The sequence below is a fragment of the Nitrospira sp. Kam-Ns4a genome (assembly GCF_965152595.1).
Window position 1 is genome coordinate 2,809,650 of record NZ_OZ224218.1, and the last position, 56,000, is coordinate 2,865,649.

General features: G+C 67.5%; 58 protein-coding genes (2 of these 58 cut by a window edge). 30 read left to right on the forward strand and 28 right to left on the reverse strand.

The window, feature by feature from the left end:
* The 4 genes from ACWHYQ_RS14065 to ACWHYQ_RS14080 form a co-directional block, all read right to left on the reverse strand.
* On the reverse strand, positions 1–1,032 hold the 5' portion of the coding sequence (locus ACWHYQ_RS14065) for a sigma-54-dependent transcriptional regulator (RefSeq protein WP_447972744.1). The gene continues 360 nt to the left of window position 1, outside the view; only the first 1,032 of its 1,392 coding nucleotides appear in the window; its start codon is at positions 1,030–1,032; its stop codon lies off the left edge, out of view.
* A gap of 96 nt (positions 1,033–1,128) precedes the next feature.
* Positions 1,129–3,468: an ATP-binding protein gene (locus ACWHYQ_RS14070; RefSeq protein WP_447972745.1), complete on the reverse strand. Its 2,340-nt coding sequence runs from the start codon at positions 3,466–3,468 to the stop codon at positions 1,129–1,131.
* 14 nt (positions 3,469–3,482) lie between these two features.
* Positions 3,483–4,664 carry a tetratricopeptide repeat protein gene (locus ACWHYQ_RS14075; RefSeq protein WP_447972746.1) on the reverse strand — a complete coding sequence of 394 codons (1,182 nt, stop codon included), beginning with the start codon at positions 4,662–4,664 and terminating at the stop codon, positions 3,483–3,485.
* Positions 4,665–4,784: 120 nt separating this feature from the next.
* Positions 4,785–5,042, reverse strand: coding sequence for a DUF1844 domain-containing protein (locus ACWHYQ_RS14080; RefSeq protein ID WP_447972747.1), 258 nt, complete (start codon positions 5,040–5,042; stop codon positions 4,785–4,787).
* 323 nt (positions 5,043–5,365) lie between these two features.
* On the opposite strand from ACWHYQ_RS14080, the gene mazG reads away from it, so the two are divergent.
* Both mazG and ACWHYQ_RS14090 read left to right on the forward strand, forming a co-directional pair.
* Positions 5,366–6,226, forward strand: coding sequence for a nucleoside triphosphate pyrophosphohydrolase (gene mazG / locus ACWHYQ_RS14085; protein ID WP_447972748.1), 861 nt, complete (start codon positions 5,366–5,368; stop codon positions 6,224–6,226).
* A gap of 25 nt (positions 6,227–6,251) precedes the next feature.
* On the forward strand, positions 6,252–6,875 hold the full coding sequence (locus tag ACWHYQ_RS14090; protein ID WP_447972749.1) for a hypothetical protein: 624 nt from the start codon (positions 6,252–6,254) through the stop codon (positions 6,873–6,875).
* Positions 6,876–7,202: 327 nt separating this feature from the next.
* Here the strand turns inward: ACWHYQ_RS14090 and ACWHYQ_RS14095 are convergent, their stop codons facing one another.
* From ACWHYQ_RS14095 to hemE, 5 genes are all read right to left on the reverse strand, one after another.
* Positions 7,203–7,610, reverse strand: a complete 408-nt coding sequence (locus ACWHYQ_RS14095; protein WP_447972750.1) for a hypothetical protein — start codon at positions 7,608–7,610, stop codon at positions 7,203–7,205.
* Positions 7,611–7,626: 16 nt separating this feature from the next.
* A complete protein-coding gene (locus ACWHYQ_RS14100) occupies positions 7,627–8,253 on the reverse strand; it encodes a rhodanese-like domain-containing protein (protein ID WP_447972751.1) in 627 nt (208 codons plus the stop codon).
* Between the two features lie 113 nt (positions 8,254–8,366).
* On the reverse strand, positions 8,367–9,848 hold the full coding sequence (gene hemG / locus ACWHYQ_RS14105) for a protoporphyrinogen oxidase (protein WP_447972752.1): 1,482 nt from the start codon (positions 9,846–9,848) through the stop codon (positions 8,367–8,369).
* An 11-nt stretch (positions 9,849–9,859) separates the two neighbouring features.
* Positions 9,860–10,804: a ferrochelatase gene (gene hemH, locus ACWHYQ_RS14110; protein ID WP_447972753.1), complete on the reverse strand. Its 945-nt coding sequence runs from the start codon at positions 10,802–10,804 to the stop codon at positions 9,860–9,862.
* 103 nt (positions 10,805–10,907) lie between these two features.
* Positions 10,908–11,933, reverse strand: a complete 1,026-nt coding sequence (hemE, locus tag ACWHYQ_RS14115; RefSeq protein WP_447972754.1) for a uroporphyrinogen decarboxylase — start codon at positions 11,931–11,933, stop codon at positions 10,908–10,910.
* Between the two features lie 95 nt (positions 11,934–12,028).
* Here hemE and ACWHYQ_RS14120 point away from each other — a divergent pair, with 95 nt between their 5' ends.
* Entirely contained in the window at positions 12,029–13,075 is a 1,047-nt protein-coding gene (locus ACWHYQ_RS14120; protein WP_447972755.1) for a TIGR01777 family oxidoreductase, read from the forward strand.
* On the opposite strand, the gene ACWHYQ_RS14125 is transcribed toward ACWHYQ_RS14120, so the two are convergent.
* The 4 genes from ACWHYQ_RS14125 to ACWHYQ_RS14140 form a co-directional block, all read right to left on the reverse strand.
* A complete protein-coding gene (locus ACWHYQ_RS14125; RefSeq protein ID WP_447972756.1) occupies positions 12,979–13,440 on the reverse strand; it encodes a hypothetical protein in 462 nt (153 codons plus the stop codon). The genes ACWHYQ_RS14120 and ACWHYQ_RS14125 overlap by 97 nt on opposite strands.
* A gap of 49 nt (positions 13,441–13,489) precedes the next feature.
* Entirely contained in the window at positions 13,490–14,383 is an 894-nt protein-coding gene (locus ACWHYQ_RS14130) for a DMT family transporter (protein WP_447972757.1), read from the reverse strand.
* Between the two features lie 66 nt (positions 14,384–14,449).
* On the reverse strand, positions 14,450–14,653 hold the full coding sequence (locus ACWHYQ_RS14135) for a hypothetical protein (protein ID WP_447972758.1): 204 nt from the start codon (positions 14,651–14,653) through the stop codon (positions 14,450–14,452).
* A 50-nt stretch (positions 14,654–14,703) separates the two neighbouring features.
* Positions 14,704–14,880 (reverse strand): hypothetical protein, encoded by a 177-nt coding sequence (locus ACWHYQ_RS14140; protein WP_447972759.1) that lies wholly within the window; start codon positions 14,878–14,880, stop codon positions 14,704–14,706.
* A 197-nt stretch (positions 14,881–15,077) separates the two neighbouring features.
* Between ACWHYQ_RS14140 and ACWHYQ_RS14145 the strand changes: the two genes are divergently transcribed.
* The 11 genes from ACWHYQ_RS14145 to tenA all read left to right on the forward strand — a co-directional run bounded on the left by ACWHYQ_RS14145 (position 15,078) and on the right by tenA (position 25,881).
* On the forward strand, positions 15,078–15,392 hold the full coding sequence (locus ACWHYQ_RS14145) for an FmdB family zinc ribbon protein (protein WP_447972760.1): 315 nt from the start codon (positions 15,078–15,080) through the stop codon (positions 15,390–15,392).
* 144 nt (positions 15,393–15,536) lie between these two features.
* A complete protein-coding gene (locus ACWHYQ_RS14150; protein WP_447972761.1) occupies positions 15,537–16,031 on the forward strand; it encodes an IPT/TIG domain-containing protein in 495 nt (164 codons plus the stop codon).
* A 222-nt stretch (positions 16,032–16,253) separates the two neighbouring features.
* Positions 16,254–17,672 carry an acetyl-CoA carboxylase biotin carboxylase subunit gene (accC, locus tag ACWHYQ_RS14155; protein ID WP_447972762.1) on the forward strand — a complete coding sequence of 473 codons (1,419 nt, stop codon included), beginning with the start codon at positions 16,254–16,256 and terminating at the stop codon, positions 17,670–17,672.
* A 64-nt stretch (positions 17,673–17,736) separates the two neighbouring features.
* Positions 17,737–19,656, forward strand: coding sequence for a sodium-extruding oxaloacetate decarboxylase subunit alpha (gene oadA, locus ACWHYQ_RS14160; RefSeq protein ID WP_447972763.1), 1,920 nt, complete (start codon positions 17,737–17,739; stop codon positions 19,654–19,656).
* 2 nt (positions 19,657–19,658) lie between these two features.
* Positions 19,659–20,600, forward strand: a complete 942-nt coding sequence (locus ACWHYQ_RS14165) for an alpha/beta fold hydrolase (protein ID WP_447972764.1) — start codon at positions 19,659–19,661, stop codon at positions 20,598–20,600.
* Between the two features lie 78 nt (positions 20,601–20,678).
* Positions 20,679–21,140, forward strand: coding sequence for a redoxin family protein (locus tag ACWHYQ_RS14170; protein WP_447972765.1), 462 nt, complete (start codon positions 20,679–20,681; stop codon positions 21,138–21,140).
* Entirely contained in the window at positions 21,137–21,346 is a 210-nt protein-coding gene (locus ACWHYQ_RS14175; protein WP_447972766.1) for a redoxin family protein, read from the forward strand. The genes ACWHYQ_RS14170 and ACWHYQ_RS14175 overlap by 4 nt, the downstream gene beginning before the upstream one ends.
* A gap of 17 nt (positions 21,347–21,363) precedes the next feature.
* Positions 21,364–22,803 carry a Si-specific NAD(P)(+) transhydrogenase gene (gene sthA, locus ACWHYQ_RS14180; protein ID WP_447972767.1) on the forward strand — a complete coding sequence of 480 codons (1,440 nt, stop codon included), beginning with the start codon at positions 21,364–21,366 and terminating at the stop codon, positions 22,801–22,803.
* A 14-nt stretch (positions 22,804–22,817) separates the two neighbouring features.
* A complete protein-coding gene (gene sthA, locus ACWHYQ_RS14185; RefSeq protein ID WP_447972768.1) occupies positions 22,818–24,209 on the forward strand; it encodes a Si-specific NAD(P)(+) transhydrogenase in 1,392 nt (463 codons plus the stop codon).
* Between the two features lie 4 nt (positions 24,210–24,213).
* A complete protein-coding gene (locus ACWHYQ_RS14190; RefSeq protein ID WP_447972769.1) occupies positions 24,214–25,194 on the forward strand; it encodes an ABC transporter substrate-binding protein in 981 nt (326 codons plus the stop codon).
* 18 nt (positions 25,195–25,212) lie between these two features.
* On the forward strand, positions 25,213–25,881 hold the full coding sequence (tenA, locus tag ACWHYQ_RS14195) for a thiaminase II (protein WP_447972770.1): 669 nt from the start codon (positions 25,213–25,215) through the stop codon (positions 25,879–25,881).
* A 168-nt stretch (positions 25,882–26,049) separates the two neighbouring features.
* Here tenA and ACWHYQ_RS14200 read toward each other — a convergent pair whose 3' ends face one another.
* Positions 26,050–26,343: a GYD domain-containing protein gene (locus ACWHYQ_RS14200; protein WP_447972771.1), complete on the reverse strand. Its 294-nt coding sequence runs from the start codon at positions 26,341–26,343 to the stop codon at positions 26,050–26,052.
* Positions 26,344–26,576: 233 nt separating this feature from the next.
* Here ACWHYQ_RS14200 and ACWHYQ_RS14205 point away from each other — a divergent pair, with 233 nt between their 5' ends.
* Positions 26,577–26,936: a hypothetical protein gene (locus ACWHYQ_RS14205; protein ID WP_447972772.1), complete on the forward strand. Its 360-nt coding sequence runs from the start codon at positions 26,577–26,579 to the stop codon at positions 26,934–26,936.
* On the opposite strand, the gene ACWHYQ_RS14210 is transcribed toward ACWHYQ_RS14205, so the two are convergent.
* The gene (locus ACWHYQ_RS14210) at positions 26,933–27,829 is read right to left on the reverse strand and encodes a formylglycine-generating enzyme family protein (RefSeq protein ID WP_447972773.1); all 897 of its coding nucleotides are present in this window, start codon (positions 27,827–27,829) and stop codon (positions 26,933–26,935) included. The two genes, ACWHYQ_RS14205 and ACWHYQ_RS14210, sit on opposite strands and share 4 nt — an antisense overlap.
* Before the next feature lie 182 nt (positions 27,830–28,011).
* Positions 28,012–28,641, reverse strand: coding sequence for a DUF1326 domain-containing protein (locus tag ACWHYQ_RS14215; protein WP_447972774.1), 630 nt, complete (start codon positions 28,639–28,641; stop codon positions 28,012–28,014).
* A gap of 326 nt (positions 28,642–28,967) precedes the next feature.
* Between ACWHYQ_RS14215 and ACWHYQ_RS14220 the strand changes: the two genes are divergently transcribed.
* The 7 genes from ACWHYQ_RS14220 to def all read left to right on the forward strand — a co-directional run bounded on the left by ACWHYQ_RS14220 (position 28,968) and on the right by def (position 34,093).
* Positions 28,968–29,450 carry an IS110 family transposase gene (locus ACWHYQ_RS14220; RefSeq protein WP_447972775.1) on the forward strand — a complete coding sequence of 161 codons (483 nt, stop codon included), beginning with the start codon at positions 28,968–28,970 and terminating at the stop codon, positions 29,448–29,450.
* A 9-nt stretch (positions 29,451–29,459) separates the two neighbouring features.
* Positions 29,460–30,152: a transposase gene (locus tag ACWHYQ_RS14225; protein ID WP_447972776.1), complete on the forward strand. Its 693-nt coding sequence runs from the start codon at positions 29,460–29,462 to the stop codon at positions 30,150–30,152.
* A 156-nt stretch (positions 30,153–30,308) separates the two neighbouring features.
* Positions 30,309–30,623: a hypothetical protein gene (locus ACWHYQ_RS14230; RefSeq protein ID WP_447972777.1), complete on the forward strand. Its 315-nt coding sequence runs from the start codon at positions 30,309–30,311 to the stop codon at positions 30,621–30,623.
* A gap of 104 nt (positions 30,624–30,727) precedes the next feature.
* Complete coding sequence (locus ACWHYQ_RS14235) at positions 30,728–31,591, forward strand: IS3 family transposase (RefSeq protein WP_447972778.1); 864 nt, start codon at positions 30,728–30,730, stop codon at positions 31,589–31,591.
* 271 nt (positions 31,592–31,862) lie between these two features.
* Complete coding sequence (locus tag ACWHYQ_RS14240; protein WP_447972779.1) at positions 31,863–33,002, forward strand: DGQHR domain-containing protein; 1,140 nt, start codon at positions 31,863–31,865, stop codon at positions 33,000–33,002.
* Positions 33,003–33,031: 29 nt separating this feature from the next.
* Positions 33,032–33,583 (forward strand): glycine cleavage system protein R, encoded by a 552-nt coding sequence (locus ACWHYQ_RS14245; RefSeq protein ID WP_447972780.1) that lies wholly within the window; start codon positions 33,032–33,034, stop codon positions 33,581–33,583.
* 12 nt (positions 33,584–33,595) lie between these two features.
* Positions 33,596–34,093: a peptide deformylase gene (gene def / locus ACWHYQ_RS14250; protein ID WP_447972781.1), complete on the forward strand. Its 498-nt coding sequence runs from the start codon at positions 33,596–33,598 to the stop codon at positions 34,091–34,093.
* Positions 34,094–34,111: 18 nt separating this feature from the next.
* Here def and ACWHYQ_RS14255 read toward each other — a convergent pair whose 3' ends face one another.
* A complete protein-coding gene (locus ACWHYQ_RS14255; protein WP_447972782.1) occupies positions 34,112–34,540 on the reverse strand; it encodes an exosortase system-associated protein, TIGR04073 family in 429 nt (142 codons plus the stop codon).
* Between the two features lie 113 nt (positions 34,541–34,653).
* On the opposite strand from ACWHYQ_RS14255, the gene lnt reads away from it, so the two are divergent.
* The 5 genes from lnt (at position 34,654) to ACWHYQ_RS14280 (ending at position 40,891) form a co-directional block, all read left to right on the forward strand.
* On the forward strand, positions 34,654–36,264 hold the full coding sequence (lnt, locus tag ACWHYQ_RS14260) for an apolipoprotein N-acyltransferase (protein WP_447972783.1): 1,611 nt from the start codon (positions 34,654–34,656) through the stop codon (positions 36,262–36,264).
* 14 nt (positions 36,265–36,278) lie between these two features.
* Positions 36,279–37,386 (forward strand): peptide chain release factor 2 gene (gene prfB, locus ACWHYQ_RS14265; protein WP_447972784.1). Its coding sequence is split into 2 segments (ribosomal slippage): positions 36,279–36,344 and positions 36,346–37,386, totalling 1,107 coding nucleotides; the frame shifts between segments, so codons are not numbered across the junction.
* Positions 37,387–37,452: 66 nt separating this feature from the next.
* The gene (lysS, locus tag ACWHYQ_RS14270; RefSeq protein ID WP_447972785.1) at positions 37,453–38,934 is read left to right on the forward strand and encodes a lysine--tRNA ligase; all 1,482 of its coding nucleotides are present in this window, start codon (positions 37,453–37,455) and stop codon (positions 38,932–38,934) included.
* An 8-nt stretch (positions 38,935–38,942) separates the two neighbouring features.
* Entirely contained in the window at positions 38,943–40,208 is a 1,266-nt protein-coding gene (locus tag ACWHYQ_RS14275; RefSeq protein ID WP_447975570.1) for a lipoprotein-releasing ABC transporter permease subunit, read from the forward strand.
* Positions 40,209–40,210: 2 nt separating this feature from the next.
* Positions 40,211–40,891, forward strand: coding sequence for an ABC transporter ATP-binding protein (locus tag ACWHYQ_RS14280; RefSeq protein ID WP_447972786.1), 681 nt, complete (start codon positions 40,211–40,213; stop codon positions 40,889–40,891).
* A 30-nt stretch (positions 40,892–40,921) separates the two neighbouring features.
* Here the strand turns inward: ACWHYQ_RS14280 and ACWHYQ_RS14285 are convergent, their stop codons facing one another.
* The 11 genes from ACWHYQ_RS14285 to ACWHYQ_RS14335 all read right to left on the reverse strand — a co-directional run bounded on the left by ACWHYQ_RS14285 (position 40,922) and on the right by ACWHYQ_RS14335 (position 52,682).
* Positions 40,922–43,384 (reverse strand): GAF domain-containing protein, encoded by a 2,463-nt coding sequence (locus ACWHYQ_RS14285; RefSeq protein ID WP_447972787.1) that lies wholly within the window; start codon positions 43,382–43,384, stop codon positions 40,922–40,924.
* Positions 43,385–43,476: 92 nt separating this feature from the next.
* Positions 43,477–44,397 carry a tryptophan synthase subunit alpha gene (gene trpA, locus ACWHYQ_RS14290; RefSeq protein WP_447972788.1) on the reverse strand — a complete coding sequence of 307 codons (921 nt, stop codon included), beginning with the start codon at positions 44,395–44,397 and terminating at the stop codon, positions 43,477–43,479.
* Between the two features lie 29 nt (positions 44,398–44,426).
* Positions 44,427–45,620 carry a tryptophan synthase subunit beta gene (gene trpB / locus ACWHYQ_RS14295; protein ID WP_447972789.1) on the reverse strand — a complete coding sequence of 398 codons (1,194 nt, stop codon included), beginning with the start codon at positions 45,618–45,620 and terminating at the stop codon, positions 44,427–44,429.
* 44 nt (positions 45,621–45,664) lie between these two features.
* The gene (locus tag ACWHYQ_RS14300) at positions 45,665–46,306 is read right to left on the reverse strand and encodes a phosphoribosylanthranilate isomerase (protein ID WP_447972790.1); all 642 of its coding nucleotides are present in this window, start codon (positions 46,304–46,306) and stop codon (positions 45,665–45,667) included.
* 6 nt (positions 46,307–46,312) lie between these two features.
* Positions 46,313–47,104, reverse strand: coding sequence for a methyltransferase domain-containing protein (locus ACWHYQ_RS14305; RefSeq protein ID WP_447972791.1), 792 nt, complete (start codon positions 47,102–47,104; stop codon positions 46,313–46,315).
* 15 nt (positions 47,105–47,119) lie between these two features.
* Positions 47,120–47,911, reverse strand: a complete 792-nt coding sequence (locus tag ACWHYQ_RS14310; protein WP_447972792.1) for a VOC family protein — start codon at positions 47,909–47,911, stop codon at positions 47,120–47,122.
* Positions 47,908–48,732, reverse strand: a complete 825-nt coding sequence (gene trpC, locus ACWHYQ_RS14315; protein ID WP_447972793.1) for an indole-3-glycerol phosphate synthase TrpC — start codon at positions 48,730–48,732, stop codon at positions 47,908–47,910. Before trpC ends, ACWHYQ_RS14310 begins: the two co-directional genes overlap by 4 nt.
* 20 nt (positions 48,733–48,752) lie before the next feature.
* Positions 48,753–49,766, reverse strand: coding sequence for an anthranilate phosphoribosyltransferase (trpD, locus tag ACWHYQ_RS14320; RefSeq protein ID WP_447972794.1), 1,014 nt, complete (start codon positions 49,764–49,766; stop codon positions 48,753–48,755).
* A 90-nt stretch (positions 49,767–49,856) separates the two neighbouring features.
* On the reverse strand, positions 49,857–50,420 hold the full coding sequence (locus ACWHYQ_RS14325; protein WP_447972795.1) for an anthranilate synthase component II: 564 nt from the start codon (positions 50,418–50,420) through the stop codon (positions 49,857–49,859).
* A gap of 95 nt (positions 50,421–50,515) precedes the next feature.
* Positions 50,516–52,024: an anthranilate synthase component I gene (gene trpE / locus ACWHYQ_RS14330; protein ID WP_447972796.1), complete on the reverse strand. Its 1,509-nt coding sequence runs from the start codon at positions 52,022–52,024 to the stop codon at positions 50,516–50,518.
* Positions 52,025–52,076: 52 nt separating this feature from the next.
* Entirely contained in the window at positions 52,077–52,682 is a 606-nt protein-coding gene (locus ACWHYQ_RS14335) for a LysM peptidoglycan-binding domain-containing protein (RefSeq protein ID WP_447972797.1), read from the reverse strand.
* Between the two features lie 242 nt (positions 52,683–52,924).
* Between ACWHYQ_RS14335 and ACWHYQ_RS14340 the strand changes: the two genes are divergently transcribed.
* The 3 genes from ACWHYQ_RS14340 to ligA all read left to right on the forward strand — a co-directional run.
* Positions 52,925–53,878 (forward strand): AAA family ATPase, encoded by a 954-nt coding sequence (locus ACWHYQ_RS14340; RefSeq protein ID WP_447972798.1) that lies wholly within the window; start codon positions 52,925–52,927, stop codon positions 53,876–53,878.
* A gap of 78 nt (positions 53,879–53,956) precedes the next feature.
* Complete coding sequence (locus ACWHYQ_RS14345) at positions 53,957–55,885, forward strand: hypothetical protein (protein WP_447972799.1); 1,929 nt, start codon at positions 53,957–53,959, stop codon at positions 55,883–55,885.
* 27 nt (positions 55,886–55,912) lie between these two features.
* Positions 55,913–56,000 carry the beginning of an NAD-dependent DNA ligase LigA gene (ligA, locus tag ACWHYQ_RS14350; protein ID WP_447975571.1) on the forward strand. 1,925 nt of this gene lie beyond the right edge of the window, so only the first 88 of its 2,013 coding nucleotides appear in the window; the start codon lies at positions 55,913–55,915; its stop codon lies beyond the right edge, outside the window.

The following is a 56,000-nucleotide window of genomic DNA, read 5'->3' on the forward strand; positions in this document are numbered from 1 at the left end:
CGCCTCCGGTGTGATCTCCTTCATCTTGAGCCCCTGCTCCTCCGCATTCAGGCGCAGAAAGTGCCGCACCAGGAGCGGGATGTCTTCCTTCCGGTCCCGGAGCGGCGGCACCGTGATCGGCAGCACGTTCAGGCGGTAGAACAGGTCGTCGCGGAAATTGCCCTTCTCGATCTCCTTCGGCAGGTCCTTGTTCGAGGCCGCGATCACCCGGACGTCCACCTTGATGAGCTTAGTGCCGCCCACCCGGTTGAACTGCTGCTCCTGGAGGGCCCGCAGGACCTTCGCCTGCGTGTTCAGGCTCATGTCGCCGATCTCGTCTAGGAACAGCGTCCCACCGTCCGCCAGCTCGAACTGCCCGCGCTTCATCGCCGTGGCGCCGCTGAAGGCGCCTTTCTCGTGCCCGAACAGCTCGCTCTCGATCAGCGTGTCCGGGATCGCCGCGCAGTTCACCGCCACGAAGGGCTTGTCGCGGCGCGGGCTGTGCAGATGGATCGCGCGGGCGACCAGTTCCTTGCCGGTCCCGTTCTCGCCGGAGATCAACACGCGGCCGTTGGTCGGGCCCGCTGTCTCGATCAGTTGCCGCAGCCGCTGCATGGCCGGGGATAAGCCGACCAGCTCGAAGTGGCGCTCGACCCTCGTCCGGAGGCTGAGGTTTTCCTCCTGCAGCCGGTGCTGGTCGAGCGCGTGGCGGACGCGCAACGTGACGTTCTCGAGCGAGAGCGGTTTCTCGATGTAATCGTAGGCCCCCAGCTTGATCGCCTTGACCGCGGTCTCGATGGAGCCGTGCCCGGACATCATCACCACCTGGACCCGCGGCGCGAGCTCCCGCAGCCGCTTGAGCGTCTCGAGCCCATCCATCTCCGGCATCCAGATGTCCAGCAGGACCAGGTCGGGCGGCTCGGTGGCGACCAGCTTGAGCGCCTCGTTCCCGCTCTTGGCCACGGCCACCTCGTAGCCCTCGTCCTCGAGGATCTTGCTGAGGGAATTCAGGATTCCCGGCTCGTCGTCCACGATCAGAATCGTCTCAGCCATCTGTCCCTCTATGGCGCGCGGCAAAGGGCAAGGGGCCAGCGGCAGGCATGGCCATCAGCCCGCCCCCTCGCCTCGTGCCTCTTGCCTCCCGCCCTATCACGCGGGCAGTTCGAAGGTGAAGACCGCGCCTTTGGGCTGGTTGTTGGCCGCCCGAATGTGGCCGTCGTGATCCGTGATGATCCGGTGCACGATGGCCAGCCCGAGCCCGGTCCCCGTCCGTTTCCGCGAGAAATAGGGCATGAACAGCTTCTCCTCGTCCTCGGGATTGATCCCGACGCCCTCGTCGGCCACGCTCACGACGGCGCGGCGTCGCTTGGCGTCGAGCGCCGTCGTGACCCACAGGCGGCCCTTCTGGTTCATCGCCTGAATCGCGTTGTCGAACAGGTTGACGAACACGCGCTTCATCTGCTCCCGATCAATGTTCAGCAGCGGCAGCCGCTCGTCGAGAGCGAGGATGAACTCGACCTCCCGGTGGGCGCCGCTATACAGCGCCACCACCTCGCGCAGGACCTCGTGGAGCGACTGGCGCGCCATCTGCGGGGCGGGCATCCGGGCGAACTTGGAAAACTCGTCCACCATCCGCTTGAGGCTACTCACCTCGTTGATGATCACCTCGGTGGCTTCGTCGAAGATGGCCTGGAAGTCCGGCGCCTTCTCGAAGAACTTCTTCCGCAGGCGCTGCGCCGAGAGCTGGATGGGCGTCAAGGGGTTCTTGATCTCGTGCGCGATGCGCTGGGCTACTTCCTGCCAGGCGGCCACCTTCTGCGCCTTGATCAGCTCGGAGAGGTCCTCGAACACGAGCACGAACCCCAGATCCCGCCCCGCCTCGTTCCGCATCCGGGAGACGTTCAGGCCGATCGTGAGGTACTTCCCCTGGACCTCCACCATGCCCTCGGTCGAGAAGGTCTCGAGCCCGTCCGCCGAGATGCGGTCGTAGGCGGTCTGGAAGAGATCCAGCCCCAGCTCCTTGAACACGTCACTGACCGGCCGTCCGCGCACCCGATCGCCCCACACCCCGAGAATGCGCTCGGCCGAAGGGTTGCACGTCGTGATGACGCCAGCGCGGTCGATCGAGAGCAGCCCGGAGGCGATCGTGTCCACGACGGCCTCCGTGTAGGCGCGGCGGGCTTCCAGCTCCAGGTTGGACTGGCGCAGCTCGATGTTGGCCGCTTCCAGATTCGATTTGCTGTTGCGGAGGTCCTCGGTCATCCGGTTGAAGGAGTCCACAAGGACGCCGATCTCGTCCGTCGCCTTCACGTTAATCTTCACGTCCAGGTCGCCCTGGGCGATCGCCTCGGTCGCCTCGGCGAGCCGCTGGATCGGCACCGTGATGCCCCGCGCGACGTAGAAGCCGAACCAGGTCGCACCGAACAGGATCAGGACCGTGATCACCGCGACGAACAGATAGGCCCCGGCCTTAATCGGGTTCCGCAGAGCCTTGACCTGCCGGTATTCCGTGTACTGCCGCGCGATGCCCTCCATCTTGGCCAGCAGGGACTCGGGCATGTAGGCGTCCACGATGACGACGCCGTCCACCTCGCCGGGCACCGCGCTGGAGGCGATCGGGACACCGACGCGGATCAGACGCCCGTTCTGCGCTTCCTGAACCGAGGTCAATTCCTGCCGGCCCTTCAGCACCTGCAGCACGAGCTGGCCGCTCGGCAAATCAAGCACGGTGCCGGGGACCTCGGGGTTCACCGCCCGCGTGAGCGTCTCCAGCTTCGACGAGAAGACCTCCACCCCGGCCAGGCCGTGCTCGGCCCGCTTGCGGGCCATCGCGGCGATGAGCAACTCGCGTTGCTCCGGAATCAGGAGGTCTTCGCGGAAGATCTCCCGGCTGATCGCGCGCGCGCTGCTGACGGCCAGCTCGACGAGGCCCTCGTGGTGCATCCGGGCCACTTCGTGCGAATCCTTGAGCACCTGCTCGACTTGCTCGTTGAACCAGACGTCCACCGCCTTATTGACGAGCCCGCTCGCCACAAAGGCCAGCAGGACGGTCGGGATCAGGGCGAACCCAATGAAGGCGGCGACCAGCTTGGCTCGGAACCCGGACCCGATCAGCCGATGACGGCGCTCGAAATAAGCCTTGATCAGGCTCCGGGATAGGAGCAGCGTGAGCACGACGAACCCGATGAGGTCCAGGTTCACCAGCAGAAGGACCAGCGCGTAGCTGGGACTGGGGATGAGGGAATCGGACCCGGTGCCGCCGGGCCCCGCGTATTGCGAGTAATACAGGGTCAGGGCTAGACAGGGCACGAGCAGGAGCAGGACGATCCAGACCGGGCGCAGGTGGAGCCGCCGGCGCTCGGGCTCGCTGACGGACTCCGCGGCGCGGCGTGGCGGAGCCTCCTTCACGCCGTCGCCCGCCTGAGCGGACCGTCGGAGGACGGCCGGAGGCCGGCCGCCCGGCTCGACGGGATCGGGGTAATCCGGCATTACTCCATCCCTCTCTATCGCGGCGAGCGACTCATTGCCGCGAGCCACGTGGCGTCGAACTCGGCGTAGCGCTCCCCAAAGACCTGCTCGAACGCCGCACCGAACGCGGGCGCCGCTGGCAACGTTTCCAGGAGCCGCCGAACGCGGTCCAGCCCGTAGCGGGCGATCAGACACCGCGTCGCTTCCACGCTTTCGGCATAGGCCACCCTGGCGGACCGAGGCGGGAGATCCAGCAGCGACCCATGGAGCACCGTGAGCGACATGAGTTCCTCCGGAGACCGGGCCAGCACAGCCCGCCCACCGCCCGCGCCTTCCATGAGCAGCGCCAGCCCCTCATCCAGCCAGGCAGGGGCGCGCCCCCCGCTCAGGCGATGGACGAGCGCATGGGTATATTCGTGCGCGAGTGTGGAATCCGGCGACGCCGCTCCCACGTCCACCGGCAGGTGGATCCGGCCGTCAAACACCCCCTGCGCCCAGACCGGCCCGGCGATCAGCTCCCTGAACCGCCGCTCCGGATACAGGAAGACCGCGATCCGCTCGGTCGGGAAATACCCGAGACGCCGGCCCACCCGGTGATAGAGCGCCTCCAACCGATCCACGACCGACCCCGCCGCCCGGCGGTCGGGCGGCCCCTGGTAGTGCACGACGAAGTGTGCGCTGTAGAGCCGGTCGGTAGCGGCCGCGAGCGCGCGCATGTGCCGCGCGGCTGCGAGCTGCTCCTGAATCTCTACGTCATTCGGGTCCTGCCGCCGGGCGGTCTCCAGGTGGCCGACCGCCGCGGCAGCGTCGCCGCGACCAGAGAGAAGCTCCCCGAGCAGCTTGTGCCCGGGAGTAAGCCCGTCCTTCAGGGCGATCGCTCGTTCCAGCGACGCGATGGCCTGGTCGTCCCGGGAGAGTCGGTGCTGGGTGACGGCGAGCCCGAGCCACGCCATCGGATCGCCGGGACGGTGCTCCGTCACCGCCTGGAACTCCTCCAGCGCCCGCTGGACGTCACCGGCCTGAAAGGCCAGCCACGCCGAACCAGACGACCTGTTCGGCTCTGCAGTCGTCCGAGCCGGTCCTCCCTTCCCGTCAGCCGACAGCGCCGCCGGCGCGGCAGCCAGCCCGACCACCAAGCCCGCGACGCCGGCGAGGTACCCTGACCGCACCAAGGCGGTCTGCACCCGGAACACCCTGCCAAGCAATGTGCCCGCCATGGATCCTCGTCGGTGCGTGAGGGACTGGCTATTTGCACGCCGGTCCGGCGCCGGATGGTTGTCGAACCTGCGGATAGGAACCGGCGTGAGAAGGAGAGCCGGAGATCGAGCGGGGGCGGATCAAGCGGTCTTGCTCTGCCTGCCCGACGCCAGGTCCACGTATTTCATCCGCAGAGCGTACAGCATGTCTCCCAGCACCGTCTGCTCTTCGGACGTCAAGTTGCCCCGGGTCTTCTCTTCCAGTACCGAGAGAATGTCAATGACCTCCTTCGCCTGGGCCAGATTGACCGGCAGTCGTTCTTGCTTCGGATCGATTTGTTCGCCCATGAACATGAGGGCCGAGGTGCCCAGCGAGAAGACCAAGGACGAAAACGTCACCGGAGGGGTCGCGTCAGCAGCCGATTGGTGGGAGGCAGAACGCTCGGGTGACGGGGCATCGGAAGCGCGGCCTGCACTGGGCCCGGGGGAAGAGTCGCCCTCGGACATCCGCCCGCGCCGATCTCGGATCTCGAAGCCCTTTGGTTCCTCTGCACCCATGGGAAGCGCGGCTCCCACGTTGGATCGGAGCGTAACCTATCATATTCCTTGGGGGCGCGCAACGGGACGACGCATTGTGTTGGATCGCCGAATCGGTATATAGTGATCCGCCACGGCACCCACCGTGACGGGCGCCCCCAGGACTCTGGGAACGGAAGACACGAATGTCGGAGCGCTTCCAAAAAGTCGTCGAGCTGATGGCCCGGCTCCGGGCGGCGGATGGGTGTCCCTGGGATCGGAAGCAGACGCATGAGTCCCTGAAGCCGTACCTGCTCGAGGAGACCTACGAGGTGCTGGAAACGATTGACCGCGGCGACGAGGCCAGGCTCAAGGAAGAGCTGGGCGACGTCCTCCTCCAGATCCTGTTCCACACCCAGATCGCCTCCGAACGCGGCACCTTCACGATGGATGAGGTCCTCCAGGGCTTGGCCGACAAGCTCGTCCGCCGCCATCCCCATGTCTTCGGCCCGCGCGGCAACGGAGGCCTCCCAGACACGGCCGAGGAGGTGGTCGCCCGCTGGGAGACCATCAAGCGGGACGAGCGGCAACGGAACGGCCGCGCCGATTCCGTGCTGGACGGCGTGCCGAAGACGCTGCCCGCCCTGCTCCGAGCCTATCAGGTGCAAGCGCGGGCCTCTCGGGTCGGCTTCGACTGGCCCAAGGGGGACGCGGTGCTCGCCAAGGTGGAGGAGGAAATCCGGGAGTTGCGGCACGCGCTGGCCGCTGCGGCGCAGGCAGATACGCCGCCCGCAGAGGGGCAGGATGCCGCCCCGGGCGCGATCGAAGCGGAATTCGGCGACGTGCTCTTTTCGCTCGTGAACCTGGCCCGGTTCCTGCGGGTCAACCCCGAAGAGGCGCTGCGAAAGGCGACCGACCGGTTCACCGACCGCTTCCGGCACATCGAGACCGAGGCAGCCCGCGCCGGCCGGAAGCTGGAAGACCTCACACTCGCCGAGATGGACCGGCTTTGGGACGAGGCCAAACGTCGGGAAGCCCCGCGGCTCACGCCGGACTCGCGTTCGTGACCGGTCTCACTGAGGGATCGAGCCGATGGACGAGGAACCGCATCCTTATCAGGAAGGCAAACGCGCCGGGGCCCATCCCGTTCTGGTGATCTTCGGGGTGATTATCGGGCTCTGGATCTTCATCTGGGTCGTGGTGCCCGGATCCAAGTCCCAACGGCAGCAGAGTGGCCTGCCGGATCCCGCACGGGACAGCGCCTCGGTCGTCGCGGACGAGGCGCCGATCATGTTCCACATTAGCGCGACGGTCCCCGAGATGAACGCGATCAGCGTCCTGGTTCCCGAGCAAGCCACCACCAGTCAGATCATCGCGCTCCTCAAACGCTTCAAGGAAGCCCGGCTGACTAACCAACTCTCCACCATGCTGCCTCCGACCACGCCGGGCAACAAACTGGGTGACCACGCGATCGCGGACATCTACATCTTTTCCAATCCGAAGTACGGGAGCGCCGAGGCCATCCAGGTCCTCTCGCGAGGCGCACACGCGCCCGGCGCCCTGTACCCCAACGCGATTCCGTTCGAGGACGCCATGGAGCATGTCCGCGGCCACTATCGGATTGACCTCCGCGATCCCGGCAAAAGCGACCAGGCGTCCTTGGGCTTTGCGGACGAATCCGGCGTCCATTCGAAAAACTATAAGCGGCTATTCTGAAGCACCTTGTCGCTCTCTTTAGACCGCTCGGCATCCATCCGCTGCGACAGCGGTTCCGGAAGCGATCTTTATACTTTCTTAATAAACAGTCTATACTCAGGCCCCTGCACAACACTCGGGGAATTCCCTGTATCCACCATATCTAGGGGCCGTAGGTCACCCGCCCCACAATGCCTAAAACTTAGGCAAGTCGTTCAGCCCTGCTTGGAACTTGGCTATCTTTACTCGGAGAGGGAGTTATCCACACGGCTATCCCCAACTTCTGGGGGTAAAAACCTAGCCGAGGCCTACACAGAAGAGTGGGGGGCTGGTGCTGGTGAAGGCTCGTTACAACCCGACCGTCTGCCTGATCTCCTCGCGGAGCGCATCTTTGGATTCCTGCATCCAGGTCTCGAGCAGCTTGAAGTGATGGCCGAGCGGGCCGGTGAACGGCTTGATGATGACGTCGTTCCGCTCGTCGAACATCCCAGCGTCATTGGCGATGTCGAGCTTCCGATCGGCGATCCGCTTCACCAGAATCTGCGTCACCCGAAGCTGTTGACCTGGCGAGCCGCCGCTCACGCCGAGGATCTTGCTCCTGAGATAGTCCAGCTCGTCCTGAATGCTGACCTTGACGCGCACCGCATTCGGGGTCGGCCAGGACGGCCGCTGTACGATGTAGTCGTAGGAAAAGGCAGGCTCTTTCGGCTCGCGGTAGGGCCCGCTCACGCTGAGAATCGAAAACGGATTCGCCATATCAGGATCCCTGAGTTCAGGCCGTTGCGGTTGAGGCGGCCTTCCGGCGCGACTCGATTTGGATCAACGGCGGGAGGCTCTCGCCTTCGGTCGGGCCGCGCCAGCCCTGAAGGCCATCCTTGAGATTATAGAGGTTCGCATAGCCTCGGCGGCCGAGGAACTCACAGGCGTATCGGCTCCGCTCCCCACCCATGCAGTAGACGAAGACCTTATCAGCCGTCCGCGGGATCTCGGTCTCGTACCGGGTTTCCAATTCTTCGAAGGGGACGAGCTTGGCACCCGGGACGTGCCGCGCCGCATATTCTCTCGGCGTGCGCACGTCCACCCACACCACCCGATCGGGTTCCCGACCGGCGTCCGCTAGCATGCGCTCGGCTTCCTCCGCCGCCACGTCGTGGTACAGCCAGCCGTTCAGGATCATGTCGCGCGGCACCTGCCCGCCGGCCGCTACGGTGGCCAGGTGCAGGCGGAGTGGGTCCACCAGCTCCCGCACTTCCTCCGGAATCCGCTTCACCCGGCTTTCGGTGTCATACTGCTCCCGCCTCAGACGGTCCAGGTCCCGCGCCAGCTTCGCGGACCGCCGGACCGCGAAGAGCGCGACCGCGAACGCAGCAATGGCGACCACCCAGATCACAGCTCCCATGCGAACCTCCCGGCCAGCGCCGTTTCCCGCCCACGGCGTGGCTCGTGCTGGCACCCCTGCATTCGGCGGCAGATGGGTCAGGTTTCTCTATATATGGCAGCCCGACGCAGGGGTCAAGACTCCGGCTTGGCGAGCCATTCGACGACCGACGCGGCAGTCTCCGTCCCATCACGGATGCAGTCCGGAATGCCGATGCCGCGGTAGGCGGCGCCTGTGAGGAAAAGACCAGGGTGCTCCGCAAGCGCGCTGCGGAGTCGGGTCAGCCGGTCCAGATGTCCGAGCGTGTACTGCGGCATCGCCCGCTCCCATCGGTGCACCTCCGCGGAGACCGGCTCGGCCGCGAGCCCGATGAGAGCGCGCAATTCGTCCCTGACGACCTGCAGGAGCACCCGGTCATCCACGCCGAGGATGGCCTCGCGCCCCGCCCCGCCGAGGTAGCAGCGGATCAAAGCCTGTCCCGGCGGCGCGCGCCCTGGCCATTTCAATGAGGACCAGGTGGCGGCGATCAATGCCCGCCCTTCGACGCGCGGCACGACGAACCCGAATCCCGACACGGCCGGCCCGAGCTGCTCTGCGTCGTAGACGAGCGAGACGGTGGCAGTCGAGGCGTAGGGAATCTCCCGGAGCACTTCGGCGGCGGGCCGGCTCACCGCCTCAAGGAGATCCGCGGAGACATAGGCCGGCGTCGCGAGCACGACCGCATCAGCCCGCAGGCACCCGCCGCCCGCCAGCAGCACCTCGTAAGTCGGCGGACCCGCCGCCGTGGGCCGGACCCGTAGGGTGGCAGCACGGCAGGAGGCCCGCAGTTCAATGCCCGCGCCTGTGACTCGGTTCACGAGCGCCCGCACCAGATCGCCCAGCCCGCCGCGCAACGTCACGAACGTCGTTCGGGCGGGCACGCCGGCTACCCCGGCCGCTCCAGGGCCGCCACGCCCCCCTGCTCCTCCGGACTTGGGTCTCGCGGCCAGCATGCCGCGAATCAGGCTGCCGTGTCGCCGCTCCAGCTCCAAGAACCGCGGAAAGGTGGCCCGCAGGCTCATCCGCTCCGCGTCCCCGGCATAGATGCCCGCCAGGAGCGGCTCGACCATCCGCTCGAAGGCCTCGCGCCCCAGCCGCCGGCGGAAAAACGAGGCCAGCGATTCGTCCTCGTCCGACTGCCGAGCCGGCAGGACCAGATCCAGCGCCATCCGCGCGAGGCCCGCCCAGGAGACCAGCCCGCTCCGGAAGAAGGGGCCGAGCCTGGTCGGCACGAGCACCACCAGCCCCTCGGGTAGCGCGCGCAGCCGGCCGCGCGAGTAGACGAAGGTCTTCTTTTGGTGCTCGTTCGTGTTGATGACCTGATCGGCTAGGCCAAGCTTGGCGATTAGCTCGAGCGCCCAGGGCTTCTGCGAGAGGAAGGAATCGGGGCCCGACTCGATGATCAGGTCGCCGACCCGGCGGGTCAGGATCTTGCCTCCCCAATCGGGCGCGGCATCGAGAAGGGTGCAGGAAATGGGCGCGTCGGCGCCGGCGGCGCGCTCCTGGAGCGCGAAAGCGGTCGCCAGGCCCGCGATGCCGCCGCCGACAATGACGACCTGTCTTGGGATGGTGGCCACGGGACGGGACGCTACCCGACCGGCGACGCCTGGTGCTCCTCCACGACGGAGGCGAGGGTATCAATCAGGCGCGGGCTGGCATTGAGCATGGGCGTACGCTCGAGCCGCAGGCCGAGCCCCTGCGCCGCCTGCTTGAACTGGATGTCCACGTCGTAGAGGATCTCGACGTGGTCGGAGAGAAACCCGATCGGCGCGAGGAGGACCTCCCGATGTCCGGCCCGGCTCAGGTCCTCAAGCACGGCTTCCACCGTCGGGCCCAGCCACTTCTCGGCCGTCCGCCCCTGACTCTGATAGGCGAACCGTGCGGTCACGGGGCCCAGCCGCTCGCAGACCGCGTCCACGGTCGCCCTCACTTCGTCCGGGTAGGGATCCCCGGTCTCGAGAATGCGCTCCGGCAGGCTGTGCGCGGTGAACAGGATCGGGACGCGCGCCCGCGCCTCGACCGGGAACTGCTGGAGGCCGACCCCAATGGCCTCGACGAACGCGCCGATCAACCCGGGATGCCGAGCCCAGCTCTTGACAGAGGAGACCGGGGCGTCGCTGCCGAGCGCCGCGCGGGCCTCCTCGACCTTCTGAAGGTAGGCGCCGACGCTCATCGCGGAATAGTGCGGCGCCATGCAGAGGCCGATGATCCGCTCCGGGCAGTCATCCAGAGCCTCCGCATAGGCGTCCATGATGGAGGGACGCCAGTGCCGGAGGCCGACGTAGACCCGGTACCGCTCGCCTCCGGGCCCATTGAGCTTCTGTTCGAGCTTGCGCGCCACCTCGCGGGTGATTCCCAGGACCGGCGACTTCCCCCCGGTGAGCCGGTACCGTTCCCGGACCTCCTCGACCAGCTCCGGCGGTGTCGGCCGCCCGCCCCGCAAGGCAATCAGATAGGGCTCGACATCCTCCAGCCGGTCAGGCCCCCCGAGGGCCATCAGCAAGATCGCGATCGGTCGTTGCGGTCCGGGCACGTGCACCTCCGGTGAAATGAAAACTTACACATGCAACATGAAAAATGTCCGCTCCGACGATTTTGCACGTTCAATTTGTCATTTTGCATTGAGCACGCGCCGGTTACCGCTGGCTCAGTTTGTGGACCAGGTCCACCGTGGCCGCGACGCGCTCCACCGGGGTCCCGGGCAGAATGCCATGGCCGAGATTGAAGACGTGGCCGGGTCTCCCGCCGGCGCGGCGCAGGATGTCTGCCACGCGCCGCTCGATCTCGTGCAGGGGTGCGAAGAGCACGACGGGATCAAGGTTGCCTTGGATCCCGACCTCATAGCCCAGTAGCCGCCACGCCTCGTCCAGGTGCACGCGCCAGTCCACGCCGATGACGTCCCCACCCGCCTCCCGCATCAGCGGAAGCAACGCCCCGGTGCCGGTGCCGAAGTGAATCGCCGGCACCCCCTCACCCTTGAGCCCCTCAAAGATCAGCCGGACATGGGGCAGGACGTATTCGGCATAATCACCGGGCGACAGGCAGCCGACCCAACTGTCGAAGAGCTGCACGGCCTGAGCCCCCGCCCGGATCTGGAGCCGCAGGTAGCCGGTGATGGTCCGGGCCAGCTTGTCCATCAACCGGTGCCAGGCCTCAGGCTCGCAGTACATGAACTGCTTGGTCCAGAGATACTGTCGCGACCCGCCGCCCTCGATCATATAGCTGGCGAGGGTGAACGGGGCGCCCGCAAAGCCGATCAACGGCACCCGTCCGGCCAGCGCCTGCCGGGCCATCCTCACCGCCTCGCCGACGTAGCCCAGCTCTTCGGGGTCCGGCACGCGCAGCCGGTCCACGGCCGCGCGGTCTCGAACCGGATTCTGGATGACCGGGCCCTCCCCCTCCTCGAAGGAGAAGCGCAGGCCCATCGGCTCCAGCGGGAGGAGAATGTCCGCAAAAATGATCGCAGCGTCCAGCGGAAACCGCTCGATGGGCTGGAGGGTGACCTCCGCGGCCAGGGCGGGCGTTCGGCACACCTCGAGGATGGAGTGCTTCGCTCGGATCGCCTGGTACTCGCGCATGTAGCGACCCGCCTGGCGCATGAACCACACGGGCGTGCGGTCCACGGCTTCCCGCCGGCAGGCCTTGAGAAAGCGATCGTTCATGACCGTGGCCATTCTAGAGACTGGCGATGGGTGAGTCAATGAACACGAGACCGGGCTTGACCCCGCCCACGTGCTGCGACACCATGGAGGTCGCTATGCACATCGTGGTCGTCGGCGGGACCGGGTTCATCGGCCGCGCCCTCTGTCGCACATTGGTGGCGGAGCAACACCGCGTCACCGTGCTCTCCCGTGATCCGGAGCGGGCGGCCCGGCACCTCCCCGCCGTCACCTGCGTCGCCTGGGACAGCGCCACGCCGGGGCTCTGGGAACGGGCGCTCGACGGCGCCGAGGCGGTCGTCAACCTGGCCGGCGCCCCGATCGCGGACGCGCGCTGGACCGCCAACCGCAAACGGGTGCTCCGCAGCAGTCGCGTCGGCGCCACGCACCTGCTGGTGCAAGCCCTCTCGAGGCGGATCGGCAGGCCGGCGGTGCTGCTCTCCGCCTCCGGGGTCGGATACTACGGGGCCAGCGACGCCACCCCGCTGACCGAGGAGGCGCCGCGCGGCGCCGGATTTCTCGCCGAGCTGAGCAAGGCCTGGGAGCGGGAAGCCCTCCGGGCCGAGTCGCTGGGTATCCGGGTCGTCCGGCTGCGGATTGGCATGGTCCTCGGGCCGGACGGCGGGGCGCTCCCCCGCATGGCCCTCCCATTCCGGCTGTTCCTGGGCGGACCCGTAGCGCCCGGCGACCAGTGGGTCTCCTGGATCCACCGCCAAGACCTCATCGGGCTCATCCGCTGGGCCATTGCGACCGAGGGCCTGACCGGAGCGATGAATGCGACCGCGCCGGCGCCGGTCACCATGCGGGAGTTCTGCCGGACCCTCGGCCGGGTGCTCGGCCGCCCCTCGTGGCTGCCAGTCCCGGAGCTTGCACTGCGGCTCCTGCTGGGCGAAATGGCCTCGCTGCTCACCACCGGCCAGCGGGTGGAGCCTGCGGCCGCGCTCCGGAGGGGCTACCGCTTCCTCTACCCCGAGCTGGATGGTGCGCTCGCGGACGTCCTCCGGAAGCCGTCGTCGTGTGCGCCGGAGGCTGAAGCGACGCCCTATCCCTACTCCGGGTCCGTCCGGTCCCGGGTCGAGCGGAACCGCGACGCCAGGAGGTCGCGGATCCGCTGGCTGGCGGCGTCGAGCGTCGCCGCTTCCTGATCCGTCAGGATCCAGGCATCGGCCGGTTTCAGTTCGATCCGGTAGTGGTTTCTCCTGATCGAAAACCACTCGATGTAGGGATGCGGGGCAAGCATGGGATGGGGATCGAAGGAGATCAGGCTGACTTCCCCGACGTGGGGAATCTCGAAGTCCGCCAGGACCTGCGCCGCTAGGTCTTCATCTTGAAAGTCACCGTTGCGGAACCGGAACGCCTTCCCCGCGAGCTCGCCCTTGCAATCGCCGCGCAGGTACAGGTCCACTGGGCCCAGCGCCGCGAAGGTGATCCGCCCAACCACGTGGCCGGCCACGCGGTTATCGAGATAGCCTTCCTTCACCCAACGGGCATTGGCGAACTTCTGGGCCACACGAGGCTCCGCGTCGTCGAGCGCGTTGCGGGTCAGTCGGACCTGTGCCTCAGGCAGGCGGGGCGGGCTCCCCGGCGCGCACGGGCACAGGTGACAGGCGATCCGCAGCGCCCGCACCCAGACAGCCAACGAGCACGCCCGCGAGGATCAGCCCGCTGCCGACCCAGCCAGAAGGACCGAGCTGCTCGCCGAGAAAATACCACGCCAGCCAGGCGGCAAAGGCTGGCTCGACCGAATAGATCAGCGCGATGCGGTGCGCCAGGAGCAGCCGCTGCGCCCAGACCTGCACGGCAAACGCGCCGGTGGCCAGAACGCCGTTGACCGTCAGACCGACGAGGAGCACCGGTGTCGGCTCTAGCCGGAGCCCGGACGGCCCCTCCACCACCACCGTCGCGACGCCCATGGCGAGCGCCGTCCACACCAGTTGCCAAGCCAGGAACGGGCTGCCGGCGGCGCGCCGGCAGTAGCGCTCCAGGCAGATGATATGGCCCGCGAAGGCGGCAGCACAACCCACGGTCAGGAGGTCGCCCGGATTGAGCGCCACCTGCGGGTCCACCAGCAACCAGAGCCCCGCCAGGGCCAGCCCGGCCGACAGCCAGGTCCGCACGCCGAACCGCCGCAGGAGCAGCGGGACCAGCACGACGTACAGCACCGTGATGAAGGCCGAGTTGGACGCTGTCGTGTGCTGGAGTCCTAGGGTTTGCAGGCCATAGCCCAGAACCAGGAACACGGCGGCAACGCCGCTCATCCGGACCATCGCGGCGTCCGCCCGCAGCCCGCACCCCGCCGCCAGTAGGCCGCCGACGACCACCAGCGTGCCGAGCAGGAACCGCAAAAAGAGAAAGGCGAACGGCGGGACCGTGGCCAGGACGGCTTTGGTCGCGGGAAAGGTCGCCGCCCAGGCGAGCGTGCTCAGCAGGACGACCAGATCGGCGAAACTCACAGCGACCGCTTTCCAGCGCCGGGCAAGCGGGCGCGACCCGAGCCGGCCGGCCCCCCAAGGCACTTCTCAAGGCTTACAGAGCGGGCACTTCTTCTGGAACGTCACCCCCGACTGCTCCATCGCCGCCAACGCCCGCTCCTTATCGGGGTAGTCGAACCAGCCTCCCTCCCAGAAGTCCGTTCGGATGATGTTCGAGGGGACCTCCGAGCAGCGCTCGCGGTGCAGGGTGGCCCGATCAATCGAGTGCGCGATGTGGACCCAGTACACCATGGTGCAAGACGATCCCGACGGCGGACTATTCGAGATGGGGGAGAACCGCGCTAGGGCAGGAGTTGCCACTCGTCCTTCTCGATGAAGACTCGCTGACCGGCTTCCAGCTTTTTGATGTCGTCCTTCTCGAAGAGACGGAGATACCGGTCTATCCGATCCGGATCGTCAATGCGCTCTTCTTGCATGAGCCCGCTCGGCAACTTATACTTACGGATCAGTACCGGCATGCGCCTCCTCCCATTCCCAAAGCCACCTCTCGCCCGATTGTTAGCAGAGCAGGCTACCATACCCGATAGGTCACACCGTGGTCAAGGCCTGGGCAGGCCGGCCCGCCCTACGCCGACTCCCGGCTGTCGCATCGGGGGCGGTATTCGGCTATAATACCCCCCTGCGGTCCTATCGCGACGCACAAGGAGACACGGCCATGCCCCTCTATGAATACCGATGCGACGGCTGTGGCGCTCGGTTCGAGATCTTGCAGCCGCTCAGCTTCCGAGCGGAGGACACCGTTTGCCCCCACTGCAAGGCCCAGAAAGCCACCCGGTTGATGTCCCTGTTCGCCTCCAAGATCGTCGGGGATCACAAGCCTGGGTTTGCCGAGATGAAGGCCTACAACATGCTGAACGAGCGCATGCACAAGTTTTCCAAGCTGCCGCCGATGTACGGGAAGCGCGCGGATATCCAGCCGAACGTGATCTATGGAGACCAGCCGATTCCCAAGCCCGGCAGCGAAACCTGACTCGGGGCCCGGCGCCCGCCGGTGCCCCCACTGTCCGCCGTAACCGATTTCTCCCCCAGCGCCGCCACGCGGCGGAGGCAACGAATCTTCCGCTGGGGAGTGGGCAGAAATAATAAACCGAGATCTCTCGCGTAAGGAGGGCCTATGATCCCGCAGTATTCAGCATTCATCGCGGCGGCGCTCGCGGTGAGCGTGACGCTGGCGCCGTGGGTGGCGGCCTGGTCGGCGGAAAGCGCACCAGCCGAGCAGCCGGCTGAGAAGCCCGGGGAAGGCACCAACGTTGAAGGGGCAGGCTACAGCCTCTTCGACACGGAATCCATCAAGGGCTTCGACGAGTCGAAGGTCCAGAAGGACCCGGTTTGCGACCGCAGCAAGCGGCCGCGCATCCTCAAGGTGGAGCCGGACGAGGTGAAGCCCGGCGATAAGGTCGTCATCAAAGGCGAAAACTTCGGGACCAAGGAGTGCATCCAGAGCGTGACGTTCAGCTCGGCCGCCGGGGCCAAGGTGGACTACAAGTACATCAACGAGAGCACCATTGAGGCCACCGTCCCGGACGGCCGGGCGGGCATGAGCTTCGTGATCGTCGTCGCCGGGAGCGGCAGCGCCCAGTCCAAGCCGGTCCTGATCAAGAGCAAGTAACCGCACCGAGCCGCCGGGGCGCGATAGCCCCGGCGGCTCCCGGGCCCACCCCCTCGCGCCCTCCCCCAGAGGACCGCCGATCCCCGCTTCGGATAGCCTCCTTCCAACGCAACCCCTTGGAAACCAGGCTCGACAATGCGCAGGACGGTGTGGTAGGGTACCGGGCTCCGGCCCTGCCGGTGCGACCACGCGCGCGGAACCAAACTCAGACTCGTCGGCGCCATGTTCAAGAAAATTCTGGTGGCCAACCGCGGCGAGATCGCCATGCGCATCATCCGCGCCTGCCGCGAGCTCAATATCGCCACGGCCGCGATCTACGCCGAGCAGGACTCCACCGGCATCTATGTCAAGAAGGCGGACGAGGCCTATCTGGTCGGGCCCGGGCCGGTCAAGGGCTTCCTCGACATGGAGCAGATCGTCGGGTTGGCCAAGCGGATCGGGGCCGACGCCATCCACCCCGGGTACGGATTCCTGTCCGAAAACGACCGGTTTGCCCAGCTCTGCCAGGAGAGCGGGATCACCTTCATTGGGCCGTCACCCGAAGCCATCCGGCTGATGGGCAACAAGGTCAAGGCACGCGAGCTGGCCAAGCAGGTCGGCGTTCCGATCGTGCCGGGGACCGACGGCGGGGTGACGAGCCTCGAGGAAGCCCGGGCCTTCAGCCGGTCGGTCGGCTTCCCGGTTATGATCAAGGCCAGCGCGGGCGGCGGCGGCCGCGGGCTCCGCGTGGTCCGGTCCGAGGCGGAGCTGGAAGCCAGCATGGAGACTTCCTCCCGCGAGGCCCTCTCGGCCTTCGGCGACGGGAGCGTCTTCATCGAAAAGTACGTCGAGCGGCCGCACCACATCGAGTTCCAGCTCCTGGCCGACAAGCACGGCCAGATCATCCATCTCGGCGAGCGGGACTGCTCGATCCAGCGCCGCCACCAGAAGCTGATTGAGATCGCCCCCTCGCTGATCCTCACGCCATCCCTGCGAGCGGAGATGGGCGAAGCCGCCATCGCCCTCGCCCGGGCGGTCCGATACGACAACGCCGGGACGGTCGAATTCCTCCTGGACCAGGACGGGCGGTACTACTTCATCGAGATGAATCCCCGTATCCAGGTGGAGCACACGGTCACGGAGCAGATCACGGCGGTGGATATCGTTCGCTCCCAGATCGCGATCGCCGCCGGCGCGCCGCTGGGGATCCGCCAAGAGGACGTCACGCTCCAGGGCTACGCGATCCAGTGCCGGATCAACGCCGAGGATCCCCGGAACGACTTCCGGCCCTCCACGGGCACGATCACGGCCTACCTGTCGCCGGGCGGCATCGGCGTGCGGATTGACGGGGCCGTGTACAAGGACTACACCGTCCCGCCCTACTACGACGCGCTGCTCGCCAAGCTCACTGTCCGTGGACGCACCTGGGAGGAAACGGTGAGCCGGATGCACCGCTCGCTCGAGGAGTACGTCCTCCGCGGCGTCCAGACGACGATCCCGTTCATGAAACGGATCATGGAGGACCCGGACTTCCGGGCCGGCCGCTTCGATACGTCGTTCCTCGAGACGCACCCGGAGCTCTTCAACTACGAGGACAACGTGGATCCGGAGGATCTGGTGCTGGCCCTCTCGGCGGCCATCGCGGCGTACGAAGGCTTGTAGCCCCAAGGCGGTCAGCCGTCCGCTCGATCACCCCATGACGATGAAACGCAAGGCAGCCAAACCCATGAGAGCGGCAACGCCCCGCGGATCCGGACGGCCTGCCAAGCCGCCGCGAGCGCTCGCGTGGGCGGAAGAGGCCCCGGCCGCCCCGGCGAAGCGCCTGCTGATCACCGACGTGGCGCTCCGCGACGGGCATCAGTCCCTGCTGGCCACGCGCATGCGGACCGAGGACATGCTCCCCATCGCCGCCAAGCTGGACGCGGTGGGGTACTGGTCTCTGGAGGTCTGGGGCGGCGCCACCTACGACACCTGCCTCCGCTACCTCAAAGAGGATCCATGGGAGCGGCTCCGCGCGCTGCGCGCGGCCATGCCGAACACCAGGCTCCAAATGCTCCTGCGCGGACAGAACATCGTCGGCTACCGGCATTACGCCGACGACGTCCTCGAGCGGTTCATCGAACGCGCCGCCGCGAACGGGATCGATGTGTTCCGCATTTTCGACGCGCTGAACGACGTGCGGAACATGGAGCGCGCGATCCACGAGGTCAAGGTCCAGGGGAAGCACGTCCAGGCCACCATCTGCTACACGACCAGCCCGGTCCATAGCCTGGACCGGTTCGTGGACCTCGCCAAGCGGCTGGAGGACCTCGGCGCCGACACGCTCTGCATCAAGGACATGGCCGGGCTCCTCGCCCCCTTCGACGCCTACCAGCTCGTCCGGAAGCTCAAGGCCGCCGTGCGGGTCCCGATCCAGCTCCACACGCATTACACCTCCGGCATGGCCTCCATGGCTGCCCTGATGGCGATCCAGGCCGGCCTGGACCATCTGGACACGGCGATCTCCCCGCTGGCGGGCGGAACCTCCCATCCACCCACCGAAACCATGGTCGCGGCGCTCCGGGGGACGCCTTACGACACGGGGCTCACGCTCGAGCCCTTCGCCCCGATCGCGGAGCACTTCCGCAAGGTCCGCAAGAAGTACCACCAGTTCGAGAGCGACTACACGGGGATTGACTCGGAGATCCTGACCTCGCAGATCCCTGGCGGGATGCTGTCGAACCTCGCCGCCCAGCTTGCCGAACAGAACGCGCTCGACCGGATGCGCGAGGTGCTGGAGGAGGTCCCGCGGGTACGGAAGGACATGGGCTATCCACCGCTCGTGACGCCGAGCAGCCAGATCGTCGGCACCCAGGCGACGCTGAACGTGCTGACCGGTGAGCGGTACAAGGTGATCACAAACGAAACGAAGAACTACTTCCTCGGGCTCTATGGGCGCCCGCCCGGCCCGCTGGATCCCGAGGTGATGGCCCGCGCGATCGGCGACGAGCAGCCGATCAAGGGCCGGCCAGCCGATCAGCTCGAGCCCGAGCTGGAGAAGGCCCGGAGGGAATTGCAGGGCAAGAGCCTCTCGATCGAGGACCTCCTCTCGCTCGTGCTGTTCCCCGCAGCGGCCCGGCAGTACTTCGAGGAGCGGGAGAGCGGGCAGCTCAAGCCTGAGGCGCTGGAGCCGCCGCCCGAGAGCGGCCCGGCCGTGGCGCACGAATTGCACCTGGCCCCGGTCGAGTTCAACGTCACCGTGCACGGCGAGTCCTACCACATCCAGATCGAGGGCTCCGGCCGCAAGACGGACGGCCGGAAGCCCTATTACGTCCGCGTTAACAACAAGCTCCAGGAAGTCTACCTCGAGCCCATCGAGGAGGTGTTGACCGGCGTCCCCGAGCCCAGCCAGCCGGCGAAAAAGGCGCGGCCCAAGCGGCCCAAGCCCTCCAAGCCCGGCGACGTCGCTCCCCCGATGCCCGGCCGGGTCGTCAAGGTCCTGGTCGCCCAGGGCGACCTCGTCAAGCAAGGCAACCCCGTGCTGATCCTCGAGGCCATGAAGATGGAAAGCCGGGTCCCTGCCCCGATTGACGGTCGGGTGGTCGAAGTGTTCGTCGCCGCGGGTGACGACGTGAAGACCGACGAAACCCTCCTCCAGTTGGAGTGACCGTGCGGCGGCAGGCTGCGCCCGCCCTCCGGACCGCCTTGTCCCTGATGCCGCTCCTGCTGACCGCGTGCATAGCCCCTCCCGAGCGGTCACCGTGGTTCGACCGGATCGAGCACCTCCCGCTCAAGTTCACCGAGGTCGGCGGCCACCGGATCGCGTATCTGGACCAGGGCGAGGGCCCGGCCGTCATTCTGATCCACGGACACGGCGGCGCCATGTGGCATTGGGAGCACCAGCAGGCCGCGCTGGGTGCCCGCCACCGGGTGGTCACGCTCGACCTGCTCGGATCGGGTCTCTCCGACAAGCCAGACCTCGACTACACCCCAACCGAGCTGCTCGAGTCCTTCCGAGGCTTCATGGACGCCGTGGGCATCCAGCGCGCGGCGCTGGTCGGCAACTCCATGGGAGCCGGGCTCGCCATGGCCATGGCCCTGACCTACCCGGAGCGCGTGGATCGGCTTGTGCTGATCGCAGGCTTCCCCGACCACGTGCGCGAGAAGCTCGCCAGCCCGCTCTTCCGGCGGGCCGTGGACTCGCGCGTGCCGATCTGGTTGGTCCGCCTCGGAAGCTGGCTGGCCGGCCGCAGCACGACCCGGCGCATCCTGAGCGAGGTGGTCCACGACCAGTCCCTGCTCACCCCGCTCGTGATCGAGCGCTCCTACCGGAACCGCCAAGACACGGGGTTTCTCGCCCCGACGCTGAAAATGGTCCGCAACCTGCCGCTGTGGGAGGAGAGCTTCGCGAAGCGCATCGCCGAGGTCCGCCACCCGACCTTGATCATCTGGGGCGAGCAGGACCGGCTGTTCCCGCCCCAAGTCGGGCGCGAGCTGCAAGCCACCATCCGCGGTTCTCGCCTGGAGCTGGTCCCCGAGGCCGGCCATATGCCGCAGTGGGAGCGGCCCGAGGTGGTCAACCGGCTCCTGCTGGTCTTCCTCCAGCCTTGACAGCCCGGCAGGCCCCCGGTATAAGAGGGAAATACCCTGGGGCCACTTCAGCAGAAAACAGTAGTGACGGAGGCCGCTATGACAGGGCAGGATCGAGCGACCGTTCAGGCGACAGTCTTGGTGGCAATTCTCCTGACGCTCATGGGGTGCGCGGGGATGGGCGCGGACGGCGGCGGGCTCGCCTACGACGAGAAGATCCCGGTGGCCAAGGGTAGCGCGGCCGCCGGCGAAGGAAACACCGTGACCTTCCAGGGCAAGCCCCTCGCCTTGGCCGGGACTGGGATCAAGGTCGGCGACCGCCTGCGCGACGTGCAAGTGGCGCGAGCCGACCTGTCCCTCACGAACATCGCCGCCACCACAGGCAAGGTGCGCATCATCAGCATCGTCCCGTCCCTCGACACGAAGGTCTGCGAACAGCAGACCCATTACCTGAGCGAGAAGAACCAGGGGCTGGACCGGCAGGTCGAGCTGATCACCGTGAGCGTGGACACCCCCTTCGCGCAAAAGCGGTTTGCCCAGGAGGCAAGATCAAGAATGTGACCTTCCTGTCCGATTACCGAGGGGGGGACTTCGGCAGGACCTACGGCCTGCTGGTGAAGGACCCGCATATCCTGGCCCGGACCGTCATGGTCGTGGACAAGGACAACGTGATCCGTTACCTGCAGGTCACGCCCGAGCTGGCGCAGATGCCGGATATGGACGCAGCCTTCCAGGCCGCCCGGTCTCTGCTCCAGGCCGGCGGCTGAGCCGGACCGCACCCGCCATGGCCCACTACGACATGCTGGTCATCGGGACCGGCCCCGCTGGCCAGAAGGCCGCCATCCAAGCGGCCAAGCTCGGGAAGAAGGTCGGCATCATCGAGCGCAAGGAGGTGGTGGGCGGCGTCTGCACGAACACCGGCACGATCCCGAGCAAATCCCTCCGGGAAGCGGTCCTCTACCTGTCGGGCTTTCACCAGCGCAACCTCTACGGCCAGAGCTACCGTGTCAAGCAGGACATCACGATGGAGGACCTGGCCTACCGCTGCGACCACGTAGTCAAGCAGGAGATCCAGGTCATCCAGAACCAGATGGCCCGCAACCACGTGGACATGATCTTCGGGACGGCCAGCTTCCAGGATCCCCACCGCCTCGCCATCAAGGGCTCGCGCGAGACCGTCGAGCACACCGCCGACTTCATCGTCATCGCCGTCGGCACCGAGCCGGCCCGGCCGGCGCACATCCCCTTCGACGACGTTTCGGTCATTGACACGGACGGGCTGCTGACGCTCAAGCACCTGCCCAAGTCCCTGACCATCGTGGGCGGCGGCGTGATCGGCTGCGAGTACGCCTCGATCCTGGCCACGATGGGGATCCAAGTCATCCTGATCGAGCGGCGGCCGCGGCTGCTGGAGTTTGTGGACACCGAGATCATCGAGGCGCTCCAGTACCACATGCGCAGCCTCGGCGTGACGCTGCGCTTTAACGAGGAGGTCGTCGCCGTCGAGAAGACCGGCGGCGGGACGGTGACGGTACGGCTCAAGAGCGGCAAGGTCATCAGCGCCGCGACGCTGCTATACTCGGTCGGCCGGAACGGCGCCACGCGGGAGCTGAACCTCGAGGCCGTGGGGCTCCAGCCGGACGAGCGCGGGCGCCTGCGCGTCAACGAGCATTTCCAGACCGCGGTCCCGCACATCTATGCGGCCGGCGACGTCATCGGCTTCCCGGCGCTGGCCTCGACCTCGATGCAGCAGGGCCGCCACGCCGCCTGCCACGCCTTCGGGATTCCCTGCCGGACGGAGACCCAGCTCCTGCCGTACGGCATCTACTCGATCCCGGAGATCTCCATGGTCGGCCCGAGCGAGGACGAGCTGACCCGCGCCGGTATTCCCTATGAGGTCGGCGTCGCACGCTACCGCGAGATCGCCCGTGGGCAGCTCATCGGCGACCAGACCGGCATGCTCAAGCTGTTGTTCCATCTTAAGACCCGTGAACTGCTCGCGGTGCACGCGATCGGCGAGGGGGCGACCGAGCTGATCCACATCGGTCAGGCCGTGATCGCCTTCAAGGGCCGGATTGACTACTTCGTTGACACGGTCTTCAACTATCCGACCCTGGCCGAGTGCTACAAGGTCGCCGCGCTGGCCGGGATCAACCGGCTGCCCCGTCCCTGGGTCCCGGAGGGCATGGCCGACCTGGAAGCGGAGCCGCCCGTCACTTCCTGACACGGGGGCTGGCTATGGTCCATTACGACCTGCTCGTCATCGGCAGTGGCCCGGCCGGCCAGAAGGCCGCGATCCAGGCCGCCAAGCTGCGCAAGCGCGTCGCGATCGTCGAGAAGGAGCCCCACGTTGGCGGCGCGTCGGTCAACACCGGCACGCTGCCGAGCAAAACGCTCAAGGACGCGATCTATTACCTGCACGGCTTCAAGCTCCGGTCGTTTCCCAACGTGAGCTACGCGCTCAAGCGGAACTTCACGCTGCGCGACCTCATGGCCCGCAAGGATCAGGTCGTCAAGAACGAGATCGCCATCATCACAAACCAGCTCGAGCGCAACGACGTCGAGATCGTCCGCGGCATCGCGTCCTTTGTGGATCCTCACACTATCCGGGTCACCAAGGACAACGGCCAGACGGAGCACTTCCAGGCCGACTACATCGTGATCGCCACAGGGTCGCGCCCCCGGCGGGGGGACGGCATCCCGTTTAACAATCGGACGATCTGCGACTCCGATACGATCCTGGCCACCGACACCATTCCCAAGACCATGGCTGTCCTGGGCGGCGGCGTGATCGGCTGCGAGTACGCCACGATGTTCGCCTCCTTCGGCATTAAGGTCACGCTGGTGGACCGCCGCAAGGAGCTCCTCCGGTTCGTGGACCAGGAGATCGTCCAGGCCCTGATCTACCGCATGCGGACCAACAACGTCACGGTCCAGTTGGGGGAGGAGATCGTGGACGTGCGGGAAGACGAGCGCAGGCGCGCCGTCACGACGCTCAAGAGCGGCAAGAACATCGTGACCGACATGCTGCTCTACTCGATGGGCCGGAGCTCGAACACGGAGGAGCTGAACCTCGCCGCGACCGGGATCGCCACCGACAAGACCGGCCTCATCAAGGTCAATGAGCACTACCAGACCGAGGTGCCCAATGTGTACGCGGCGGGGGACGTCATCGGCTTTCCCGGTCTCGCCTCCACGTCCATGGAGCAGGGCCGGCTGGCTGCCTGTCACGCTTTCCACGTCAAGCAGTCCACGCTGCCGAAGGTCATGCCCTACGGCATCTACACGATCCCGGAGATCTCGACCGTCGGGAAGAGCGAAGAGGAGCTGACCGAGCAGAGGATTCCCTACGAGACCGGGCGGGCCTTCTACAAGGAGATCGCCCGCGGCCAGATCTGCGGCGATCTAGACGGATTGCTGAAAGTCATCTTCCACCGGGACACGCGGCAGTTGCTGGGCGTGCACATCATCGGTGAGGGCGCGACCGAGCTGATCCACATCGGCCAGGCCGTGCTGACCTACGGGGGCACCGTGGACTTCTTCGTCCACAATGTCTTCAACTACCCGACGCTCGCCGAGTGCTACCGGACCGCCGCGCTCGACGGGATCAACCGACTCGGACAGATGTGACGGCATGCCCGCTGCTTCAGCAAGAGCCTCCCGGCGCCAACGCGCTCCACGTCCCGCATCGCGCGCTCCGCGCCCGACCTCCGTTACGCTGGCCCTCGAGTGGTTCCTGAACCCCGACCACCTGCCGCTCGTCGTCGCTAAAGAGCGAGGTTACTTCCGGGAGGAGGGACTGGCACTCTCGATCCTGGTCCCCACCGTCCCGGAGGAATCGTTGGACCTCGTCGGCCGCGGCAAGGCCGACTTCGGGGTCGGCGAGCAGACGAACCTCATCAAGGCGCGGGCGCAGGGCCTGCCGCTGCTCTCGATCGGCCCGCTCCTCGCGCACACCGTCGTCTGCCTCATGTATCTCAAGGACGGCCCGATCCGGCGCCTGGAAGACCTGCGCGGGCGCCGGGTCGGCTGGCCGGGGCTGGAGATTGACCTGCCGATCCTGGACGCCCTGCTGGAGGCGACCGGGTTGACCCGCGCCGACATCCAGCCGGTGGACGTCGGGTTCGCCCTGACCGACGCGCTCGTGACGGGCAAAGCGGACGCAGTCTTCGGCGCCTTCGTGAACTACGAGCAGGTGGAGGCGGAGCAGCGGGGCGCTGCAGTCGAGTTCGTCAGCCCGACGGCTTACGGCGTCCCGGATCTCTACCAGCTCGTCGTCTTCGCCTCCGAGCGGCTCGCCGCGCGCCGGCCGGCACTCGTCCGCGCCTTCGCCCGCGCGTACGCCCGCGGGCTGGCCGACACGCACGCCAATCCCGACGAGGCGCTCCGGCTCTACCAGCGCGCCCATAGCCTGGCCGACCCGGAGCTTTCGGCCAAGACCTTTCGGGCCACCCTGCCCTATTTCCCCCGCGACCTGCGCCAGGACTCGGCTCGCTGGAAGCGGGTGCGCGACTGGTTGTACGCCCGCCGCGTCATCGCGCACAACCCACCGCTCTCGTCCCTGTTCACGAATCGGTTCGCAGCAAAGCTCGAAGCGATCACCCACAAGCCATGAGCGCTTAGGGAGACCGGCATGTCATTCAGCGAACACCTGCGGAAGCTCGCCCAGCCGACCTGGGATGCACAGCTCACCCATCCGTTCGTCAAGGCCCTCGGCAAAGGCACACTGCCGGAGCGCAAGTTCAAGTTCTACATTCTCCAGGACACCCGCTTCCTCGGCGACCTGGCCCGCGTGTTCGCGGCCGCCGCCCAGAAGGCGCCCGATTCGGGGTCGGCTCTCCGCTTCAACAAGTTGGCGCAGGAGACGATCACGGTCGAGCGGGGTCTGCACGAGAGCTACGGGAAACGCTGGAAGATGACCCCCGCGCAGATGACCGCCGTCCCGATGGCGCCGACGAACTACGCGTACACACGGCACCTGCTGGCGGTCGCCGCGACCGGGACCGCCGCGGAGATCACGGCGGTCGCACTCCCCTGCGCGTGGATCTACTGCGTGGTGGGCCAACATCTCCTGAAGGACGGCCCGCCGAAGCCGAGCCACCCCTACCGCGACTGGCTGCTGCTGTACAGCTCGCCGGAGTTCGCCGAGGTGCAGCGGTGGATGCGGGCGAAGGTGGACGAATGGGTGAGGCGCGCGGGCCGGGACGAGCGGCGGCGGATGGAAGAGGCGTTCGTGATCAGCTCGCGGTACGAGTGGATGTTTTGGGAGATGGCGTGGCGGGAGGAGGCGTGGCCGGTGTAGGCCAAGGGCAGCGGCCGGGGCGGAGGGACGCCCGCAGGCCAGAAGAGCCTCGACATAGGCGCGATCCGCACCCGCCGTCGCCGTGCCCCCCGCGTCGTGCTCGTCCACGGCGCCCTCGAGCCGCAGGGCGCCTGCGTCCCCGAGCCCTGGCGGGCCAAGGCCCGGCCGCTACCCGAGCGCGCCGATGATCTTGCGGTAGTCCTCTTCCGGATAGGCCCGCAGCGTCGTCGTGCGGATATTGCCGGCCGAGCCGGCCTTGAGCACGAAGGTCGCCAACTTCTCGTCGCTCGGCATCTCCACGACCAGCACCCCGTCGTAGGCGCCCTGGGTCATGTAGAACGCTTTCACCTCGCCGCCCATGTCTTTGACTTGCTTTTTGGCGGCGTCCAGTCGCTTCGGCGAATCGGTGACCGTGCGGATCCCCTGATCGGTCCAGTTGAAGAGAATCAGGTATGTCGGCATATTGCACCTCCTCGGCTGGCCATGCCGTGACTCCGAGCCGCCGGGAACGCGGCGAACTCAAGGGCAGGCTATGTCGCGGACAGGGACTCTGTCAACAGACCCAGCTTCCCCACCGGCTCCCGACTGTCGTATGATTTTCTGCCGGATAGCGCGACTGTCCGCGTTCGCCGCCTGAGGAGCGGACAGGGTTTGTTCAGGCGGGCCAGGCCGCGCGAGCAGCCGGGAGGTGCCGCATGGGACCGACCAAGGTGATCATCAGAGGGAATGCGCTGTACGAGGCCAAGACCGGCAAGCTCATTCAAGGCGGGTTTCCCGATCGGCGAGCCATGGAGGACTACGCCGCTCACCACTACATCGTGTTACCCGAGGTGGATAACGCCGGCCGGCCCTGGGAGCTGGACGGCAAGCCGGTCTACTGCCTGCGCAGCGCGCGCTACGAGACGGTGGATGACCTCCCGTTGCACGCCGCCCGCTGCCCTGACTGCGGCGGCATGGGGATCCGGATCGAGGAAATCACGGTCGAGTCGGACTGCATCCGTTGCACCCAATGCGGGCACGAGTTCGACGCGCGCCTCGAGATGATGGAAAGCTAGGAAGACTGCCCCACGTTCCGCGCGCACCGGATCCCGAGATCGGCCTCCCGCTCGATCGGTTTCATCTGCATCCGGCTGGTCGTCCTGAGGTACTCGGAGGCGAAGTTCCAGGACCCGCCTCGCATGACTTTGAGCTCTCCCTCCGAGGGTCCGGTGGGATTGCGCTCCGGGCTCCGCCTGTAATACTTGATCTCGTACCAATCGGCTACCCATTCGAACACGTTGCCAGCCATGTTGTAGATGCCGAAGGGGCTCTTGCCGGCCTCATGGCTAGTGACCGGTTCCAGCCGGTCGTTGTAGAACTTGTGGGACCATTTCTTGCCGTAGTTGGCCAATTGATCGTTCGGCGCCGCGTTGCCCCAGGGATACCGCCGGTGATCGGTGCCCCGGGCCGCGTACTCCCACTCGGCCTCCGTGGGTAGGCGTTTCTCCGCCCACTCGCAGTAGGCCTTGGCATCCTGCCAGCTCACGCCGATGACCGGCAGCTCGCTGTGGACAGTGAGATCCAGTTGCTCCCAAAACTTCGGCATCGCGTGGCCCGTCTCTTCCATGAACTTCTCATACCGCCCGTTCGTCACCTCGTATTTGTCCAGATAAAATGCATCCACCCAGACCTTATGCTCCGGCTGTTCGTTATCCAGGCCCTCGCCATCGGGCGAACCCATCACGAACTCGCCGCCCGGAATCAACACCATCGGCGCGCCGTCTTTGCCGACGAACTCCTTCGGCGCCCCTGAGCCGTCGACTGGCGCCGCCGAGCCGCCTCCTCCGCCTACGTCCTTCTTCGTCGCCTCCCCGGGCTGTGCAACCCCCAGCCCGGACCCCGATACCACTGTGAAGAGGGCCACGACCACGCTGAACCGCAGCGCCATGGATCGAGATGTTCTCTCCATACGACCTCCTTTCGGATCGCGGACTGCCGCATCGGTCTCGCGTTCGCCCGGATCAGACCAGACCGGCTGTCCATGAATGTATGCCGAGTGGGGGGCCCTAGTCAAAGCGACGGAGGCGCCACAAGGCTGGAGGGTCAGTGAAGACGGGGCGGAGCCAAAACGACGGCGAAGGGATGGTGGGGTTATGGTTTCCAGTCGAAGGCGTTGAACTGGGCGTAGGTGTTTTGGTTCTGGAAGGACAGCTTGCCTCCCGCCGTGGCTCGCATCGAGATCATGTTGCCGATTTCGGCCTGTTTGTATTCGAAGCCGTTCGGGAGATCAATCCGAACCCGATGTTCTTCGCCGGTCACCGGATTTCTGATCGGCTCGGCCTGGCATTCCACAAACCCCGGGATGTGCACGCGGCCGCGGCGTCGCTCGCGGTCCGCCTCGATTTCGATCCGAGCGACTGCTGGCTCCCGCCGGTTCGGGCAGACTGCGGCGAAGATCTCGAAGTAGGCGCCACCGTACTGCCCGCTGGTCAGGGCAATCACCGCTTGTCGCTGCGCAGGCGAGAGGCGCTCGTCCAGGATCAACAGGCTGTGCCCGTTCCCTTCGTGCACCGGCCCGGGCCACCAGTAGAGCGAGGCGAAGCGCGCGCCGTCCAGTCGCGTGTCCCCGAAATACCCCTCACTCACCCGATAGGTCGCCAACGCTTCGCAGCGGCCCGTCGTCGGGAGCGCGTTGAACTGGCAGGGACAGGCCCAGACGCAGTTACACCCGCCGAACTCTTCGCCGACCAACCGCCAATCGGTCTTCGTCGCCGTCGCCATGGGTCACCTCGTTGGCCGCTCCCGATCATCAGGCGGGTAAGTATAGCGAGCGCCAGCGCCAGCAGCAACGCCCGCTTTCGTCCCCTCGGTTGTTCTGATGCGCCAGGGAGGACGCCGCTCGGCTTCCTCAGCGAACCTGCGGGCTGACCACGGGCTGCTGTGTGTGATCGATGGAGCCAAAGGGTTGCGCAAAGCGCTCCAGACTGCCTTCGGCCGTTAGGCCGTCGTGCAACGCTGCCAGTGGCATAAACGGGACAATGTCCTGGCCTATACTAATATTATGAAAGCGCCGCGTCCGAATGTGGTAAGACATTCCGATGACACCAATGGATCGCGATTCCGTTGGAGAAAGGAGACGCGGTGTTAGGGAGTCCAGTGCGTTTGACTTCCATAAGCATGACACCCAGGTCTTGGTCGAAGATGGCGAGGGGCGATGGCAGCGCGAGGTGCGCCTGGCTCATGAACGCGTGGCGATTCAGCCGTGCTTCGCCTCATGGACTCCCGGTTCTCCCGTCGCCGTGGAGACGGTCGGGACCTGGGACGGGATCGTCGACGAGATCGAGGCGGCGGGGCTGGGGCCTCGGCTCGTGCCTGCGCGGAAAGCCAAAGTCATGATGGGGAGCCTCAACAAGACGGACAAGCTGGATGCCCGTGGGCTCAATCGCCTTCAACGCACGGGCCCCTTGCCGGTGGTGTGGATTCCGGGAGCCACGCTCCGGGACCAGCGCGATCTCGCCCGCACGCGGATGGGGCTGGGGCCGCAGCGCAGCCGGTTGAAGACCCGCATCCACGCAACGGTGGCCACGTAGGCCCTGACCGTGTCGTCGGTGAGCGATCTGTTTGGTCGGCAAGGGCGGGCCGTGCTAGCCACCCGCCTCGCGGCGTTGCCGCCCCAGACGGCCGACCCGACCGAACGGCTGCTGGGCGCGCTCGATGCGCTCGAGGACCAGATTCAGCGGCTTGAGCAGCGGCTCCGCGAGGTCTTCACCCCAGAGCCCTCGATCACCTTGCTCCAAACCCTTCCTGGCGTCGGCTTGCTCCTGGCCGTGGTGATCGCGTCGGAGGTCGGGGCCAGCCACCGCTGTCCTGGCCCTCAGCACCTGGCGGCCTATGCCGGCACGACCCCTCGGGGCTACGCCAGTGGAGGGAAAACGCGCGATGGGCCGTTGCGACCTGCTGGGAATCGGGACCTGCGCTTGGCCTTTGTGGAGGCGGCCCATGCCACCTGCCGGGTGCGGAAGGGGCACGCACCCCGACAGGTGAGTCGGCTGTATGAGCGGCTTGTCCGCCACAAAGGGCATGCCAAGGCGATCGGTGCGGTCGCCCGGCATCTCGCTGAAGCGACCTACTGGGTGCTGACGAAGCAGATCTCGTACCGTGATCCGGCTGCGCCGGGTGTGACGGCGACGGGTTCGTCAATGGAGGCGTCAGCGCGAGAGTGGGAGCTGCGCGCATCGACGCTCGCTAGACTGATTGCGACACGCTTCTCGAACAACCTCATGCTGCCTTGACAGCGAAGAGATGAATCGGGCGAAACCGGATCCGAGGGGATGGTGACGGATCAGCGTGGCTTGACACGGCGCTTTCAGAGATGCTCCCCTTGGAGAGTGGACACGTTGGAGAGTGAGTGTTGAGGATGGCCAACACTCAACGAAGGAGGTGTCCAGATGAAGGGGCGCAAGTGGACGGCGGAGGAGCAACGGGCCATCGTGCTGGAAGGGAGCAACGGGACCAAGCCGGTGGCGGAGATTTGCCGGGAGCATCAGATGGCCCAGGCCCAGGCCCAGGCCCAGGCCCAGACCCAGTCCGACCAGTGGCGGGATCGCTTCCTGGAAGGGGGCCAGCAGGCCTTGACCCATGGGCTTCCGGCGACGGAGGAGGCGCGGCGGCGCGAGATCGAGCAGCGCCAGCAGCTGATCGGCAAGCAGGCCGTGGCCATTGAGCTGGTAAAACAAACGGACGAGTTGGTCGGGAGGCGGTGAGGCTGGTGGACGCGTGGCGCGAGGCGGGGTGGTCAGTCGCGGCAGCCTGTCGGATCCTCGGGCAGTCTCGCAGCGGCTCCTAGGCCGCTCGGCACGAGTGCCCGGTGCCGACGGCTGTGCCGAATCCCTCCGATGAGGCGCTCCTGGCGCGGATCCGCCCGATCAGCCAGGCTCATCCCTTCTGGGGCTATCGGCGGGTGTGGGCCTGGCTGCGGGATCGGGAGGGCCTCCTGGTCAATACGAAGCGGGGCTACCGGCTGATGCGGGAGGCCGGCTGGACGGTCAAGCGGGCACGCCACGCGGCGACGCGGACGCCCAAGGCGAAGCCGAAGGCCACGCGCCCCCGGCAGTTCTGGGGGATCGACATGACGAAGTTCCTGATCCCGGCGCTGGGTTGGGCGTACCTGGTCGTGGTCCTGGACTGGTACACCAAGAAGATCGTCGGCTGGGACCTGGCTCTCCGCAGCCGCCGGCAGGAGTGGGAGGCCGCGCTGGCCCAGGCGGTCCAAGCCGAATTCCCGAACGGGGTCCGGGGAGCCGGCTTAAAGCTGGTCTCCGACAACGGGAGCCAACCGACGGCGACCGGCTTCATGGCCGCCATGAGCCTGTTGGGAATCGAGCAGGTCTTCACCAGCGACGACAACCCCAAGGGCAATGCCGAGACAGAACGCCTGATGCGGACGATCAAAGAAGAGTTGCTCTGGCTGCAGGAGTTCACGAGCCTGGCGCAGGCACGGGAGGCGATCGGCCACTGGATCACGGTGGAGTACAACGAGCGCGACGTCCACTCAAGCCTGGGGGACCAGAGCCCGCTCGAGTCGAAGCGGCGCTCAGCGAGCAGGGAGCGGCACAAGCGGCTGCGTAAGATGACTCACTCTCAGCACCAGAAAAAGTGTCTTGACAAACGGGGAGCATTACAGATGGCTGCCGAGCCGGGGAGATATATTGCAGGGTTCGCGAGCGGTTGAAGAGACCTTCCCTACGAAGGAGGGAACTGAAAGGGGAAAGTTCGGTGGTCGAGCTCCCATTTCCCGCCCGATTGCAGCACCTTCCCCTAAGGAGATGGGGGGTCTGATTGTACCCCCAACGCGCCTTGCCCAGCCGGAGCGAGGTGCGGCGCAAGCCTTCCGACCACTCTACCACGCCATGGGCAGAGCCGGGCGGCACGGTATATAATGACCCGTCAGCGCGCCCCGGGCGGTACCCGCGGGAGCGCCACCCTAGCCAGGAGGACCGCCCATGCTCGCCACGCAAGTCCGGCAGAAAGACGGCGTCTTCTATTTCGTCGCCTACCCGGCCGAAGACCTGCTGCGCAAGGTGCGCTTCGTGAGCCGATTCTACGGCGAGGGCGAGCAGATCGCCCCGACCGAGGTCGCGCCCGAGGATGAGATCGGCCAGTTCATCGCGCGGATCGAGCGCAGCGACAAGGCCTTCCAGCGGCAGCTTTCGCGGGCGAAGGTCAAGGCCATTACCAACTTCTACGAGACGGCCGTCAGCCAGCCGCCGATTCCCGGCACGGTGCTGCTGTTCACGCCCGAACGGCTCCGGTTCGAGCGGCTCGGCAGCTTCGAGCACGTCGGGAACCTGGAGGAGCCCGGCGGCAAGTACCTGATCATTGACGGGCAGCATCGGCTCGCCGCGCTCCACTTCTACCACAAGGACCGGCCCCAGGAGGCGCGGACGATCCGCGTCCCCTGCGTGATCTTCGACGGCCGCAGCGAGGACTTCGCAACCGAGATGTTCGTGATCATCAACTCGACCCCCACCCGGATCAACAAGAGCCATCTCGTGGACCTCTACGAGCGGGTTTCCTGGGCCGAGCCGGAGAAGAAGTTCGCCGCGCGGATCGTCGAGCACCTGTACGCCGAGTCCGACAGCCCGCTCCGGTACCGGATCAATCGCCTCGGCGGTCGCAGCCGCCAGGACAAGTGGATCCTTCAGGCTGAGCTGTTCAACGAGCTACACCGCTGGATCGCCCGCGAGTGGCGCAAGATCGAGAAGGAAGGCACCGGCGCGCGCGAGGCCCTCCGCTTCTACGGGCTCGTCCGGGATTTCTTTAAGGCAGCCGAGCGAGTCTGGGGCGACGCCTGGGGCCACCCGAACTCGATGGTCACCAAGCCCGTGACGCTCAAAGCCCTGGTGCGGGTCTGTGCCGACCTCGCCGCGCAGGACCGGGGGCCCGAGAAGGACCGCCTGGCCCGCTGGGAGCGCCGCCTGCTGCCGTGGAGGGAGCGGGTGCGGGAGTTTCGCGTCGAGGGGTTCTACGAGCGGTTCCCCGCCAAGGGCCAGGTCGAGCGCGTCGCCCGGATCCACCGCGAGCTGGCGCGGGCCATCGGCCTGGAGATTCGAGCAGCCGGCAAGCAGGGGGAGGAGGACTAACAGGATTAATGGGTTGACGGGCTGATCCCATGACCTGCTTCGCCATGCTCACCGCCTTCGGCCAGGACCGCCCCGGCATGGTGGCCGCCCTGGCGGAGGGTCTGTTCCGCCTCGGCTGCAATATCGAGGACACCTGCATGACGCGGCTGCGGGGCGAGTTCGCCATGATGTTGATGGTGCGCCTGCCGCCAGACCTGCCGCCGGACCGGCTCGCCGACCGGCTGGCGCCCCACACCGCCCCCCTGCACCTCACGCTCCTGTGCCGCGAGATTCCCGCCGAGGTCGCCGCGCGCCGGGGCGCGCGCGAAGCCGAGGCCCAGTTCATCCTCTCCGTCTACGGCGCGGACCAGCCAGGGATCGTCGCGCAGGTCGCCCGCTGCGTCGCCGACCACGGCGGGAACATCACGGACATGAACACCCGTGTCATCGGCGCACCGGACCGCCCGGTCTACGTGATGATCCTCGAGGTTCACCTGCCCCCGGAGTCCTCGCCCGACGCGCTCCAGGAGGCGCTCGACCGCCTCAAGCCGGCGCTGAGCGTGGACGTGACCTTTCGGCCGCTCGAGCGCGTCGAGCTGTAGCCCGGTCCGCCCGTGGCCGCCCGCCCGATTCGCCTGTACCCGGACCCGGCCCTCAAAGCCCGCGCCGCCCCGGTGGACCCCGCCGACCCAACCCTCCCCGGCATTGTCCAGGACCTGCTGGACACGCTCGAGGCCTCCCCCGGCGTCGCGCTGGCCGCCCCGCAGATCGGCGTGCGGCTCCGGATCATCGTCGTGGACGTCGCGCGGAAGAAGGGCGAGCGGGGCCACGGGCTTGTGGTCCTGCTGAATCCGCAGATCCTGCACCAGGAGCGGCCGCGGCTCATTCGGGAAGGCTGCCTTAGCGTCCCGGACTACACGGGCAACGTCCTGCGCTACGAGCAGACGGTGATGGAGGGGCTGACGCCGGAAGGCCGGGCCGTCACGCTGGCCGCGGCGGGCTTCGAAGCGCTCGCCTTCCAGCACGAGCTGGACCACTTGAACGGAGTGCTGTTCCTGGACCGGATTCAGTCGCTGAGCACGGACCTGTTCCGGCGGAAAGGGGCGATATGAGGAAGGTGTGTCGGGCCGTCACTCCCGCTGAAGAGTGTCGGGTCGCGCGGCTGGCTCCGCCGGGACCGGCACGGCAGGAGGCTGGTCTTCGGCCGGCTCGGGCTGCCACACATAGTCGGGCTTGAGCAACGGCCGGTATTGCGGCGGGACGGGCACGGAGAATGTCAGGACCTCGTAAGCCCCCGCGATCGTGCGCGCCCCGACCATCCCCAACCCTTCCAGAGTCCCGCGCGTCAACCCGACGAGCCAGCCCTTCTCGCGCGCGATCAGGGTGACCTGCTTGGGAAGCTCGGCCCACCCCGTGCAAAAGTTCGCCGCGCCGCGGGCGAGCTTGAGGGCGATCTGCTCGGCAAACCTCGGCCCTTCAGCCCGGACGAGCGCGGGCGCGCATAGAAGCGAGCCGACCCAGAAGATCGCTAGCACCACCCCGAATCCCATGCCCCGCATCGGTTCCCTCCCTCGCCCCGGTGACCCGATCCGTCGAGCGGCGCCATCATAGCCCAGCTCAAACCAAAGAGTCACGCTTGCAACGAGCCCGCGGTTTCTATACTGTACGCCGCATGACCGCCGCCCGCCTCCGTCCGACCGCGCTAGCCGCCCTCACCGGGCTCCTCTATCCGCTCTGCTTTCCGGACTATGACCTCGGCGCCCTCGCCTGGGTCGTGCTGGTCCCGCTCCATCTCGCCATCGCGAGCGCCACGCCGCGCCGCGCGTTCTGGCTGGGCTGGCTGGCCGGCACCATCGCCTTCGCCGGCCTCATGGCCTGGGTCGTCACGGCGATGCACCTCTACGGGAAGATGCCGCTCGTCGCGAGCTACCCTGTCATGCTCTTGCTGGCGGCCTACCTCGGGGCCTACGTAGCGGTGTACGCGGCGGCCGTCGCCTGGCTGCGTGCGGCCCGGCCGGCCCTGGCCTTCGCCGCCGCCCCCTTCGTCTGGGTCGCCTCGGAGCTGCTGCGGACCTACCTGCTCTCCGGCCTACCCTGGGCGCTCCTCGGCTATTCCCAGTACCGGTGGCTGCCTGTGATCCAGATCGCCGACCTGACCGGGGTCTACGGGGTATCGTTTCTGGTCGTGTTGATGAACGGCGCGCTGGCCGAGCTGGTCCTCTGGGGTCTCGGGCGGGCGCGCGGTCAAGCCACCATGCCCGTCCCCTGGCTGTCGTCCGCCCTCGCCGCCCTCGGCCTCATGGGCGCTCTGTGGTACGGATCTGCGGCCCTGGCGGGCGGCGGCCGGCCCGGCGAGGCGCGCACGATCCGGATCGGGGTCGTCCAGGCCAACATTGACCAGGCGCAGAAGTGGGATCTCGCCTACCGGCGCGCCACGCTGGACCGCTACATCCGGCTGACGGGCCAGGCGGCGGCCGAGACGGACCTCGTCGTCTGGCCGGAAGCGGCCACGCCCTTTCTCTTCGAGCAGGAGCTGCCCTACCGGACCGAGGTGACCGAGCTGGTGCGGCGCCATGCGGTCCCACTCCTGTTCGGCAGCCCGGCGCTGCGTTATTTTCCTTCTGGGCGGCCCTACCTCTTGAACAGCGCCTACCTGCTCGCGCCCGACGGCGCCATCGTCGGTCGCTACGACAAGCGTCACCTCGTTCCCTTCGGCGAGTACATCCCCTTGAAGTCCTCGCTCCTGTTCTTCCTCGACAAGCTGGTGGAGGGCATCGGCGACTTTGAGCCAGGACCCGGCCCGACGATCCTGAGCATCCCGCTCGCCGCCGACGGCCGCTCCGCCCCACCGGCGAAGTTCGGCGTCGCCATCTGCTACGAAGTGATCTTCCCCGACCTCGTGCGGGAGGCGGCCGCGGAGGGCGCCGAGTTCATGGTCACGATCACGAACGATGCCTGGTTCGGCTCCTCCGCCGCGCCCTACCAGCATTTCGGGATGGTGGTCTTGCGGGCGGTCGAAAACCGGATCGCCTTCGCCCGGGCCGCCAATACGGGCATCTCCGGCTTCATCGCACCGACGGGCCGCATCCTCGAGGCCACGCCCATTTTCCAGGAGCTGGTCGTGCAGGGGCGGGTTCCGGTAACAACGACGCGGACGGTCTATACGCGACACGGCGACATCTTCGCGTATTTCTGTGTTATAATCGCCGGAATTTTTCTCGTCACCGGACAGATGCGGCGCGGGCGAGAGACACCGGCCCACGAGCAAGCCGCGAGAGCTTAGGGGAAGAGGGACGCATGGTGGAGGAATGGCGCGCACGGGTCAGGGCGGTCGCCGAGCAGGTCACCGAGCTGCGGGGGCATCTTTGACCTCGCCCGCCTGAACGCCGAGCTGCGGGACCTGGAGCAAGAGGCCGCGTCCCCCGACTTCTGGAAGGATCCTCAGGCCGCCGCCCGCCTGAGCCGACGGAAGGCCACCATCGAGCGCGAGCTCCGCCGCTGGGCGGAGATTGACCGCCAGCAGGACGACCTCCGCGCGCTCGTCGAGCTCGCCGAGGAGAGCGACGACGCCGACCTCGAGCGCGAGCTCGCGGAGAGCGTGAAGCGGTTCGAAGCCACGGTCGCCCAGCTCCGGCTGGAGCTGCTGCTGTCAGGCGAGCGGGACGCGAGCAACGCGATCCTGGCGATCCACCCCGGCGCGGGCGGCACCGAGTCCCAGGACTGGGCGCAGATGCTGCTGCGGATGTACGTCCGCTGGGCCGAGCGCAAGGGGTTCAAGGTCGAGACCCTAGACCTGCAGCCGGGCGAGGAAGCGGGGATCAAGAGCGCGACGCTCGCCGTCACCGGCGCCTACGCGTACGGGTACCTCAAGGCCGAGGCCGGCGTCCACCGGCTGGTCCGCATCTCCCCCTTCGACGCCAACAAGCGCCGCCACACCTCGTTCGCCTCAGTTTTCGTCTATCCCGAGATCGAGGACGACGTGGAGGTCGTCATTGACGAGAAGGACCTACGCATCGACACCTTCCGGTCCGGCGGCGCCGGTGGCCAGAACGTCAACAAGGTGGAGACCGCGGTCCGGATCACGCACCTCCCGACCGGCATCGTCGTCCAGTGCCAGAACGAGCGCTCCCAGCTCAAGAACCGCATGGGGGCGATGAAGGTCCTCAAGGCGCGGCTCTACGAACTGGAGCAAAAGAAGAAAGAGGCGGAGTTCCAGGCCTTCGTGGGCGAGAAGAAGGAGATCGGCTTCGGGAGCCAGATCCGCTCCTACGTGTTCCAACCCTACCAGATGGTCAAGGACCACCGGACGGACCACGAGGTCGGGAACGTGGACGCGGTCATGGACGGCGACATTGACGGCTTCATCGAAGCCTTTCTTAAACAGCAAATGACGAGCAACAAATAGCGCATAGCCATGAGCTAGCAACTCTCCGCGGCTCGCTATCCGCTATCAGCAACCAGCTATTCGCGTATGGACGAACTGAACGACCAGCGCCTGCAGCGGATCAAGAAGCTGGAGGTCCTCCGGTCCCTCGGCGTCGAGCCGTACGGCCGACGGTTCGAGGTCAAGGACCGCGCGGGCGACCTCATCCGGCTCCACGGCCACAAGCCCAAGGAGACGCTGGAGCGGGAGGCGATCGTCTGCACGGTCGCCGGCCGGATCGTGGCGCTGCGGCGGTTCGGCAAGGCAGCCTTCGCGCTGCTCCAGGACGGGGCGGACCGCCTCCAGGTCTATCTCAAGAAGGACCGGCTCGGCGAGGCGGCGTACCGGGTGGCCCAGGAGCTGGACCTCGGAGATTGGATCGGGGTGAGCGGCGTCCTGTTCCGCACGAAGACCGACGAGTTCACGGTCGAGGTGCACCAGCTCACGTTCCTGAGCAAGGCGCTCCGGCCGCTCCCGGAGAAATGGCACGGGTTGACCGACGTGGAGACCCGCTACCGGCAGCGGTACGTGGACCTGATTGCCAATCCGGAGGTGCAGCGGATCTTCGTCGCGCGCAGCCGCATCATCGCCGCCATCCGCGCCTTCCTGGTCGAGAAGGGCTTCCTCGAGGTCGAGACGCCGATGATGCACCCGATTCCCGGCGGCGCGACCGCGCGTCCCTTCGTGACCCACCACAACGCGCTCGGCGTGGACCTCTATCTCCGGGTCGCGCCGGAGCTCTACCTCAAGCGGCTGGTCGTGGGCGGCTTCCCCCGAGTCTTCGAGATCAACCGTAACTTCCGGAACGAGGGGATCTCGACGGTCCACAACCCCGAGTTCACGATGCTCGAGTTCTACGTCGCCTACGCGGACTACCAGGACCTCATCGCGCTGACCGAGGAGCTGCTCTCGCGGCTGGCCCGCGAGGTGCTCAGGAGCACGACGATCGAGTACCAGGGCCACCGGATCAGCCTCGACCCGCCCTGGCGCCGTTGGGCCTGGCGCCAGGCGATCCTGGACGTCAACGGGCTGGATCCGGCGGTCCTGTCGGATCCGGCCGCGGCGCGCGAGGCGGCCCGCCGGCTGGGCGTCACGGTGCCCCCCGGTGCGGGGCTCGTGGACATCCTGACCGAAATCTTCGAGGAGACCGTCGAGCCCACGCTGATCCAGCCGACCTTCATCACCGACTACCCGATCGAGCTGTCCCCGCTCGCGCGGCGCAAGGATGCGGACCCCACGCTCACGGACCGATTCGAGCTGTACATCGCGGGGCGTGAGATCGCCAACGCCTTCTCTGAGTTGAACGACCCGCTGGACCAGCGGCAGCGCTTCGAGGCGCAGGCCGCCCGCCGGGCGGCGGGCGACGACGAGGCCCACCACGTGGATGAGGACTTCCTGCGAGCGCTGGAGTACGGACTCCCACCGACAGCGGGCGAAGGGATCGGCATTGACCGGCTCGTGATGCTGTTCACAAACCAGGCCTCGATCCGCGACGTCATCCTGTTCCCACAGTTGCGCCCGGAGAAGTGACCGTGCCCCTGCCCTACGAACTGTACGTCGGTCTCCGCTACCTGCGCGCGAAGCGGCGCCAGCGGACTATCTCGCTGAACACGTTCGTGTCCGTCGCCGGCATCACGCTCGGCGTCGCCGCCCTGATTGGCACGCTCGGCATCATGACCGGCTTCAAGGAGGACCTCCAGGCGAAGATCCTGGGTACGACCTCGCACATCGTCGTCCACGACAAGACGGAAACCATGAAGGACTACGAGCCCCTCGTCGCGCGCGTGGAGCGGGTGCCCCACGTGCTCGCCGCGACCCCCTTCATCTACCGTCAGGTGCTGCTCACGACCCAGTCCGGGGTCCAGGGGATCGTCCTGCGGGGCATCGACCCCAAGCGGGAGGCGCGGGTCACGGAGCTGGCCAAGAACATCAAGGCGGGGCGGCTCGAAGACCTCGAGGCGCCGGCCGGGCCGGAGCCGGCGGCCGGCGCGGACCCTGCGCCCGGGGCCCCGGCGAGCTACCCCGGCATCATCCTGGGCAAGGAGCTGGCCATGCGGCTGGGCGCCTTCGTCGGCGACCCTGTGAACGTCGTCTCCCCGGTCGGCTCCATCAGCGCGATCGGGATGGTGCCGAAGATCCGGGTGTTCAAGGTCGTCGCGGTGTTCGAGTCCGGCATGTACGAGTACGACTCGTCGCTGGCCTACATCGCGCTGGGCGAGGCGCAGAAGTTCTTCAACATGGGCGACACGGTCACCGGGATCGAGGTCAAGGTGGACGACATCTTCCGGGCCGGCGACATCGCCACCGCCATCCAGGTCGAGCTGGGCTTCCCCTTCTTGGCCCGGGATTGGATGCAGCTCAACCGGAACCTGTTCTCGGCGCTCAAGCTCGAGAAGACCATGATGTTCCTGCTCCTCGTGCTGATCACGATCGTCGCCTCGTTCAACATCGTGAGCACGCTGACGATGATCGTGACGGAGAAGCAACGCGAGATCGCGATCCTCAAGGTGATGGGAGCGACGCGCCAGGGGATCATGCGGATCTTCATGCTGAACGGGTTGGTGATCGGGCTGGTCGGCACCGCGATCGGGGTCCCGCTGGGGTACACGTTCCTGTGGCTCATTCAGACCTACTGGACCTTCGACCCGACCGTCTATTACATCTCCCACGTTCCCGTGCACATCCAGGCCACGGACGTGCTGCTGGTCTCGTTCTCAGCCATCCTGATTAGCTTTACCGCAACCCTCTATCCGTCCTGGCAGGCCGCGAAGCTGGACCCGGCGGCCGCCCTGCGCTACGAGTGACGATGGCCCAGCCGCTGATCCAAGCGATTGACCTCTGCAAGTCCTTCCCCATGGGCGGGCAGGAGCTGCGGATCCTGAAGGGGATCCGGCTCGAGATCGCGCGCGGCGAGATCGTGGCAATCGTCGGGGCTTCGGGGGCGGGGAAGAGCACGCTGCTGCACATCCTCGGGACGCTCGACCGGCCGACGTCCGGCACCCTGCTGTTCGAAGGCCAGCCCCTCTTCACGCGCTCCGAGCAGGAGCTGGCCGAGTTCCGCAACCGACGCGTCGGGTTCGTCTTCCAGTTCCACCACCTGCTGCCCGAGTTTACCGCGCTCGAGAACACCTGCCTACCCGCCCTGATCCAACCGCGCCCGTCGGCCGAGACGCGCCAGGACGCAATCGCCCTCTTGGAGGCCGTCGGACTGGGCCACCGGCTCCACCACAAGCCCGGGGAGCTGTCGGGCGGCGAGCAGCAGCGCGTGGCCGTCGCGCGGGCGCTCATCCAGCGCCCGGACCTCGTCCTGGCGGACGAGCCGACCGGGAACCTCGACACTCACACCGGCGAGGAGCTGTTCGATCTCCTGCACAAACTCAACCGGGACCGCGGGACGACCTTCGTCATCGTCACGCACAATGAGAAGCTCTCCAGCCAGGCAGATCGGGTCATCCACATGCAGGACGGGATGATCCTGAAAGCCTGATGCCCCTCCGGCGCGGTCTTCGCCTCGGGATCAGGACGCGGGCTGGGTGCGGAGATAGACCTTGGCCTCGATGAAGACCTGGAGGAGGTGCGGATCCACCTTCCCGTGCTTGGCCTCCTCTTCCAGAATCTCCAAGGCCTTGGGAATCGGGACGGCGGCCTTGTAGGGCCGATCCGCGGCGGTGAGCGCGTCGTAGATGTCGCTCACCGTCATGATGCGGGTCTGGACGGGGATCACCTCCGCGCCGACCTTGCGGGGATAGCCGGAGCCGTCGAGCTTCTCGTGGTGCCCGTACGCGATCTCGGGGATGTTCTTGAGAGACTTGGTCCAGGGGATCGTGGAGAGAAATCGGTACGTGTGGGTCACGTGGCTCTCAATCTCCTTCCGCTCGACCTCGGTCAGGCTCCCCTTGGGGATCGAGAGCGCGAGGACCTCGTCCTGGCTCAGGTAGGGCCGTTCGCCTTCGAAGGCCTCGTAGCGCCGCTGGGCGATCTCGTGCAGCCGATCAAAGCCGCCCTGCGGAAGCACGGTGGGCCGGTTGCACGCCAGGATGAACTCCAGCAATCCGTCCGTCTCGGCGATTTGCTGCGCGAGGCCCTCGTCCACCTCGGCGAGCAGCGCCGCGGTGGCGGCGCGGTCCCCCGAGAGCAGGATCTCCACCTTGCGCCGGAGCGCCCGGGCTTCCAGCGTTCGCTTGATGAAGTCGAACCGGGCCTTCAGCAGCGCCAGCTCGCCCGGCAGGAGCTTCTCGGCCTTGACCAGGACGTGCTCCCGCACGCCGACCTTGCCGAAGTCGTGCAAGACCGCGGCGTACCGGATCTCCTTCATCTGGTCGTAGGAGAAGGTGATGTCCTTGTACGGCCCCCAGTCAATCCGGTCAATGACCTCCGCGAGCCCGCAGCACAGCGTCGCCACGCGGCCGCTGTGGCCGCTCGTCGTAGGGTCTCGGCTCTCGATCGCGAGCACGCTCGCCGAGATGAAGCCCTCGAACAGGTGGTTGATCTCCTGGTAGAGGTTGGCGTTCTCGATCGCAATACCGACCTGGTGGCCCAGGCTCACGAAGTCCTGGAGGTCTTCCTCCCCGAACAGGCCCCCGTCGCGCTTGTTGATCGCCTGCAGGACGCCGAGGAGCTTGTCGCGCGCCTTCACCGGCACGCAGACCATGTTGCGGGTCCGGAACCCGGACTTGATATCCGCCTCCCGGTTGAACCGTGGATCGCTCCAGCAATCGTTCACGATGACCGGCTCCCCGGTCATCGCCACGTAGCCGGCGATCCCCTGCCCGACCTTCAGGCGAATCTGCTTAACCACCTCGCCCTTGGGCCCCAGCGCGATGTCGAAGTACAGCTCTTGCGCCGCCTCGTCCCAGAGCAGGAGCGAGCCGACCTCCGCGTCCATCAGGACGGTGGCGCCCTCGATCGCCCGCTTCCGGATCTCGGCCTGATTCAAGCTGGAGTTGAGGACCGCACTGATCTCCTGCAATTTAGTCAGCCGGGCGATTTGCTCCTGGTGGCTCTTGAAGAGGCGCGAGTTGTCCAGCGCGATCGCCACCTGGTTGGCCAGGCACGCGAATTCCGTGAGGTCCCAGTTGCTGAAGGGCCGCCCGTCCTTCTTGTTCACCGCCTCCAGCACGCCCAGGGTTCGGTCCCTCGACCGGACCGGAACCGCGAGCAGCGATCGGGTCGGCACGCCTCGCGCCCGGTCCACCGCCCGATCTATCCGGGGATCCCGCTCCGCTTCCCTGACCATGACGGGGGCGCCCGTCCGTGCGACCTCGGCCGTGTAGCAGTCAGGGGGCCTGACGCTCGGCGGCGGCCCGCACAGGCCCGACAGCCCCACCTCCACCGCGACGTGCAGCGCGCCGGTTCGCTCATCGGCCAGCGAGAGCAGGCCCGCCTCGGCCTCCACCAGACGGAGCGCCGCTTCGACCGCCTGTTGCAGGATCGCGCGCGCATCGAGGGAGGAGTTCAGGATGCGGCTGACCTCCTCCAGGTGCTGAATCCGGACGATTTTCTGGACGTATTTGCGCGCCAGCCGGGCGTGGTCGAGGCCCATCGCGAGTCGCGGCGCGGCGCACTCGAGCAGCTCGACGACCGCCGCCTGGCCCCGCTTCTCGGGCGGCACCCCTTCCAGAACCAGCGCGCCTTCCACGCGCTTGCCCCGCTTGAGGGGGCAGGCGAGCAAGTCCCCCGACGAGAGCGTGTGCCCCTCTTGGACCATCTGGGCGACGAGGACAACCCACTGCAGGGACACCCGGTCGTTCACCCGCCCGCCGGTCGCCACGCACTGCATCTCCTTGGTCTGCTCATCCTGCAAGTACACCGCGGCATGGCGGGCTCCGGTCAGCTCGAGGAGGAGCCGCAGGAACGCCTTCGCCATCTCCTCCGGCGCCCGCCCGCTGTTCACCGACTGGGCAATGATCTCGAGCAGGTCCCGCTGGGGCTGATCGGAACCGGCGGGAGACGAGGACAGCGCACGGCGGTCGAGCTTCATCCCTGGCTTAGGAGCTCTAGTGCTGGCCGACCCGCCCTTTGTCTGGACCGGACGGGACCCCCCGCGCCCGTGAGCTTGCCGCGGGCTGGCCATCACGCTCCTGTCGGCCCCGCAGCCCGGCCTGGGACGCCGGAAGCGGTGGCAGTCATGGCTTGCTTGAGGGACCGGACGAACCGGCCGACGCGCCCGGCCAGGTCCGGCCCCTGTTGGTGCGCGGCGATCTGCCGTACAATGGCGCTGCCGACGATGACCCCGTCGGCGATGCCGGCGACGCGCGCCGCGTCTTCCTCGGTGGCGACGCCGAACCCCACCGCCACCGGCACCCGCGAGACCTTGCGGATCCGGTCCACGTTCCGCTGGACCTCGTCGAGATCGCGCAGCTTGGCGCCCGTGATGCCGGTCAGGGAGACGTAGTACACGAAGCCGCGCGACCGCCCCGCGATCATCGCCCGCCGCGCCGGCGTGCTGGTCGGCGCTAGCAGGTAAATCAACGCGGGCCCGCCCTGCGTGGCGCTCGCGGCCTCCAGCGGCCCGGCCTCTTCCGGCGGCATGTCTGGCACGATCAGGCCGTCCACGCCGACCTCCACCGCCCGCCGGCAGAACGCCTCCGCGCCGACCGCATGGATCGTGTTGTAGTAGGCCATGAGCACGAGCGGGACCTCCGTCCGCTGGCGGAGCCGGGCTACCGCGTCGAGGATGCGGCGGAGCGACGTCCCGCTCCGCAAGGCCCGGTCGGCCGCCTGCTGGATCACCGGCCCGTCGGCCATGGGATCGGAAAACGGGACGCCCAGCTCGATCACGTCCGCGCCCGCCCGCTCCAGCTCGAGGACCAGAGCCTCGGTGTCCTGGAGCGACGGGTCGCCCGCCATGATGTAGGCGATCAGCGCCTTCTCGCCCTTCGCGCGCAGCCGGTCGAACGCGGCATCCAGACGACTCCGCGTCGGCGACGCGGGACGCGGGAGGCAGGACGGGCCGGACTCGGTCCCGCCTGACCGCCGCAACCTGCCACCCATCACACCGCCCCCGCTACCCGTCGCGCTTTTCACAGCGTGACGCCGCGCAGCCGCGCCACCTGCTGCACGTCCTTGTCGCCGCGCCCCGAGAGATTCACGAGCACGACCTGGCTCTTCCTGAGGGCGGGCGCCAGCTTGACCACCTCGGCGATCGCATGCGCGCTCTCGAGCGCAGGCATGATGCCCTCCTCCCGCGCGAGCAGGTCGAAAGCCGCGAGCGCCTCCTCGTCGGTCGCATGGGTGTACCGGATGCGGCCGGCTTCCCGATAGAAGCTGTGCTCGGGCCCGACCGCCGCATAGTCCAGCCCCGCCGACACCGAGTGCGTGAGGCTGACCTGGCCGTCCTCGTCCTGCAGGAGGTACGTCATCGTCCCGTGGAGCACGCCCGGCCGCCCGCGCGCGAACCGGGCCGCGTGCTTGCCGCTCTCGAGCCCGAGCCCGCCGGCCTCGACCCCGACCATCTGCACCCGCCGGTCCTCGAGGAAGGCGTGGAACAGCCCGATCGAGTTGCTCCCGCCGCCGACGCAGGCGACCAGATAGTCCGGGAGACGCCCCTCAGCGGCCAGGATCTGCCGCCGGGCTTCCCGCCCGATCACGGTCTGGAAGTCGCGGATCATCATCGGATAGGGGTGCGCGCCGAGGACGGAGCCGAGCACGTAGTGGGTCGTGCGGACGTTCGTGGTCCAGTCGCGCATCGCCTCGCTGATCGCGTCCTTGAGCGTGCGGCTCCCCGCCTCCACGCCCGTCACGGTCGCGCCGAGCAGCCGCATGCGGAAGACGTTGAGCGCCTGGCGCTGCATGTCCTCCGTGCCCATGTAGATCTCGCAGGTCAGCCCGAACATCGCGGCCACCGTGGCGACGGCCACCCCGTGCTGGCCTGCGCCGGTCTCGGCGATCACCCGCGGCTTCTTCATCCGCCGCGCCAGCAGCGCCTGGCCGATCGCATTGTTGATCTTGTGCGCCCCGGTGTGGCAGAGGTCCTCACGCTTGAGGTAGATCTTCGCCCCGCCGAGCCGGCGCGTGAGGCGTTCCGCGAAATAGAGGGGGGTCGGGCGCCCGACGTAGCGGGACAGGTACCGGTTGAACTCGGCCTGGAAACCGCGGTCGCGCCGGGCGGCCAGGTAGGCCCGCTCGAGCTCGAGCAGCGCGGGCATCAGAGTCTCGGGCACGTACCGGCCGCCGTACTGGCCGAACCGGCCCGCGGCATCGGGGAGCTGGCTCATGGGCATCCGTAGATTCGCGAAGAACAACCAGGGGGAGTATAGACCTACGGCGTGATTCTGGCAAGCCGAACGGCGGTGATGAACGCACGAATCTTGGCAGGATCTTTCTTGCCGGGGCTGCGCTCGACCCCGCTGCTCACGTCCACCCCGTAGGGGCGCACCTGCTCGACAGCCTCGCGAACGTTGTCCGGGGTGAGGCCGCCCGCCAGGAGAACCGGCGCAGCGCGCGCCGCCTCGGCCGCGAGGGCCCAGTCGGCAGTCTTCCCCGTGCCGCCGTAGGCCTCGTCCGCGTAGGCGTCCACCACGAACCCGCGCACCTGGGCCCGCCCGCGCAGCTCCGCCAAGGCGAGGAAGTCCGCGCGGCTCCGCAGTCGGATGGCCTTGAGGACCGGGCGGCCCAGAGCCTCGCAATAGGCAGCCGTCTCGTCGCCGTGGAGCTGCGCGAGCGCCAGCCCGCAGTCGTCCATCAGGTCCCGGACCTGCTTGGCCTCTTCGTTGACGAACACGCCGACCGGGAGCACCAACGGGGGCAGCCCCGCGACGATGCGCTGAACGACGGCGGGCTCGACGTACCGCGGGCTCTTGGCGTACAGCACGAACCCCAACGCGTCCGCGCCCGCGTCCACCGCCGCCCGCGCGTCCTCGGCGCTCGTGATCCCGCAGATCTTGACCTTGATCCCGCTCATGGATCCCTATTCTGGCCTCACGCCGATCGCCTCGACATAGGCCTGGGCGAACAGGATCGTGGGCTGCGCCGCCCACTGGCGCAGGGCGCGACACAGGGCTCCCACCTCGTCTCGGCCGAGCCCCAGCCCCGCGACGGCTTGCCGTCCCACGGCTTCCTCGATGCGCTGGGCCAGCAGCTCGGCCACGAGCGGGACCTCCTCATAGCAGTCGTACATTGCCGTCAGCCGGATGTCCGCGAAGCCGGCCCTCTCTAAGAGTCGTCCGCATTCGCGCCCGACGTAGGGGTTGCCACCATTCCGAGTTTGAATCGCCTTGAAGACGTCAAGGGCGCGCGCGACGTCCGGCTCCGCCGGCGCCATGAGGTTTCCGCCCCAATCGGGGCTCGCGAGCGCGACCAGCCCGCCGGGCCGGAGGACGCGCCGCAGCTCCTCGAGCGCGGCGAGCGGCTCGCTCAGGTGCTCGAAGAGGGCATGGGCGAAGACCACGTCGAAGGTTCCGTCCGAAAAGGGGAGCCGGTACACATTGGCCGCCTCGAACCGGACGTTCGTGAGGCCCCGCGCGGCCGCGGTCGCTTCGGCCAGCGCCACCTGACTGGGCGCCACATCCACGCCGACCACGAGCCCTGGCGCGACTGCCTCGGCCAAGCCCACCGTGATCGTGCCCGGCCCGCAGCCGCAATCGAGCAGCGTCATCCCCGGCTTGAGCCGCGGCAACAGGAACGCGGCATCCCGGGCGGCATGCCGCCGCCGCATGTACCGGATCGCGGCCTCGCTGTAGCCGGGGCTGTAGGTCTCCATCGCCGACCGTGCTCGTCACCCCCGCGCCTGGCAGAAGCTCAGCCGCGCCCCGGCGGTGTCCCGTGGCACCAGAACCCGCCCAACCCCGGCCAGCCCGTGATCGTAGTGGTCCAGCCCCTCGGCCTGCCAGGCCCGGGCGAGCCCCTCCAGGTCTTCCGTCGCCAGCATCACAAGCTGGAGACCGTCCACGGCCATGCTGGGGAAGAGCTTGATCGTGCCCCGCTGCAGCCGAAACCTCCCCTCTACCGGCTTCTCGCCGAGCAACTGGGCATAGGCTGTCAGCGCCGGCTGGAGGTCCGTGACCCCGACCTCGACGGTGTCCACGCGCGTCGCGCCGCCGAGCCCCTCAGTCGGCCCTGGCACGCGCAGCGCGCGCGGCGTGAGGTCGTGGATCAGGAAGGGCAAGGTTGGATTTTCAGGATGCGCGGTCCGCCAGCCGACCCGCTGCCCGTCCGGCCGGACCCGCGTGCCCGGCGCGGCCTTTTGGATGGCCAACCCGCGCGCCCGCACGGCCCGCAGGTCCGCCTCATAGTCCGTCGTCTCGAGCGCGAACCCGGCGAAGCGGTTCGCGCGCCCCAGCGCTTCGAGGACCTGGCGGGTCAGTGGAAACTGTGCGGCCAGGGCAGCCTGCTTGACCGCGATCAATTCCAGATAGGCCCCGTCCGCCAGCAGCACGAGCGCGTTCTCCGTGCCAAACTGCGGATGTTCCCCACCCCGCAGCACCTGAAATCCCAACCGCCGGTAGAGGGCCACCGCCTTGTCGAGATCCTCCACGGCGACGAGGACATGGTCAACGCCGAGGATCACCGAGTGTCCCGTTCCTCCCTTGTCCCCAGCAATTCCCGCACCTTGGCGCCGATGTCGGGGGCCTTGACGAGGGCTTCCCCGACGAGCATGGCGTGGATGCCAGCCTCCAGAAGCCGCTCGACATCGTCGCGCGAGGCGATGCCGCTCTCGCTGACGATCACCTTGCCGGCCGGAATCCGCTTCGCGAGCCGGAACGTCACGGCCAGATCCGTCGTGAAGGTCTTGAGGTCCCGGTTGTTGATCCCGATCAGGCGGGCGTCGGGCAGCCACTCCAGCACGGTGTCCAGCTCCTTCTCGTGGTGCACCTCGATGAGGACGTCCAGCGCCAGCTCCCGTGCGAGCGCAGCAAAGTCCACGAGCTGCCGCCGCTCCAGCGCGGCGACGATCAGCAGCACCGCGTCGGCCCCGTAGGCGCGCGCCTCGTAGAACTGGACCTCGTGGACCATGAACTCCTTGTCAAGGGCCGGCAAGCCCACCTTCTCCTTCACGGCGCGCAGGAAGTCCAGGCTCCCTTGGAAGAAATCCTGGTCGGTCAGCACTGAAACCGCGGTGGCGCCACTCTCCTTATAGACGGTCGCGATCGCGACCGGATCGAACCGCTCCGCGAACTCAGGCCGCAGGAGCCCCGCGCTGGGCGAGGCCTTCTTGACCTCCGCGATCAGTGCGGGGTGCGATGGGGCCCGGCTGGCTTCGAGCGTCACCGCGAACTCGAGCGGCCGGCCCAGATCGGCGATCCGGCTCTTCAGCTCGGCCAGGTACCCCCGGCTCCGCTTGTGCCGGATCTCCGCCCGCTTATGCTCCAGGATCCGATCCAGGATCATGCGCCTTTCCCCATCACCCATCACAGCCTGTTGGTGAACGCGATCAGCCGCTCCAGCTTCTCCATCGCCGCGCCGCTGTCAATCACCCGTCCCGCCAGTTCGAATCCCTCCCGCAGGGTCTGTGCCTTCCTCCCAGCCACCAATGCCGGCGCGGCGTTCATACAGACCACGTCCCGTTTCGGGCCCTTGTGGCCGCGGAGAATGTCTCTGGTAATCCGGGCGTTCTCCTCCGCATCCCCTCCGGCCAGCTCCCGCAGCCGCACGCGCTCGAGCCCGAAATCGCCGGGGTCCAGGTAGAAGGTGGACACGACCCCGCCCTTCCCTTCGGAGACGCGAGTCCGGTCCGTCAAGGTGATCTCGTCGAGCCCGTCCATGCCGTGCACGACGAAGCAATGCTGCGTGCCCAGCCGGACTAGCACGTTCGCCATCAGTTCCGTCAGGTTCGGATCGAAGACACCGAGCACCTGGATCGTCGCGTCCGCCGGGTTGGTCAGCGGGCCCAGGATGTTCAGCAGCGTCCGGACGCCCATCTCCTGCCGTGGCCCCGCGCAGTGCTTCATCGTGCCGTGGAACCGCGGGGCGAACAGGAACCCGATGCCGACCTCATTGACGCAGTCGGCGGTGCGCTCGGTGGGGATGTCAATGCGCACGCCGAGGGCGGTGAGGACATCCGCGCTTCCGGAGCGAGACGAGACCGACCGGTTCCCGTGCTTGGCCACTGTCAGGCCGGCGCCGGCGACCACGAACGCGGCCGTGGTCGAGATGTTAAAGGTATTGGCTCGGTCCCCGCCGGTCCCGCAGGTGTCCACGACCAGGGGATCGGCCGCCCGGATGCGGATCGCCTTGGCTCGCATGGCTCGCGCCGAGCCGGCGATCTCGTCCACGGTCTCGCCCTTCATCCGGAGCCCCATGAGATAGGCCCCAATCTGGGCCGGCGTCGCTGCGCCCGCCATGATTTCGAGCATGACATCTTCGGCTTCCTTCTCCGAAAGAGCGATGCGGTCGGCGAGCTTGGCGATCGCGTCTTTGATCATGGCCACCAACGGATAGCGAGCGGCGAGCAGCTCACAGCCAACAGCTCTCAGGAGGTGTCCCTCTTCTGGCTGGTTGCTGCAAGCGGTTCGCTAGAGCTTGAGAAAATTCCGGAGCAGGTCCATCCCCGCCCTGGTCAGGATGGATTCCGGATGGAACTGGACGCCCTCGGCGCCCAGCGTCCGGTGGCGCAGGCCCATAATCTCGCCTTCAGCCGTCTCAGCCGTGACTTCCAGGCAGTCCGGGAGGGTCGCCCGGTTCACGAGCAGCGAGTGGTACCGGGTCGCCTCGAAGGGGTTCGGCAGCCCGTGGAAGATCGTCTTGCTGTCGTGGTGGATCATGGACGTCTTGCCGTGCATCAGCCGCTCAGCTCGGACGACCTCGCCGCCGAAGGCCACCGCCAGGGACTGATGCCCCAGACAGACCCCGAGGATCGGCAGGCGGCCGGCAAAGTAGCGGATGGCCTCGACCGAGATGCCCGCCTCCCGCGGCGTGCAGGGGCCAGGGGAGATCACCAGCCGCTGCGGCCTCAGGGTCTCGATCTGCTCGACCGTGATCTTGTCGTTCCGGTACACCCGGACGTCCTCCCCCAGCTCCCCGAAGTACTGCACGAGGTTGTAGGTGAAGGAATCGTAGTTGTCGAGCACCAGGAGCATCGTTGGAAATACCCAGTGGTCAGGGGCCGTGAAGAGACGCTCTAAGCTCCGCAGCACCGACCACGGACCACTGACCACAAGCCATCGACCATCTCTTATTCGAGGCCCCGCTCCGCCAGCTCGATCGCCCGCATCATGGCCCGCGCCTTGTTGCAGGTCTCGTCATATTCGCGCTCGGGCTCCGAGTCGGCGACGATGCCCGCCCCAGCCTGGATGGAGGCCTGGCGGCCTTTGATCACGATCGTCCGGATATTGATGCAGGTATCCATGTTGCCCGAGAAGCTGACATAGCCCACCGCACCGGCGTAGGGGCCCCGCCGGGTGGGCTCCAGCTCCTCGATGATCTCCATCGCGCGGATCTTCGGCGCGCCCGACACGGTGCCGGCCGGGAAGCAGGCCCGCATGACGTCATAGACCGAGCGTGAGGAGTCGAGCTCCCCCTGCACCTGGGAGACGAGATGCATCACGTGCGAGTACCGCTCGACCTGCATGAGCCGGTCCACCCGGACGGTGCCCATCTTGGCGACGCGGCCGACGTCGTTCCGGCCCAAGTCCACCAGCATGACGTGCTCGGCCCGCTCCTTCTCGTCCGCCAGCAGTTCCCGCTCCAGGGCGAGGTCCTGCTCCTCGGTCCCGCCGCGCCGCCGCGTGCCCGCGATCGGCCGGACGGAGATCCGGCCGTCCTCGCACCGGACCAGCGTCTCCGGCGAGGAGCCCACCAGCTCGACCCCCGCGACCCGCAGGTAATACATGTACGGGGAGGGATTGACGACCCGGAGCGCCCGGTAGATCTCGAACGGCGGGGCCTGGATGCGCACGTCCCACCGCTGGGAGACGACCGCCTGTACGATGTCGCCCGCGCGGATATACTCCTTGGTCCGCATGACCATCTTCTCGAAGTCGGCCCGGCTCATGTTCGGGGAGAACGCCAGCGGCGTGCGGCGCGCGCGCGGCCGGTGCGGCCGCAGGGGGCGCCGCAGCCGGGCGATCATCCGCTCGATCCGGGCCACCGCGTCGGCGTAAGCCCGTCGGACGTCCGCCTCCCGCTCGGACCGCAAGTGCGCATTCGCCACGACCTGGATCTTCTGCGCCACACGGTCGAAGATCAGGAAGGTGTCGGTCAGCAGGAAGGCCAGTTCGGGCAGCCCCAGCCCGTCCTTGCGCCGAGACGGGATCGCCTCGAAGTGGCGAACGACGTCGTAGGCGAGGTACCCGACCGCACCACCCACGAACCGCGGGAGCCCCGGCACCGTCACCGGCCGGTAGGCTGCCATCAGGTCACGGATGCAGTCCAGCGGGTCGCTCCCCACCCGGCTGGTCACCGCCGCCCGTCGGCCGCGGCTGGCCTGCGTCACGATTAATTTGCCGCGGTCCTCGTGGACCGTGAGTGGGGAACCGCCGCCGAGGAAGGAATACCGCGCCCAGTGCTCGCCGCCTTCGACGCTCTCCAGGAGGTAGGCGCAAGGCCCGTGGTCGATCTTCCGGAACGCGGAGACCGGCGTCTCCAGGTCGGCCAGGATCTCGCGATACAACGGGATCAGGTTGCCCTGCGAGGCCAGCGCCCGGAACTCGTCGAAGCTCAGGGAATAGGTCGGTTTCCGCATCCTCTGCCCGAACGGCCTGCCTCGTCTCCGCCGGCCGCTCGTCTCGCCTTCCTTACTGATAGCCGACGATTAACCGCCGCCCGACTTCGATCAGGTCGTCCGAGAGGTGGTTCCACTCCTTGATCTTGCCCACGCTCACGCCATAGAGGCGGCTGATCCGGAAGAGGGTCTCGCCCGGCCGGACCTCGTGGTAGACTGGGACGCTCCCCTCGGCCTTCGCAGCCTCGGTGGGAGCCGGAACCGCCCCAAGGCCAGGCGGCTCGCCCGTGTCCGGCTGACCGCGCTCGTTGCGGCCCGGCTTTTTAGCCGCGGGCCGGGTACGCGCCGCCGCTTCTTCGCGCTCCCGCTCCCGCTGCACGGCAGCTTCGCGGAGCAACGCCGCCTCTTCCTGGAGGCGGGCCATCTGCTCGCGGACCGCCTGCAATTGGGACGCCAACTCCTTGTTGCGTGACTCCAGCTCGGCCGCCTCCTTCTTCACGCGCTTGAGTTCGGCGTCGAGCTCGCCGGTCCGCTTCTCCTCCTGGGCCAGTAGCCGCTGAAAGTTGAGGGCCCGGGTCTTTTCCGCCTCGTATTTCTCCTGCATCACGCATCCGGCCAGCAACGTCCCGGCAAGGCAGGCCGCCACGAGATGGAACCTCTTGCCGTTTCCCATGGTCACGTTTGCCTCCCCTCTGTTCTGTCAGTAGGTCCTCGCGCCGGTCGGTCGCCCCAGGCGCGGACTCCCCCGCCGGCTCGGTGTTTTCCCAAGGATAGAGCCCGGTCGGCCGAAAGTCAAAGCGAAAGACCGCCTGAAGACGCGCGTCGCGAGCGCCCCGGCCGTTTGACCCCCTCCCTACCGCTGTGCTAGGGTGTGATCGTTCCGGCCCCTTCACGAGGCGCCAGCCCCCTTGACCGATCGAGATGCGCGAGCGCAGGGAATCGGGTTCCGACCGCACCGTTCAGATTGACGGCGTGACGCTGCGCCTGGCCCAACCGCTCGACACCGGCCAGGAGTGGATCGGCGCCCGCGACGCGCTGAAACAGCTCCTGGCCTGCTGGCTCGTCGTGGACGAGCGGGACCTCCCGCTCTCCCCCCGCATCACGGGCCCCCCTGGCATCGGGAAGACCACGCTCGCCATGGCGGCGGCGCGCGAGCGGAAGCAGCCCCTCTTCATCTTCCAGTGTACGGCTGATACACGTCCGGAGGACCTGCTGATCACGCCGGTTCTCGCCGAGTCCGGGACGATTACGTACCACGCCTCCCCGCTCGTCTCGGCGATGCTGGCCGGCGGCGTCTGCATCCTGGACGAAGGCAACCGCATGAACGAGAAGAGCTGGGCGTCGCTCGCACCGCTGCTCGACCACCGGCGGTGCATCGAATCCATCGTCGCAGGCATCCAGGTCAAGGCTGCCCCCGAGTTCCGCTGCGCGGTGACCATGAACGAGGACGCCTCCACCTATGAGGTGCCCGACTATATCCTGTCGCGGCTGCAGCCGACCCTGAACCTCGGCTTTCCGGAGCGCGCTGACGAGCTCGCGATCCTGCGCTATCACCTGCCCTTCGCTCCCGCCGACCTGCTCACGCTCACGGTGGACTTCCTCCAGGCGGCCCATCAGCTCAACCTGGAATTTTCCGTCCGCGACGGCATTCATCTCTTGCAATACGCGCTCAAGCGACTGGCTCAGGATCCAGTCCATCCCCTCGCTAAGGACGAGGTCTGGCGGGAGGCGCTCGTCAAGGTCCTCGGTGAGGAGGCCCTGGATCTCGAAGGCCTGTCGCGCCGCCGGAAGCGCGCGCTCAGCGACCAGCCCCTGCCGCGAGGCCTGGGCGACTTCTTCTTCGAGGGAGATGATCCGCTGCATCCGGACAAGTAGGCCGACCGGAGAGCAGTCCGTGAGCGGGACCGGTCCGCTTCACTCTTCGACCGGCCGGACGGACGACGGGCGAATGGTATGACGACGGACGCCGCGCTCAAGGCGCTCAAATTGTCGCCGCGGATCGAGATCCTGCCGGTCCTGCACGCCAGCGGGGATTTCGCCCAGGAGGTCCGCGAAACCCTGATCGCTCGCCGGTACGACTGTCTCGCCGTGCCCCTCCCCCCATCGGTCGAGGAGCCCCTGGAAGCCGCCGTGGGGAGGCTGCCGGAGATCACGGTCGTGACGCTGCCCGAGCCGGATCAGGACGGTGGACCGGCCTGCAGCTTCGTGCCGGTGGACCCCTGCCAGGCAGCGGTGATGGGGGTCCGCGTGGCGATGGGCGAAGGCATCGCGCGTGCCTATATTGACCGCGAGGTCGCCGTCTTCGAGCCGGCGCCCCTGGCCGCCCCGGACCCCTACGCGCTCAAGCGCGTCTCCCCCGCCGCCTTCGCCGCGGCCTTGCTGCCGGGCCTACCGGCACCCATGCCGGGCAGCCAGCGCGCCGCTCGCATCGCCTGGATGGCCTTCCGGCTGCACGAGCTGGAACTGGACTACGAGGCGATCCTGTGCCTCTGCCCGCTCGCGGATTGGCCATGGCTCCGAGAGGCTTACCGGGAGCGCGCCCGCTATGAACCGCCGGAGCGCCCGGCCGGCCAACCTGCGGTCCATCCCGTGGCGCCCGCGACCCTCTACTTCGTGCTCGGGGAGCTGCCGTTCATCACGGAGCTGTACGAGCGTCGGCGGGCCGAGGTCCGCTCCGACCGCCATCTCTCCGTGGATGGGATCAAGGAGCTGCTGCTGGAAGCTCGGGCACGCTGGCAAGCCCGGCGGGAGGCCGAGGCGCAGTCCGTCCCGAACTGGGTCACGCCCCAACTGCTCCAGCTCTATCTGCAGTACGTCAGGAACCTGGCGCTCCTGGAGCGCCGCCTGACGCCGGACCTCTATACCCTAGTCCTGGCTGCCAAGCAGATGGCGGGCGATGAGTTCGCGATCACCCTGCTTGAGACCGCCAAGAGCTACGCGTTCCAACCCGACGACGCGCCTGCAACCTGGCTCTCGGCCGGCCTCGGCAAGGTCGAGTTTCCCGACGGGCTCGTCGCAGCGGCCAAGAACCGGCTCCAGGGCGCGCCGCTCGCCTGGCGGCGGCTGGAGTTGAAGCCGACGCCGACCCGGACGAAGCGACGCCACTGGGGGCTGCTCTGGGATACCCACCGGCAATGCTCCTGGCCGCCGGAGGATCGTCGGATCGAGAGCTTCACCCGCCACGTGCGGGAGCAGGCCCAGGCCCTCCTGGGGGCAGACCTGGCCCGCGTCGAGAAGTTCACGACCTCGTTCAAAGACGGCCTGGACCTGCGCGAGACCCTACGCCGCTCGTTGACTGGCCCCAGGACGAGCCAATGGCCCCGCCATCCTCCGGGCCCGTCCCCCGCAGCGGCGCGCCCGCGCATGGACATCTACGTCAAAGAGATCCCGCCGGCTCGGGGCCACGTCGAGGCCGTCGTGTTCCTGTTCGACACGCCGGCCGATCCCGCTCGCTACTCCTGGCAGGCCACCTGGTACGCCGAGCATGAGGAGGAATCCACGCTCTGTTTTTACGCTAGCCCGTTCCTGGACCAGATGGTTGGGCCGGGCATCGGCCAGTCCTGCTACGGCGGCGCCCTGTTCCTCTTTCCACCCCGGCCGATCCCTGACATCTGGCAGGACCCGAGCCTAGCCTTCACCCAGACCCTGGAGGAGCGCCTGATCGCGGGCGCGGCCCTGCATTCCCGGGACCCGCACGTCGTGCTGGTGTCCCCGATCCCGCCGCTGGCCCGCTGGCGGCGGATCGCGCGCCGGTTCCAGCGGCGCCTCGTGCCGATTCCGCTCAGCCGGTTCTCCGGTCAGACGATTGACCGGCTTCGGCGCTTTCACGTGCTGAACGGCCATGAGATCCGCAGCTACGCGGCGCGGTACATCCGGCAATGACGAGGTTTCATGACGACCCATCTCCACCTGACCCGCGAGCAGGCCGAGCGGCGCATCGAGGAGTTGCGCCGCGAGATCCGCCGTCACGACTACCTCTACTACGTTCAGGACCGTC

Coding starts and splice junctions, on each gene's coding strand:
- lnt (WP_447972783.1), top strand. CDS start 34,654: ATGACCGCCGCCCGCCTCCGTCCGACCGCGCTAGCCGCCCTCACCGGG.
- ACWHYQ_RS14140 (WP_447972759.1), bottom strand. CDS start 14,880: ATGCCGGTACTGATCCGTAAGTATAAGTTGCCGAGCGGGCTCATGCAA.
- trpB (WP_447972789.1), bottom strand. CDS start 45,620: ATGAGCCAGCTCCCCGATGCCGCGGGCCGGTTCGGCCAGTACGGCGGC.
- lysS (WP_447972785.1), top strand. CDS start 37,453: ATGGACGAACTGAACGACCAGCGCCTGCAGCGGATCAAGAAGCTGGAG.
- ACWHYQ_RS14210 (WP_447972773.1), bottom strand. CDS start 27,829: ATGGAGAGAACATCTCGATCCATGGCGCTGCGGTTCAGCGTGGTCGTG.
- oadA (WP_447972763.1), top strand. CDS start 17,737: ATGAGAGCGGCAACGCCCCGCGGATCCGGACGGCCTGCCAAGCCGCCG.
- ACWHYQ_RS14150 (WP_447972761.1), top strand. CDS start 15,537: ATGATCCCGCAGTATTCAGCATTCATCGCGGCGGCGCTCGCGGTGAGC.
- ACWHYQ_RS14070 (WP_447972745.1), bottom strand. CDS start 3,468: ATGCCGGATTACCCCGATCCCGTCGAGCCGGGCGGCCGGCCTCCGGCC.
- ACWHYQ_RS14120 (WP_447972755.1), top strand. CDS start 12,029: ATGCACATCGTGGTCGTCGGCGGGACCGGGTTCATCGGCCGCGCCCTC.
- ACWHYQ_RS14230 (WP_447972777.1), top strand. CDS start 30,309: ATGAAGGGGCGCAAGTGGACGGCGGAGGAGCAACGGGCCATCGTGCTG.
- ACWHYQ_RS14215 (WP_447972774.1), bottom strand. CDS start 28,641: ATGGCGACGGCGACGAAGACCGATTGGCGGTTGGTCGGCGAAGAGTTC.
- ACWHYQ_RS14190 (WP_447972769.1), top strand. CDS start 24,214: ATGCCCGCTGCTTCAGCAAGAGCCTCCCGGCGCCAACGCGCTCCACGT.
- mazG (WP_447972748.1), top strand. CDS start 5,366: ATGTCGGAGCGCTTCCAAAAAGTCGTCGAGCTGATGGCCCGGCTCCGG.
- ACWHYQ_RS14205 (WP_447972772.1), top strand. CDS start 26,577: ATGGGACCGACCAAGGTGATCATCAGAGGGAATGCGCTGTACGAGGCC.
- trpC (WP_447972793.1), bottom strand. CDS start 48,732: ATGATCCTGGATCGGATCCTGGAGCATAAGCGGGCGGAGATCCGGCAC.
- ACWHYQ_RS14245 (WP_447972780.1), top strand. CDS start 33,032: ATGACCTGCTTCGCCATGCTCACCGCCTTCGGCCAGGACCGCCCCGGC.
- ACWHYQ_RS14095 (WP_447972750.1), bottom strand. CDS start 7,610: ATGGCGAATCCGTTTTCGATTCTCAGCGTGAGCGGGCCCTACCGCGAG.
- ACWHYQ_RS14090 (WP_447972749.1), top strand. CDS start 6,252: ATGGACGAGGAACCGCATCCTTATCAGGAAGGCAAACGCGCCGGGGCC.
- ACWHYQ_RS14285 (WP_447972787.1), bottom strand. CDS start 43,384: ATGAAGCTCGACCGCCGTGCGCTGTCCTCGTCTCCCGCCGGTTCCGAT.
- ACWHYQ_RS14135 (WP_447972758.1), bottom strand. CDS start 14,653: ATGGTGTACTGGGTCCACATCGCGCACTCGATTGATCGGGCCACCCTG.
- trpD (WP_447972794.1), bottom strand. CDS start 49,766: ATGATCAAAGACGCGATCGCCAAGCTCGCCGACCGCATCGCTCTTTCG.
- trpA (WP_447972788.1), bottom strand. CDS start 44,397: ATGGGTGGCAGGTTGCGGCGGTCAGGCGGGACCGAGTCCGGCCCGTCC.
- ACWHYQ_RS14170 (WP_447972765.1), top strand. CDS start 20,679: ATGACAGGGCAGGATCGAGCGACCGTTCAGGCGACAGTCTTGGTGGCA.
- ACWHYQ_RS14145 (WP_447972760.1), top strand. CDS start 15,078: ATGCCCCTCTATGAATACCGATGCGACGGCTGTGGCGCTCGGTTCGAG.
- hemE (WP_447972754.1), bottom strand. CDS start 11,933: ATGAACGATCGCTTTCTCAAGGCCTGCCGGCGGGAAGCCGTGGACCGC.
- tenA (WP_447972770.1), top strand. CDS start 25,213: ATGTCATTCAGCGAACACCTGCGGAAGCTCGCCCAGCCGACCTGGGAT.
- ACWHYQ_RS14100 (WP_447972751.1), bottom strand. CDS start 8,253: ATGGGAGCTGTGATCTGGGTGGTCGCCATTGCTGCGTTCGCGGTCGCG.
- sthA (WP_447972767.1), top strand. CDS start 21,364: ATGGCCCACTACGACATGCTGGTCATCGGGACCGGCCCCGCTGGCCAG.
- ACWHYQ_RS14340 (WP_447972798.1), top strand. CDS start 52,925: ATGCGCGAGCGCAGGGAATCGGGTTCCGACCGCACCGTTCAGATTGAC.
- ACWHYQ_RS14345 (WP_447972799.1), top strand. CDS start 53,957: ATGACGACGGACGCCGCGCTCAAGGCGCTCAAATTGTCGCCGCGGATC.
- ACWHYQ_RS14200 (WP_447972771.1), bottom strand. CDS start 26,343: ATGCCGACATACCTGATTCTCTTCAACTGGACCGATCAGGGGATCCGC.
- ACWHYQ_RS14280 (WP_447972786.1), top strand. CDS start 40,211: ATGGCCCAGCCGCTGATCCAAGCGATTGACCTCTGCAAGTCCTTCCCC.
- accC (WP_447972762.1), top strand. CDS start 16,254: ATGTTCAAGAAAATTCTGGTGGCCAACCGCGGCGAGATCGCCATGCGC.
- ACWHYQ_RS14075 (WP_447972746.1), bottom strand. CDS start 4,664: ATGGCGGGCACATTGCTTGGCAGGGTGTTCCGGGTGCAGACCGCCTTG.
- ACWHYQ_RS14300 (WP_447972790.1), bottom strand. CDS start 46,306: ATGAGCGGGATCAAGGTCAAGATCTGCGGGATCACGAGCGCCGAGGAC.
- ACWHYQ_RS14240 (WP_447972779.1), top strand. CDS start 31,863: ATGCTCGCCACGCAAGTCCGGCAGAAAGACGGCGTCTTCTATTTCGTC.
- trpE (WP_447972796.1), bottom strand. CDS start 52,024: ATGCGGAAACCGACCTATTCCCTGAGCTTCGACGAGTTCCGGGCGCTG.
- ACWHYQ_RS14325 (WP_447972795.1), bottom strand. CDS start 50,420: ATGCTCCTGGTGCTCGACAACTACGATTCCTTCACCTACAACCTCGTG.
- sthA (WP_447972768.1), top strand. CDS start 22,818: ATGGTCCATTACGACCTGCTCGTCATCGGCAGTGGCCCGGCCGGCCAG.
- ACWHYQ_RS14255 (WP_447972782.1), bottom strand. CDS start 34,540: ATGCGGGGCATGGGATTCGGGGTGGTGCTAGCGATCTTCTGGGTCGGC.
- ACWHYQ_RS14305 (WP_447972791.1), bottom strand. CDS start 47,104: ATGGAGACCTACAGCCCCGGCTACAGCGAGGCCGCGATCCGGTACATG.
- ACWHYQ_RS14220 (WP_447972775.1), top strand. CDS start 28,968: ATGGATCGCGATTCCGTTGGAGAAAGGAGACGCGGTGTTAGGGAGTCC.